This window comes from Candidatus Albibeggiatoa sp. nov. BB20 (assembly GCA_016744725.1).
GTDB lineage: Bacteria > Pseudomonadota > Gammaproteobacteria > Beggiatoales > Beggiatoaceae > Albibeggiatoa.
Map to the genome: position 1 here is coordinate 1 of JADGDW010000011.1, position 44,873 is coordinate 44,873.

Sequence of the window (44,873 nt, forward strand, 5' to 3'; positions counted from 1 at the left end):
TTAGAATCATATTGAATTTAATAATAACGGTTCGTTGTTTAACAGTAGTTTTTTAGATAAGGGAAATAGCAGTGGTATTTAATTATTTAGTGTATGTGAGTAATAAACGATCAGATACTATTTCTTTTTCTAGTGTTAATCCTTCCATTTGAAAGCGTTTAAGCATAGACCGTCCAACATTTACATAAATTTCTTCTTCAAATAAATTACTAGGTATTGGAAGCTCACAATTTATGTTTCCTGATTTTTTTGTCCCATCAATACTAAGGGCAACATATGCCCCGCGTTTTTTACACTTTTCAATTTCATTGAATAATTCTTCCAATTTAAAGTCTTGGCCTCCATACAATATAGCTTGGCTATGCTTATATGGCGGATCACAATATATGAAGTCACCAGCATTGGCTAATCTCATGGCTTTTTTGTAATCCATTAGTTCAAATTGTGTGTGCTGCACTCTTTCATGCCATATATCAGTGCGTTTGTTAAAGCTTTCAGGTCTTATCGGTTCATGTACGCCACATGGTGTAGACATATAACCATCAGCCTTTCTAAATCTCACAACTCCACCATAACATGCTCTACATAAAAATAAGAGGTCAGCTCCATTAGGGTTTGCATTATATGAAGCTTTAATTTTCTCATATCCATCTTTCTTAGTATTTCCATGAGCAATTAACCACCTTTGTTCATACCATTCCTTTAAAACATTAGGTTCATTTTTGAGTGTGGTAAAGATTTCAATTAATGGCTGAAAAGCATCAGAAGCAAGTGCATCTTTAGGTGATAACGTCGAAAGAATTGCGCCACTACCTAAGAATGGTTCATAGTATCGATTAAATTTATCAGGGAAATATCCAACAATTTCATGTGCAAATTTTTGCTTATTTCCCACCCACTTTAGAAGTTGTGTAGTAAATGGTTTTACATGTAGAGAATCATCAAATAGTAATGTCTGCATCATATTTATTTATCAAAGTAATAAGTCTTGGGTTTTATAATATTCTGATATGGGATATTCCACAATAGGATATACAATCCTTTTATGGCTGGTGGAACTTATATCGAAAGAGAAATATTACATAACCTTTTAAGGCAACAACGTGATGAAGCTGGGCTTCGCCAGGTGGATGTTGCTAAAAAATTAGGTAAGCCTCAATCATACATCAGTAAATATGAAACTGGTGAAAAAAATCTTGATATTATTGAAATCAAAGAGGTTTGTGAGGTGCTAGGAATTAAGCTCTCTGATTTTGCAAAAAAACTTGAAAATAAACTATGAAAGCAAGCTCGCAATTTTCTAATATGCCTAAGTCATTCTGGGCAACTGTAAGAAGTATAAGTCAAAAAGTTGGGTACACTGTCAGAGGTAAAGGAATTGTTAAAATACCAACTATAGATGAAGTGCATCAAGCCTTTATTGATCTTCATCTTAATCCTGAAGAAATCAAGAAAAATGATACTCCTACACAATTAGCAAAAAATTTAAAATCATATTATGAGTATAGAGCAGAAATTCTTAATAATTTTGTAGAGCCAAGGCTCATGGATGCTGATAGAGCTAAGAAAGAATTTGAAAAGCTATTTGATGCTTTAAATCCTTCATGTCCAATTCCTATGAATAAACAAAAAGGTGATAAAAAAGCTCCTGCATACTTCACATGTATCATAAATATGATTGTGGAGACAAAAGCAAAAAATATAGGCTGTGATTATGATCCACGGGAACTAACTACTGTTACAACAAATGGTGTTCCTTTAAGAACTTTAGCTAGGCGTGTTGATGGTGCTTTTCCTAGTACGGTTAATCCTACAGCTATTTGGGAAGTTAAAGAATATTATTACACTACTACTTTTGGTAGTCGTGTTGCTGATGGTGTGTACGAAACATTACTTGATGGTATGGAATTGGAAGAACTTTATGAGCATGAAAAAATAAAAGTTTATCACTGTCTCATGATTGATTCTCACTACACATGGTGGAATTGTGGAAAATCATATTTATGTAGAATTATTGATATGATCCATATGGGATATGTAGATGAGGTTTTATTTGGTTATGAAGTTATTGAAAGGTTGCCTACTTTAGTTCAAGAATGGATTTGTATTATTAATGATGAAAAGCTTTTATGATGAAATATCCTTTTTAATTTAACAATAGTGGTTCAATCTTTAATAATAATGTATTTTCTGTCAGAATGACCAGCGTTATTTTTTATAATTGCATTGGAAATTAATATGAGTTCTCGTAATAAATATTTGTTGATTTTGGCTTCTATTTTTATGTTTTTAAGTATTCTTTTAGGATTGATTAATTAACTAGAGATTGTGACTACGATTACTTATGATGTGCTTTTCTTTTTGTTATTGTTTGTTGCTGCTAACTTTATTTTTTATCAACTCTTGCATAAGATGCTTAAAACTTTAGAGCAACTTAAATTTAAGACCGATAGTTTTTTAAAACCAGTTGATTTGCAACGTATTGAAAATCTTGAAGCTGCTGTTGCTGATTTTAGACAATTGGTTTCTGTTCAGAATAAAAAGATTGCTATCTTGACTCAAAAACTAGATAAGAAGTGATTTTTAAAATAGCTTTGCCCAAAAAGTAGGGCTATTTCAATTATTAACTTTTAGTTGACTTGTAATCTTAACGTTTACTACAATACACCCCATACTATATAAATCCTTCAACTAACTTACAGTACTTGATTTAAACAAGGGCTTTATATAGTTAAAAATCTTTCTGTTTAACTAATGATTGGGGGTTTATATGACATCTGATGATGTTGTTCAATCTGATATAAAGGTTGCTGATACTAAGGATTCAAATTCTAAAGAAACTGATTCTAAAAAGGGTAAAGAATCTTTTCTTTTTGTCTTTGATTCTGTAGCTGATTTTTTAGGCTCATTTTTGGATGCTGTTCTTCATGCTTTAACTCTTGTTCTTGTTGTTCTTCTTCTCCCTCTTCTTTTTCTCATATCGCCAGTTACTTCTACTATTTCAGTATCTTCCGATTTTCATTTATTCAAACAACAATCTGTTAAAGAAATTAAATTATTACCTTCTGAACAAACCTATTTTGAGCAACAACTTTCTGGTCAAGTGCCTAAAGTTGAATCTCAGCATGTAAGTCTTATTTTGGACGTTTTACAAGGTGCTAATACACTTCTTGATTTTTCTTTAGATGATGTACTTTCTTCTGTCACAAAACATGAATTTACAGCTCTTCATTTTTTTGAACGATGGTTTCGTAAAATATCTGAGGCTCAATCTTTACCTGAAGTTTCACAATTACCCATTGATTTTCGTTTAGCTTATATTGAATATTTTTCAAGTTTAGAAAGATATTTGCAAGCATCTCAGGAAAGACTTGATTTTGTTAACTCTAATGGTTTTTTTGATATGCTTATTTTAGCTCGTTTTTACTTGTATTCTGATAAGTCTTTGATAGATCATTCTTATGTTAAACGTCGCCGACAAGCATTGAATTCAGCACTTGAAAGATTTAAACAAGCTCAATTAAAACTAAGAAGTGTAGGCATTCAATATGGAGTGGATGTAAAAACGCATTTTCCTTCCTCTTATCAACCCATTCATCAATTTGAACCTTTCAAATCTCATTTAGATTAATTTACTAACAAAAATGGCTCTATCCCAAAGATAAAGCTGTTTTTGTTATTTTTCTTCTTTTAGAGATTTTAGTAAGTTTTCTATACCTTCAAAACCTTTCTTTATTTTTTGTAGTTCACTTTCAAGACTATTAATTAATCCTTCCTTAGAATTTGGGTCTTCGCTGTTAATGTCTCTTTTTCCAAACATAATATATTTAACGTCAACTCCTGTTGTCATGATTTTTTCAAAATAGTTTGGGTTTGGTTTTCTCACATCTCGTTCGTAATTGCTTTGGGTTTCTTTTGTTACATCTCCATTTTTTCCAAATTCTGTTTGATTAAGCCCGATTCTAAGTCGTTCTTCTTTTAACCGCTCACCTAGAGTTGACATTTTGTTAATTCTCCATAAAAAGTTAATTATAAAAATAACGTAAATAACGTTTACATGTTGCCTTATTGTTTACTATGGTACTTCTCAAGACATACGGACACAGGCCTACAAAAGCCAGCATAGTTAAACAATGACCGTATATAGTAAAACATTGACGAAAAAATAACACATTACATGTGATAGGAATTTAGCCATGTTGTACCTAACCAAGACAGACACACGCCTTACCTGCGTAGCTTCACAAAGAAGTTTTATGTCTATCGTTTGGTATACAGCAAAAGCTATGAACGGAAAGCCAATAGGCTCAAAAGCTTATCTTAAACAAGCAACTGCTTTTGTTCAATCGTGGAATAAAAAAGCCTGTACAGGTGGCATATTTCATTTAGTACCTGTTAAATCACGATCTCATGTTGATTTAACGACATCACATCAACAATCCCTTGTTGATACTTTATTCGCTCAATGCTTACCCTACCCTTTTCCAAAATTGAGCGGCGTTTTCTCCCTGAAAGCACCAATCAGTTTTGGCTTTTTCTCATATCCCGTCACCCTATTCAAACAGGCAAATAAACTCCTGCTCAAAATCCAATTAACTAGAAAATCATAAGGGTAATTTGATGACTGAGGTTATTAAACAACAGGCTTTATTTGAACAACAAGCACAGCAAATGTTAACTAAATATGCTTACTGCTTTGTTCCTGTGGTCACTAAACAACGTCTTGGATTAGATGCGGGCTTAGGCATTAATCGAGTAGATACCATGCTTAGGACTGGTGTATTACCTTCTTATTCATTAGGTACAGTAAAACTGGTTAATTTGGCAGCAATGTTTGTTCAAAAAAATATGTTGCCATCAGTGTTATTGCCTAATCCAATACCAAAGGAACGTTTTGCTGACTTAGTGGGTACGTCCACATCGGCGGTGCAAGGTTGGATAAATAACGGTTATTTACCTACGGTTAAAAAAGGCAAATATCGTTTGATAGATTTATTAACACTGTTTTCTAACTGTGTATCGTTAAATAAATCCGTAACTTACGATTTAAAGAGGTTGCAGAATTGAAGAAAAGAAAAGAAAAGAAAAGAAAAGAAAAGAAAAGGGAAATACATGTGTGATGTTAGCACATTTTAACAATGACAGTTGTATGAAGGCGAACTTGTGCAACTGTGATTTTTAGAAGGATTTAGGACTATGGATGACTTAAAACAACAGGTTCTTAATTTAGAACGTGAAAATGCTTAATTGAAAGGAGAAAATCAAGCTTTAAAAGATAGAGCTGATTTTTTCTTTAAACAATAGGATGACGTTAGCCTTCGTTATAAAGTTTTTTTATATTTTGTTTTTGTTTTTATGGCATTTTCAAATATTAAATTGGTAGGGGATTGGTCGTTATGAACTTGCAGCAAGCGATGGAACTTACTGAATGTAGATGGGCTTATTTATGATTTTGAGGGAATTGAATTAACCCCAAGACCAGAAAAAGCTTTGGAAATTATCCATATTTTATCTTCCGATATTTGGGATCAAGGCACTGTTTCTATTAATGTTGATTTTATTTTTTCGGGGTTTTCAATCTCTAACCGTTTTCAGGCTATCAGTTGCTTGTCTGAATATTTAAATACTCTTAGTACAAGAATTGATAGTGACGTAATGAGTAATAAAGAGGCTTAAGAATTTAACTTTTCAATTGATGAAAAAACTAAATTTAAAAACTTATCAAGTTTATTTAAGGAAAAATAGCGAAATGAAATTAGGAACAGAAGGATTGAAGATGAAAAGACAGTAGAGAGCAAATACAAGATTAAAGAAAAACCAATTATGACAAACTGCTAGAGAAATTTAAAAAACTCTACTTACAAGAACAACACAAGGAAAAACCATCTGCAATATTAGTGGAATTTTAATTTAGCTCACTAACTATTGGTTTTTTATGGATACAACAACTCTTATATTCGGGACATACCTATTCCACCCTACATAAATATTTTATACAAACGATTGATTTATTTTGATAAAATTCATCAGGTATCAGTGGCAGTTTAAAAAATCAAATTATAACAACGCAGAGTATATTCATTAAACCGCACATACACTCTCTAATATTTTACAGTTTTTTCGGTGATTGAGAACTTTCCCTAATTTTAGACTCCAAGAAACTTAGATTATTTTGCGTAACATCAATTAAACAGCAAAATCTATCTTTTAATTTCATATTTTCACTCAGCAATGCCCCTCAAAACACGTTATACTAAATCACATCTCGTTTAGTTGAAACTAAAGGATTTTATCTTATGAGAATGTTAACATTTTGGACTATTTTACTGTGTTCTTCAGTGACAATTGCAGCAGAAATTGATCTTAGCAAAGCCTATATTATTCCTGATGGTACGCCAAATTCAAATGAATTAGTGATTGGTGGGGTTGAAACAAGCAATGGCGATACGATTTTAGTTGAAGACTTTTTGCTTAATTTTTTTGTAGATGCTGATAATGCACAACAAGTTGATTTAAGAAGTACCAGACAAGCCGTTGATGCTGACTTATTACAACAACGTTTACGTGGCACGGTATGGATAGGTGAATATGATAGTGGACAAACGGTTTATCTTACTCGTTTCACATTTCAAACCATTCAAAATGGATTTGTAGTCGGTGAGATGGAACATAAAACCGCTGAGCCAGAACCGAGTAAAAAGCTGGTTGTACAGGTATTAGGAGAAATTCGAACTCAATTTCTCGTCGATTTAGATGCAGAAGACCCTGATAATGAGCTGACTTGGGTTGATGCGAGCGAATTGAGTGATGACACTTTTTATCCTGAGTCTTACATAAGACATTTAATCCGTTTGCGTCGTGGCAATAGTATCGAAACCATTCATCCAGGACGGGGTTGGGGACGGTTTAATGTATATGATTTAGCGTTGGAAAATGCCGAGTTGCGCGGTAGTATTTATGTGCCTTCAGAAAATTATCGCAGTGCGGAAACCTTTGGAAATGGCTTCGTTAGCCTAACTGAAGAAATAGCCATCCCGATTATTAGAGATGACAATGTATTTGAATAATGCGTCGTCGTTAAAAAATCCCGTTTAAAACTAAAAACCAACCGATTTCCCTCTTTAGTTGTATTATTATCATCTTGTAATATTGATATAACTATTGAGGTATTTCTGGCTAGCTATATGCCAGTGTAGCAGCTGTAGTCTTTTTTATTAATTCAGGAGGAATGATGCGTTATTGGATTTTTGCTTTACTAGCCCTATTTTCTAGTGCCACGTTAGCTGAAGTGAGCCCTTGTTATTATAAAGTGACTCAAGTTAAGCAAGACGATATGTTATGGATTCGTTCAGGCCCTAATATCAAATATCAGCGTGTGGGTGCTATTCCTCCTTCTGCCACAGAAATTACAGCGACAGGTGTAGATATTAGTGTTGATAACACTTTTTGGTTGCCGATTCGTTATCAAGGTATTTATGGCTGGGTCAATCGTGATTTTTTAACTGAAGATTGCCGTTGTGCTTATCAAGTTGAAGGGGTTAAATCAGATGACCAATTATGGGTGCGTGCAGGCCCTAGTGTGAAACACGAAAAAGTTGGTGCAATCCCATATAATGGGACTGGCGTTCAAGTGACAGGTCTTTCTGTCCAAGTACAAAAAGATTATTGGGCAACCATTCGCTATAACAACATCGAAGGTTGGATCAATCTAGGTTATGTGACAAAACAATGTGATTTTGTGCCTTTGTCTCAATGTGATTATAAAGTGAATAATGTGAAAGCGGATGATACCTTGAGTATGCGCTTTGGCCCTAGTACCAAGTATGAAAAAGTGCTTGCAATTCCATCAGATAAAAGTACCATCAAATTGATGGGGGAGGGTATTAAAGTGGGTAAAACCACTTGGATACCGATTCAATATGCAGATAAAACAGGCTGGGTTAATCAGCATTATGTGCAGAAAAACTGTCAGACACCTAGTGTTATAAAACAGTAATTATAAAATTGGGGATATTCTTGCTTTCCTAGTTTTGGACGGCCTTAATCGCATAGGTTTAATTTATGAAATGGCAACACTTTATTTTAGTTTTAGTATTTAACTCTTTGGCCTTCTCGGCACATGCTGTAGATTTGCTTAACCAAACGGTTGACAAAGCACTACAAGCACAGTGCCTAGACCAAAGCCAAACTGCGGTTAGCATCGTATCGATTCCAAGAGGAGAGCAGGTTTATAGCTATAATCCAAGTACACCATTACTTCCTGCTTCGACCTTAAAAGTAGTAACAACAGCAGCCTCATTAAATTATTTAGGCCCTGAGTTTCGCTTTCACACCCGAATTTATCATACAGGTCAAAGATCGGGCAGCACCATTAAAGGTGATCTTGTCATCAAAGGCGGAGGAGACCCGAAACTGAGTGCTGAGAATTTATGGCGCATTGCGGAACAATTAAAAGACAGCGGTGTTGATTTAGTGACAGGTAACTTAATTTATGACATCTCATTTTTTGATGGTTTAGATAAAGCCCCAGCGTGGGAAGAAGTTCGCAGCCAACGTGCTTATGATGCAAAATTATGCGCGTTATCTTTAAACTTCAATACGATTACAGTACATGCGTTACCTACTATTCCTGGCCAGCCGCTCAAAGTATGGTTAGAGCCTGCACCACGTTATATCCAAATTATTAATGAAACTCGGACGACTTCTCGCAGTAAAAATACTATTTCAGCAAAACGGGGTATTACCGAAAATGGACAGACTTACATTAAGATAGCTGGACGTTTATCAAATAAATCGGCTGAAAAAATCATTCGTTTAAATGTGCTAAATCCATCGCGCTATGCAGTTGAAAGTTTCCGCAATATTTTAGCTGAGATAGGGATTCAAGTTGCAGGACAAACCTTGCGTACCGTAACACCAAGTAGTGCCAAATTATTATATACGCATTCATCAGAACCTTTATCTTTGATTTTGAAAGAATTAAATACATTTTCTAATAATTTCATTGCAGAACAAATTATAAAAACCATGGCAGCGAAACAATTAGGTCAACCGGGTAGTCATGCTGAAGGTTTGCAATTAGTAGCAAATTTTCTACGTGAATCAGGCGTACATACCCGTGGTTTGATTTTAGCTGATGGCTCAGGTTTGTCGCGACGCAATCGTTTCACAGCACAGGCGATGACCGATTTATTAGCTGAGATTTATCCACGCTTTGATATTGGCCCTGATTTTCTGGCCTCATTGCGGGTGATGGGTGCAAATGGCGTGCATTCTAAGCGATTGGCGAATTCTCCTGCAAAAGCTAAAATTCGAGCTAAAACAGGCACATTAAGAAAAGTCAGCACGCTAACAGGTTATGTACCGAGTCAAACAGGTGATTTATATGCGTATGCCTTCTTTTTGAATAATAATCGTTGCGGTTATCGCGGTGCGGATAAGATTGAGGATAAGATTGTCAACGCAATTTATCAACATGGTGGTCGCTCGATGTACAGTGCAAACCGTTCTTTATCTCCAAGCCGTAGTATGCAGTAATTTCAAATATTAAATGGGCAGTCTTATTGAATTATTTCAAAATAGGACTGCCACTCTCTTCAATTTAAAATTATTTTTTGGCTCTTAATCAATATCTTAGATTCTGCCGTAATTGTCATCAAAACGGACAATATCATCCTCACCAAGATAACCACCAGATTGCACTTCAATAATTTCTAGAGGGACTTTTCCTGGATTTTCCAAACGGTGTTTTGTGCCCAAAGGAATGTAAGTAGACTGATTTTCAGTCACGATAAACGTTTCTTCACCACAAGTTACTTTGGCCGTGCCTTTCACAACAATCCAATGTTCTGAGCGATGATAGTGCATTTGCAACGACATACACGCACCGGGATTTACCATAATACGCTTAACCTGAAAACGCGATTCAACATCAATATTTTCATAAGTACCCCAAGGTCGATGTACTCGGCGATGTAAATTCACTTCTTCACGGTTTTGTTGTTTCAGCTTTGTCACAATTTTCTTAATATCTTGCACTTGGTCTTTATGTGCAATCATCACCGCGTCAGCCGTTTCAACCACCACATGATCTTCTAAGCCAATCGCGGCAATTAAACGATATTCCGACCGTAAATAGCAATTTTTTACATTTTCGGTTAGTACATCACCATGATAGACATTGCCATCCATATCTTGATCCGAAATTTCCCATAAAGATGACCATGAACCCACATCATTCCAACCTGCATCCAATGGAATCACAATCGCATCTTGGGTTTTTTCCATTACTGCATAGTCAATGGAATCGCTAGGAGAAAGCTTAAATGCGGCTTTATCTAAACGTAAAAAATCAATATCTTCAATTGCATTTTCTACTGCCTGATGACATGCACCATACATATCAGGATTAAATTTTTTTAATTCTTGTAAATAGCGTTCGGCTTTAAACATGAACATACCACTATTCCAATAATAGTCACCAGATTGTACATAATATTCAGCGGTTGCTAAATCAGGTTTTTCAACAAATTGAGCCACTTTAAAAGCTTCAGTATCAGGAATCAGCACATCTTCGGTTTTAATATAGCCGTAACCTGTTTCTGGATGTGATGGTACAATCCCAAAAGTGACTAAATCACCCTCTTGTGCTAATAAATAGCCCGCACTGACTGCATCACGGAAAACATCCGCATTTTTAATTACATGATCGGCAGGCAAGACCAGCAATGTGGCCTCTTTATCATAAATAAGTGCTTGAAATGCTGCGATTGCCACCGCTGGAGCTGTGTTTCGGCCAACAGGTTCAAGAATAATTCGCTGGGCGGATTGATTGATTTCGCGTAATTGTTCTGCAACAAGAAACCGATGGACTTCATTACACACCACAATGGGTTTATCTAATTGAGGTAAACCATTGAGACGTAAACTGGTATCTTGCAATAATGTATTATCGCCAACAAGTGCAAGCAGTTGCTTTGGATAATATTCACGGGAAAGTGGCCATAAACGACTACCTATACCACCAGACAATATGACAGGAGTGAGCATAATAAGTTTTCATAATAATAAGTAATATTTGTTGCCCATTTTATCAAGAAAAAAACCTCACAATAAAGTTATTCAGTTTTGATTAGCAAATAAACTGGAATTAGGCACTTGATTTATTCAAATAATCAGCTTCTTGGACTCCAAAGTTTCCTTTATTGTCCAAACTATTGATGTAAAGAAATCATGATTTTGTCTCGTTCTTAATATATGGGAACAAAAATAAGTTAATTACCATTACTAGAAATCTGTACTAATTATTCACATCGTCATCAACTGAGCAATGAAACATTGTCTGACAAGTCTCTTATGTGCGTTTAGGTGGGCTGTAACGTGTCCACACCTAAGTCTTCAATCACAATGCGGTCAAAATGGCTAGCCAAATAATCACTTAATTCATGTAATACGGCTTGTCTTTGATTGCTAATACGAAAATGTAGTTTTGCCACTCGGAGCTTGGCTTTTGCTCGTCGTTGGCTACCTTTTTGTTTTCGTGACAAAGCACGTTGATATTTCTTGAGTTTATTAAGACTCACTTTTAATTTTTGGTTAGCGGGAAAAACGATTCCATTACTTAAAGTGGCTAAACTTTTAATCCCGAAATCCACACCAACACTGGGTTGACGGTCAACATCCTTTGGGTTGTATTCTTGGGTTTCAACTAAAATAGATGCAAAGTATTTCCCTGCTTTTTTACTTATCATGACCTGCTTAGCAATACCATCAAAACGTAGTTTTTGGCGCATTCGTATCTTGGTTTTGAGCTTTTCTATTCGCAGCAAACGTCCGTCAACATCAAATTTAGCTTTTTCTCGTAATGCAAAAGAATCATTGACACCTTTCTTTTTAAATTGCGGAAATCCTGCTTTTTGTTTGGCTTTAACTCGTCTGAAAAAGTGCTTGTAGGCATTATCTAAATCATCAATCGCATTACGAGTCACGCGGCTAGAGACTTCTGTATACCATTCGAATTGCGGGCGGATTGTTTTGATATAATACTGGTAAGCGGCAGATTTAGACCATTTGTTATCTTTGAAATAAGCGAGTAATTGGTTGTAACAATGACGACGTGAACCACACGCTTTATCTAAATAGACAGCTTGTTCCTTTGTCGGTCTGAGTTCAACTTTATGCGCTAACAACATCATTTAAAGCGTCCATTAACTTCTTATGGCTATGACTACCATGTAAGCGAGCAGAAAATACGGTATCGTCATATCTTGTCTCACCTTTCATTTTCCTCGCTGGCAATCACTATCCTGTCAATTCCCACTTCCTTAACTGGGCAGGACTTGAACCTAGTATCTTTGCAGCTTCACCTATTTTTACAAGTTTTTTTAACATTAGTACATCAATAGTGAAAATTAGTGTGGATTTAAAGTTGCAGTTATTACCCCCTCAGCCTTGCATCATGCAGGGCTTTTTTTTGCTAAAGCAACCTGAGTTCAATGTGAATTTTAGTATTTCATAATTGATAAATCAGTTGTTTAGCTTGCTCACCAATAAATTAAATTGTAACCATAAATCTTCATACTGAACTTGATAGACCACAAATAATTCATTGCTAATGGTCTGTAAATCAATCGTTGCTCGGCGTTTTTCACCTAATTTCAATCGTATAAAATCCACATTAAAATCTGCTTCTAACAAGTATTTATCTGTAGACTTTAAAGTCACGGTAAAGCTGCCATCTGCGTTGTACAATATTTTTTCTATATTATCAAATTGTTGCAATAAATCTATCAAACGATTTGGATAAATAACGGTGGGGTAAATTTTTTGTTTTGAACCATCAGCATAAGTCATTTGTGCTTCAGAACGCGCCCGAAAGTTATTAGGAAAATCTAAATCATTGGGGAATTCCATTCCAAACCCACAATCAAAGCTACAAAAATCATTGGGTGCTGGTTCAATAAATGCGTCAAACATACCAATCATCATCACATCAGTTTCAAATCGAATTTGGCGGCGGGTCGTTACTGTTTGATTAAATCCCATCATCACATCACCTTGAGAACTGAGTACAATTTGACTGTCTTGGCCTAAAGCTCGTTGTAAATCTACAGGATTATTAGGGGCAGGAATTAACACAAAGGTTTGAAAATCAGGTGTAGTCATCCGAAAATAACCATTTTCAAGCACTTCGATCCCAACTTTTACATTCAATGGTGCTTGTTCAATATTATTCGTATTGGGCATAAACGCAAATACAGTCCCTTCATATTCATCCGTACCCACGATGTTAAATATCCCAAATTGGTTTTGGGTAAAAATAAATTTACTTAAATCAAGCTGATCCAAACGTGGCACTTTTAAGCTTGCATTGAAACTATTTCGCACTGTATTGCCAGTACCTAAACCTGCAAATCCAATACGGCTATTAGTATTGATAATAAAAGGTAAATCAATGTTATTTGATATATTTTGATTAGAAAATGCGGGAAAGCTCAGCAAAGCCTTTTCTGGTGCAGTTAATGCACCCGTTTGTACATCAATCTGCCATGTGTCAGGTAATAATGTTTGAATGGTTTCTATACTGATAAATTTGGGATTTAAATTCGCGATAATTTTGCTGATAAGCGTTGTATTTTGCCATTCTTCGATATTCAAAGCATTTAAGTGATGTTCAGTCCATAATTGAATTATTTCGGGGCTAAAAGCAGCAATATTATCACGTGTCAGCCCAGAAAATGCACTGACTGGAATATGTGAAAATTGTTCTGTTGTAAGATTATTAATAATACGTGGCGACATGAACTGCATTGATTCTGCAACGATACCTGCAAAGGCTTCGGCTGGGATTAATGCCAATTCATTGCTATCTAAAATGCGCCATAGCGTTGGCTCAAACATCATTTGTGCTGCAGTAAGTAGGCTCAATTGTTGTGGTTTAAGATTGAAATCTTGCAAATCAGGTGATTCAGTATCATTTGGAAAAATAACATTGATAAGTGTCACTTTAGCTGGTAATACGGTTGTGGGACTGAGACGGACATTTTTCAGAATAGAACCTTCAGCAATTTGTGCCATCCCAATAAATGGCGGATTGTTTAAATTGCCAATAATTTCCCCATCAATCACTCCACCAAATAATGATGAACCTGCTTGCAGTGTCATAAATCCTTTAATCGTACCAAAATTACGTACCCATCCAGTTAATTCACCTGTACCAAGACTCGATTTCAATATGGCATTTTCCGCAATAGTTATATTTTGCAATAATCCATTATTATCAATCTGACCCACAATAATACCGCCTGTTAAATCAGAATATTGAGTGAGATGAATGTCTTGCACCGTGCCTTGACTTTGATTCGAGCCACTCATTTTGCCGCCAATCAGTAGTGAATTCGGCAATAACTCAATACTTGCCACAAGACCTACACTTTGACTTTCATTTTCTAAGCGACCACCTGTTACAACACCTGCTTTTAAAATGGTTAAATTTCCTGAAACCTGATTTTGATTGGTGGTTGGTACAGGTACAATTCCCAGTTTTGGGGTTCTGGGTAAACCGTTATTGCCCGCAGTCACATTAGGTTGTTCTTCAGTCTCTGGTGGTAAAGTTGGCGGTTGTTCGGGTGGAAGTGTTGGCTCAGTTGGGGGTTGTTCAGGCGTGATAGGCTCTGGTTCAACAGGTGGTAATTCAGGTTCTGGAACGATTATCGGTTGTTCAGGTATTATGGGCTCAGGCTCAATAGGTGGCTGTTCAGGTATTACGGGTTCTGGCTCAACAATATCGCAATCTAAACTTGATACATTTAAAGAGGTTTCTGCCGATTGAGTGGTATTATCAAAAGCTAAAAGGCTGTAAGTGTAACTTGTGGCACATTCAACGCTATTATCTGTGAAACTAGTAGAATTTGCAGCTAAACTGCTTATTAATGTCCCATCGCGTGATAACTCAAAACCTGTTTCGGCATTATAATCATCTGACCAAGTTAAATTAATTGAAGTTTGTTGTATCGTGTTCGCTACAAAATTGTTGGGTGCGGTGCTTAACTCTGGACAGTCGTTGCTGGTGTTTTTTTCTGTTATTGCAGTGGATTGTGTCCCATCACTGGCAACGGCGACTAGACTATAAATATAAGTTGTCGCGCAATCAAATTCCGCATCAAGGAAATCGCTGGTATTTTTACTCAAGTCAAACTCAACAAGGCTGGTTTCATCATCCTCGATTTGACGAGTTAAAAGATAACCTGTTTCTGAGTCCGTATTGTCAGCCCAAATTAAATTCACTTCCGTATCCGTATTGCTGGTTTGTAAATTCGATGGGGCACATAATGCGGTACTGATTTCTAAACTGGTATTGCTGGAATTGCTTGCACTGCCTCGGGCTGCAATGGAATAACTGTATGCGGTTTCACAATTCAATCCAGTATCTTGATAAGTTTCAATATCACGCGCCAAATCAAAAGAAATTTCAATGCTATTGGTATCACGATTAAACCGTTGCAGCACAAACCCTAACTCTTTGCTACTGGTATCAATCCAAGTGAGCAATATCATATCGCTGCTGATATTTTCGACTTGAAAGTTGTCAGGGGAATTCGGTGGCGCAGGTGGACAAATATTGGTTTGGACTGTAATTGAGCTCGGGTCAGAATCGCCATCCGCATTGGTCGCAACGATGTCAAATGTGTAGCTGGTATTACATTTAGCTGCTTGAGAATAACTGCGGGTGCTGCTACTGACAGTCTTAACAGGGCTACCCGAGCGATAAATAGTAAAAGAATCAGCTACATTATCAGGATATGTCCAGCTAAAACTGGCTTGACTTGAATTATTTGTAGTGTCCTTTAAACCCAAAACATTATAAAGGATTTGTTCATCACCAAAGGTAAACACCGCATTGTCTGGAAAAGTCACATTACTGAAAATAGCGCTGCTGCCATCATTGCTATCTGCTGTGATTACAATGTCATAAGCTGAAGGCGTATCGGAATTATTGCCCAGTCCATCACTATCAATCATCAAAACCATATCCGAGCTTAAACTAAAACTACTGACATCGACTTCCATATTGACCGCAACGCCACTGGTATTGCGCACTTTCCATTCTTGTTGGATTCGTTTGCTGACGGTGAAATTATAATAACTATTCACAATTTGCGTCGTTACATATTGCGTCACATCATTGCTTAAACCAAAATTATCATTGCCCCATAAAACCGCTTGCCCATCGGCTAAACTGGTTTGCTCCATTGTGATAATACTGCCACTATCCACGCTTTTGGATTTGGTTTGATTTAAGTCATTGGCATCATCACGAATAATCCCCGCGATGTTGTTATTATAATCCCCTGTATTTGCACCACTGTTATAAGCGAAGGTCTCGCTCATATCCCATAAAATCGTGCCATCTGCTGCAATATAATTCACACTGTCTTGAAGCGTAATTCCATATTTTAAAGCAAGATAAGCGTTTACTTTTTGTAATTCATCATCAGTTAAGGCACGGTCATAAATAATAAATTCGGCTAACATACCTGAATAGTCAGCAATAGCACCACTATTTTTGCCTAAATACGCAGTATCATCGGGTAAAGATGCACCAATTGCCGAACTGGTATCATAATCAGAATAAATTAAACCGTTATAAAAACCATCTTTTTGACTATCGCCTGCAATATCATCTCTAACCCCAACTAACATTGAAATATTTGACGGCACACTGCTACTGTTAAATGCAGCCTTTCCATTCCCATCTAATGTGCCATTTTGCATCGCGATCCAAGTCACAATATTATCAGCATCCTCAAATTGAAACAGGACTTGATTATCCGTCCGTTTATGCATGACCACAATAATGGTGAGCACTCCAGAATTATTGATATTGGGTACATTTGAGATTTTTAAAAAACGCGCGGCATTGGTAAAGTCAAGATAAGGATTAAAATTAAAGGTTTCATCGCTTGAATCTTGTACAAATAAGGGATAATTACTGGTATTGGTAAAGTTATATCCATTACCTGAACTATCATCCCATTGAGTGATTTCATCAGAGGCGTTAATCATCACTGTTGTGGCATCATCGGCTCTTAGCCATAAGTTTAAATCACTAGAAATACCTGCAGGAGCTGCAAGAACATCAAAAGTGAGCACCAATAGAAGCATAGTAATGCAAAAAAATAGTTTATTTTCCAACGGCATGTTTTTATATGACTTTGTTTTAAATGTTTATAAAGAGGATTACTAGAAATAATAGATATTTTTAGTCATAAAACAAGTTAAAAATGATAATCGTTCTTACAAAGAGGCTCACAATCAAATGAATCCTATCTAACATTAAGTATTGGTTTTATTTTTACTATAGTCAGAATGAATTTAATCCCTGATTCTGCTTGTCCTTAAAGTATCCAAACCCTTATAGTTCCTCTATAATAAACAGTTATGGTAGTTAAAACATTTAAGGAGATGCCATGAAACATCTGACTCGATGGCTGGCGATGACTTTATTATTGATGTCATCTAATTTGTATGCCACCAGTGTCTATTACATTGCCAATAATGGTAATGATGCAAATGATGGGCTAAGTCCTGAAACAGCTTGGCAAACGCCCAGTAGAGTAAAACAAGAAATTTTCCCTGATGGTGCAAAAATCTTGTTAAAGCGCGGTGAAACATTCCGTGGTGAAATGAGTTTACACAAACAACCGCAAAACATCTCATTTGATGCCTATGGTGATGGCGACGCACCTATATTAAAAGGTAGTGTGCTTATTCAAAATTGGCAAAAAACCACCCATCCTAATTTAGACAGCAGTAAAGTCTATGAGGCAGATGTCACGCCGTTTATTACACCTAATTCTGACGGCACTTATGACCCAATCCAATATCTATTTGCTAATGATAGCATGATGACGATTGCGCGTTATCCTAACGTAGATTCACCTTTAGACAAAAACTGGTTAGTGATTGATAAAGGTACGACTAAATTAGGTAAAAATGCAATTAGTGACCAAGCATTAGTGGACTATAAAAAGCCTGATAATTATTGGAAAGGTGCGATTTTACGTTTACGTAACTATAGTTGGAGCTATCGTATTATACCGATTACTGGGTTCAATTCTGCCACAGGTAAGATTGTAGCAACCACCGATAAATACAGCATTGGTACTTATCAGTTACCTGATTGGGGCTATTTCATCGATGATAAATTAGAAGAATTAGATCACCCTGGTGAATGGTATTACGACCAAGATGCACGCAAAATCTATCTTTACCCTAAAAATAATGCCAACCCTAATAATTTGCAGATCGAAGGGATGTTTTATAGTTCTGGCATCACTTTGGGTAATAAGCAAAATGGCGCGACGATTCAAAATTTGAATATTCAACACTATACAGATGTTGCCATTGCCTTAAGCCAAACTAATAATGTCACGATTCAACACAATATTTTCATTCACAACTTACGTGCTTTAAAACCATTCAGTTGTGCAGATTTATACGTTGCAAATAATTATCTGGATCATCAAATAAAATCAGGTTTTGAATTATTTAGCCCTAATTCTTTTGATTTAGGCAATACTGTAATTGAGAAAAACTATATTACTAACACCGCGATGTATCGGGTTTATGGCTGGCGTTATAAAGGTGAATTCGGTGGGATTCCAATTTCTGTATTTAGTACAGGCTATAACGTGCGTAAAAACTTCATTGATACCAGTAGTTATGTCGGTATTTCATTACACGCAGGTGGTGAACATATTATTGAAAATAACTTAGTGATGAATACGCTGGCCTTATTAAATGATGGTGGCGCGATTGTTTATAACTCTGATAATACCAAAGTAAACGGCAATTTCACTTTGAATTCAATTGGCAACGTAGATGATTCTAACGGTTGTATGAGTTTAGCCAAAGACCCTTGTAACCATCACACTACTTATGGCATGGGCATCGGTTCAAACAGTAAATGGAAAGGTAACACCATTGAAGGCAATACGGTTGCGAACAACCAAGATGTTGGGATTCGTTTAAATGCGTTTATCAACACCACTGTACGTAACAATTTGACGTTTAATAATGATGTTGAAGTGCGCTTAGAAGATGAATTAGGCCCATCTTATGGCAACGTAGTTGAAAATAATACCTTAGTGCCTTTAGACCCTGAACGCATTGCTATTTTGCTGACCAATGATACTAATCACGGTCGTTATAACACTAACTTCTATTGCAACCCATATAATGATGTGTACTTAAAACGTGATGGCAAATCTTACTCATTGCCGCATTGGAAGAAAAAATTCCCTCAATACTCGACCACTGCAACTGAATGTAGCATCAAATTAGCCAGTTATAAATCAACGCCGATTGGTGGTAATTTAATGTCTAAAGGCAGCTTTGATGTTGATGAATCTAGTTGGGCTCCTGTTGGGGATTATCTTACATTCGATACGGGTAAATTGGACGGTGGTAGCTTGAAAGTGGTTTATCCTGCTGATAACGGCACGAAAACCAGCTTTACTATTTTTCAACAAAACACGTTCTCAATGACGGAGGGTTCTTGGTATAAAGTCTCATTTAGTACATTGGGCAAAACCTATGGTGGTGTGAGTTTGGCAATTGCCAGAACTAAGCCTGAATATATTTTCGTAGAACGCGCAAATTTTGCCATGGCGAATACACGTAAAGAGCATGAATATTATTTCCAAGCAGGTGAAACCTCTGATGCGATGAAATTATTGTTCACCATCACAGAGGACGATAGCAAAACCTATTGGATTGATAATATTTCTGTAGCTGAAGTGCAATTACAAGATACGCCATTAGCGACTGATATTGCTCAACTATTCATGAATCCAACTGAACGTTCTCATGATTTCAATTTGGGTAGCGCGACTTACAAAGGTTTAAATGGTAATGCTGTAACGGGCAACTTAACCCTTGCCGCTTATTCTTCAAAAGTATTGATGTTAGATGATGGTTCAAGTGCTGCGTCTGACGTGAATGATTGGGATGAGATTCGCCGTGAGTTGGTTCAAGAATATGTAGGGCATATTGTTAATCCTGATGCTGTGTTATTAGATGGTAGTGGTGGCACATCAACAACGCCTACAATCCCAATAGTTACCACCTTGGCAGTACCGCAATTAAGTCTCAATATTGTTGATACTACAGCAAACTTTACTTGGACGGCCGTTGCTAATGCGACCAGTTATGAAATTTATTATTCAACGGCTGAACGGCCAGACTTAGTGAATTTATTAGCTGAAATCGGTGGCACATCCCATAGCATTGAAGTATTACCGGGCTCTGCTTATAACGTCACTGTGGTTGCAAAAGCAGTTGTGAATGGGCAAGAAATTCGTAGCTCAAATTCTAATGTTGAAACCTTTGACGTGCCAGCACAAAATATTGCAGCTCCTCAACTCACTTCAACCGTAAATGGTAATAATGTGACATTGGATTGGACAAGTATTCCAAACGCTGAAATATATTATGTGTACTATGCACCCTATCCAAATGCAGAATCATTGGGTAAATTCCAATTTGCAGGTAATAGTGTCTCAGGTGAGTTAGCACCGGGTTCAGAATATTATTTTGCGGTGCTTGGTTTTGCGCGAATTAACGGCAAGCTAGTTGCAAGTGAAGTGTCTAATGTTGAAGTGGTGATTATTCCTAAATAACATTGCTTAACTTATGAATTAAAAAAGCTGGGTTAGGTTTGACTAATCTGGCTTTTTTTGTGATAGTTAAAAACAGAAAATCTGTTTAAATTTACTGTATATACATTGATAATTTATTTACTGGTCACTGAGAAGGAGTAGGATAATAATGAAATGGTTTACGGTGTTATTCCTGTTATTAGCAAGTTTTTCGGTTTGGGCTGGCGATGCGGCAAAGTTAAACTTTATTGGTTTTTCCGATGCGGGTAATTATCTCGCTTATCAACAGTTTTGGATTTCTGACGGTGAAGATGCAGCCCATGCTGAAATTCACATTATTGATGTTGAGCGAAATCGTCATACGATTCCACCGATTGTACATCATCATCCAGATAGCCACCAATTATCGACGCTACGTCAAAAAAATATCAAAGCAGCTTCAGGTAAGCTCAAAAAATATAAAATCCGCACCAATAATCAAGGCGATTTACTGGTATCTAAACGTTTCAACGATATTGGAGCAAATGGTAAACAAGTGCGTTTTTCAGTCGGTACACCATTGGCTAATATGCCAAATATCAAATATAAATTAAATTTGCAGGAACAAGGCAGTAATATTAATTGTGGTGCAGGCAAAGCTAAAATGTTTCACCTAACCTTGCTTAATGAAGGCGCGAAGAAAACCAAAACCTTGCAAAAAGATAGAAATATTCCAAAAGATCGAGGGTGTCCACTGGGTTATCGAATCCAAGATGTTTATGCTTATCATGAAGAATTTGTCGTGGTATTTTTAAATGTATTTCAAGCAGGTTTTGAAGGTAACAGTATGCGCTACATGATTGTAACGGGTACATTAAACTAGTTTTTGGAGTTAGATTTTGTCTCAAATTATTATTGCAACTAGTATTGCCCCTAAAAATATTGAAAACCAAAAGCTTGCAACAGAAAGCTGGGTAAAATGTGGCTTTAAAGTCGTTTCAGTTAATATTAAGCAAGAAATCAAACAATTACGCTCACAATTTCCACATGTCACTTTTCATGAAGCCAAGCGTGATGCACGTAAACAAGCAGGCCGCCCATTGGTTTATATTAAAGATGTTCTGGCCTATTTAGAAAAGCATGGCACGCCTGTTTGTGGCATTGTAAATTCTGATATTCATTTTAAAGCAGCACCACAAATTGTTGATTTTTTAGAACAATATACAAAAGGTGCATTGTTATTTGCCTCACGAATTGATGTCGATGATTTAGAGCAGCCTGCGGGGCGTACTTGGTGGCGTGGGATGGATACGTTTTTTTTTGATAAAAAAATCATCCCCTTTATACCTGAGTCTCGATTTTGTCTTGGTACACCTTGGTGGGATTTATGGTTTATTCTAATTGCATTAACCAAAGGCGTAGATATTCGTTATTTAACCACACCTTTTGCCTATCATATCGTACACCAATGGAATTGGGATGATGCCATGGCGATTCAGTATGGTGCGCATTTTGTTGAGTTTTTCGGAGCTAAGCCGACATCCGCCCAAGAATTGTTAAATTTAGCAAAAACAGATGAGAAACAAGCATTAGGTACATTGCAGCAAATTACCACAAGTAGTTATAACACAATCTTTTTATCGAAGAAAACCCAATGGATGGCTTATGACATGTATTCGGATTTATTAGATAAAAGCGAATAGATAAACTTCAAATTTAGCCTTACTTAGTTCCTCAAGAGCGAGTAAGGCCGTGTGATAATATTTTATGTGACAACAAGCGATCAAAAGGTTTTTAAATACTTAATGATTCTTCAGCTTTATTGGCTAAAATATAATACTGAGGCTCACCTAAATAGCCATAGAGCTTTGACCAATAATGGCATAAACAAGCATCAGCAAAACCTACTTCACGTAACTGCTCTAAAAAATCCCAACCAAAATCATTGAAAACCAGTGAACCTTGTTCTGAAATAGGATTACCATGATAAGCAGGTTCTAAATAGTGTTCTAATTGCCCATTTTTGACTTCAGCACGACACACAGTTTGTTTTGATACCACATGAAATGGGATTGATAGGAATAATTCCCCTGCAGGTTTTAAAACCCGATAAATTTCTTGTAATGCTTTGTTGGGTTGATTGACATGTTCTAGTACGTCATTTGACATGATTAAATCTAAACTGCTATCAGAAAAACTTAGTTGTTCCAGATTTTCATGGCGCATATTCTTAATCAATCCATCCTGTAGCGTACCGCCTTCAATTTCTTCACCTAAGTATTCGCTACCAATACAAGTTACATCTTCAAGAGACTTAAAATAATTGACTAGCCATTGATAAACAGGGGTAATTTGTTCGGTTGCATATAGCGTTAATGGTTGGTCATTGGCTTCACGACGTTCACGAATACTGTCTTTAATAGCGTGAAGAATAGCGCGTTGTCGGTTATTCAAATGACATTGACATAAAATCCGTTCTCGCCAATTGGGTAACCAACCTTTCTCTGTTGTAACGCCACCAAATTGCTTATCAACTAAAAACATCGAATGTTTATCACAGCCTTTACAAATACCACTAAATTTAAATGAATCCTGCTTAGCATGTTGCTCAATTAGGTTTTGTTCAAATGCTCTATTTGCTGAGAATTGCCCATTTAAATAATATTGTTTGAATGAAGCATAATCATAAAACTTTTGTACTATCATTGCTGATTCATCTCTGCTAATTTTTTGGATGCTAAACGTGCAACAGATTCGTTCGGATATTTTTGTTTGACTTGAGTGAATAAAGTTTTAGCTTGTCCAAAATCTTTTAATTCATAGTAACAATACGCTATTTTCAATTCAGCTTGAGCACGCTTGGTACTATTTGCATAGCGTTCAGTTAATTGCTCATAAGTGACTAAAGCCGAAATAAAATCTTGTTTTGAATAATAAGCTTCAGCTAACCAATATTGTGCATCATCAGCATATTGACTGTTTGGATACATAATGAGAAATTCTTGAAAGTTGCTAATCGCTAATTCATCATTGCCCGCTTCCAGCGATAAGTAGGTTTTTTGATAGGCTTTTTTATCATCAGATGTTGTTGGATTGTTTGGTGCAATATTGTTGCGGCCAATAGGTGTTGTCACAGTTGGTTTTGCTATTGGTTCAAGTCGTTGTGTTTCCATGCGTTTAACTTGATGCTCAAGTAATTCGATCTCACCACGGAGCTGTTGAATTTCAATATGTTGCTGTGCGATTTGGCTATCTTGTTCCAACATCGTTTGCCGTAATTGTGAAACTTGCTGTTGTAAGTACAGCATGTCTGATTCAAGTTGAGTTTGTGCCGATGCTGAATGCATCCAAACACAAAGCCCAAACCATAGCCATTTTTGCATAAAACACCTCATAAAGTGAGACATAAGTTAATCCATATTTTGCAGAATTTATGGGAATAAAACAAGATAAACCCATTTTTATAGCAAAATGCTCAAACCTGTTTCAAATAAACGGGAAATCATCGAATCAATTGTAGAATGGAATGAACCCCGCCGAATAAAACGCATAAGCAGTGAGTTAAAAACCAGCCCTTATCCCATCCTAATAAAATTTTTTAAAATCTGTAGGTCACAGGAGTTAATTAAATTATTTTTTAGAGAGTTCCCTATCTTTAGCTGACATGGTATGTTATGCCCAACTTAAGCATAATGGTGTTGCCATGATTGAAACGGATGACATTTTAATTAAAGTACGCGGTTTAAAGTTTGCCCGTGGGGAACGTTGGATTTTTGATGATATAGATTTAGATATTCCACGCGGTAAAATTACAGCGATTATGGGGCCTAGCGGTACAGGTAAAACGACCTTATTGCGTTTGGTTGGCGGTCAGCTTAAACCAATGGCAGGAACAATTGAAATGGAAGGACAAAATATTCCTAAATTACGTTCATCTGCTTTATATAAATTGCGTAGACAAATGGGCATGTTATTCCAAACAGGTGCATTGCTGACAGATTTAAATGTATATGAAAATGTGGCATTCCCTCTGCGTGAACACACAAAATTGCCTGAATCTTTAATTTACCATTTAGTATTGATGAAATTGCAAACGGTTGGTTTACGCGGTGCACGACTCTTGATGCCCAGTGAATTATCAGGCGGAATGGCACGGCGTGTAGCCTTGGCGCGTTCATTAGTCACCGATCCAACCATGATGATGTATGACGAACCATTTACAGGTCAAGACCCGATTTCTATGGGGGTGTTGGTGCGCTTAATCCGTTCGATTAATGATGCCTTAGGTTTAACCAGTATTTTAGTGTCGCATGATGTGCATGAAACCTTGAGCATCGCTGATAAAGTTTATGTACTTTCCAATGGCAAAATCGTGGGTGTGGGTTCACCAGAAGAATTGAAAAACTCGGATTCAGCATGGGTTAAACAGTTTGTGAATGCGGAATCTGATGGGCCTGTCCCATTCCATTACCCAGCCCCCACTTATGCAGAGGAATTATTAGGAGACGCGGCATGATGAATCAGTTTCAACAATTAGGCCGTTCAACCTTAGATTCATTTTCTAAATTTGGTCGTTCGCAAATCTTCTTAGGCCAGATTTTGGCTTCATTAGGGATTTTGTTTACTCGATTTCGCTTAGTCATTGCGCAAATGTATGCTGTTGGCGTGTTATCGCTGAGTATCATTTTAGTGTCTGGTTTATTCGTGGGCATGGTGCTGGGCTTACAACTTTATAATACCTTAGTGAATTTTGGCTCAACAGAAATTCTAGGCGCAGTGGTTGCATTATCGTTGGTACGAGAATTAGGCCCTGTGATTACAGCCCTCTTATTTGCAGGTCGAGCAGGTTCGGCATTGACTGCAGAAATTGGCCTAATGAAAGCCACAGAGCAATTATCAGCCATGGAAATGATGGCCGTTAATCCTTACAAACGGGTTATTGCACCTCGATTCTTGGCAGGCCTTTTCTCTATGCCATTGTTGGCGGCTATTTTCAGTGCCGTTGGCGTATTCGGTGGCTATTTAATTGTAGTGACTGTCTTGCGGGTTGATGATGGTGCATTTTGGTCATTTATGCAGGCATCAGTAGAATGGCGCAGTGATATTTTAAACGGTGTTATAAAAAGTATTTTCTTTGGTTTTGTCGTGACTTGGATTGCGGTATTTGAAGGTTATGATTGTATTCCAACTTCTGAAGGTGTCAGTCGCGCCACAACCCGAACTGTGGTCTATTCCTCTTTGTCTATCTTGGCTTTAGACTTTGTATTAACGGCGGTGATGTTTGGGGATATTTAAAGGGAAATAAGCCTAATTTAAATTATTGGCAGCCTCATGATGTAATGGGACTGCCAATTTTTTATACTCTGTAGTTGATTTTACTGACAGGCTTTAATCTCAGAATGACCCGTTTTGAAGCTTCCTAACACATCTCTAATCCTAAGCAGCTTTACGCTGTTCCTCAACCATCGTGTGAAGAGGATAAGGCCATTTCCAAGTCACTGTGCTCTGTGGGATCGGTTCCATTGTAATGCAATCTACTGGGCATGGCGGTAAACATAATTCACAACCTGTGCATTCTTTCGCAATGACAGTGTGCATATGCTTCGCAGCACCTAAAATCGCATCAACAGGACAGGCTTGAATACATAGAGTACAACCAATACATGTATTCTCATCAATGATCGCAACTAAGCTTATATTCTCTTCTAAATCATCATCATTGCCATCAATTGGCTTGGGTTCTCTATCCAATAATTCAGCCAAAGCTAACATAGTGGTTTCACCACCGGGCGGACATTGGTTAATTTCTGCCTCCTCATTTGCCATTGCCTCTGCATAAGGGCGACAACCCGGAAAAGTACATTTACCGCACTGCTGCTGCGGCAATAATGCGTCAATTTGATCGACAATGGGGTTGCTTTCTACCTTGAACTTGATTGCTGCATAACCTAATAACAAACCAAAAAATAAAGCTAACAAACTGATGACAGCGATGGCAGTTAATATCATTATCATGAGCTTAACTCATTCCTTTTACATTGAATCTTAAAACTTAAATGTGATGTTCCCTGTTGCACTAACAATGATAACATAGCAAATCATAACATAAGTTAATATAAATCAATTTCTCCTTGTTGGCCATAGTGCCCCATTGTAAAATCTTGCATATTTAAAGCTTCATGTGCATCGGTATTATCTTTGGAAAACACAGAAAATGGCTTGTTATAGGTTTTGAGTAAGCCTTCAACGGGTTGTTGTAAATCTTCTAATGCTAAATGGACTGCTGCACGATCTTGTACTATATTTTGAGTCAATTCAATTTGGTTCACTGCGGCAATCAATATCCGGGTTAAATCATAAGCATGAATAAATCCCGTTGGTGCTTTTATGTCATAGGCTGTTTTTAGCTGTGGGAATAATGTTTTTGCTTGTTTTAATACATTTTGAGCAAACGGATCATCATCTATATCCAGAAAAGAAAAACACGTTTGAATAAAAGCTAAATCTAATTGTTCACGCATGGTGACATCAATCACTTTGGGAAAATCACCGCCTGTGATACCCCAATGGCTGGCAATCGGTAAATGCTGTGTTTCAGGTAATTTCAGCATTGCTTTAGCAAAGGTTTTACCTTCTGGTGCATTACCCACGAAAAAAATCACATCTGCATTGCTATAACTAATCGTACGCAAAATAGCGCGGGCTTTACCTTCAACAACACCCCAATTAAACCAAGTGACTCGTGGCTCAGCATAGCCAAGGGCTAAAAGTGCTGTAGTCATTACTTTATGATTCGCTTTGCCCCAACCTGTGCGTTCTAGTAGTAAATGAGGCGTTTTAAATTTACGTTGTTTTACTGCATAATCTGTAATCACATAACCCGCTTTGCTATCGTCTATAGATAGGCGAAACACCCAATTCTCACCGCCAGCATAACGAGTAATAGGCCCAGCCGCTGCCCAAGGCACAAGGGCTAAGATTTTTTGTTGATTGATAAAAGTTAAATTGGCTAATAATGGTGGGGAATGCAGGCCAGAAAAAAGAGCCAGTGCATTTTCATCTTGCAAATACTGTTCGAGATGTTGACGACTGCGGGCAGAATTACCTTGATGATCTAGTTTGACTAATTCAACTGGACGACCTGCTAATTCATTATTCACTTCATGCAGTGCTGTGAGTATGCCTTGTTCAATCGAAAGCGTAGACTCAATTGTATTCGTAGCATCAGCGTCGAGATAAAGCCGAACAGGTTCTGTTGCTGCAAGCCCATAACTTGCAAATAACATACTGAATAACAAACTAAAATTTACTGAGTTATACCAAACCCATAATAATGTTTTATTTAAATTATTTTGCCAAGGTCGTAATTTTACGGAGAACGCACGTAAAACAAAGATTTTAGTTAAGCCATTCATTGCCATACTCCTGAATTTTGAACAGACCTTGGTTAAGCTAAATAATTGTTGGGCTTGCTCTATTGTCAATTGAACTGGGAAGGATGATTGATGCTAATAGTCTCTAATTTGAGCATTCTGCTGCAAAAGTCCATTTTAAATCTAAATTTGTACTCAAAATAATTTGTAAATCAATAAAATAAAACGGCTTAGGCAAAAAACCATTGCATCCTGCAGCGATTGCTCGGTCATGGTCAGCTTTAAACGCACTGGCAGAAAGTGCAATAATCGGTAAATCAGGATATTGTTTTCTTATCAAACGGGTCAATTCTAATCCATCTAAAACAGGCATGACAATATCAGTACAGATTAAATCAGGCCGCCAAGATTGAGCCAGTTCAAGGCCTTCTTGACCATTCTCTGCAGTTTTGACAACAAAACCCAATGGTTTGAGAAAGGCTTTTAACAAAGTCCGATTAGCGGGTGTGTCATCTACCACTAAAATATGATATTTATCACGCGTGCTATTGTGACCAAGCATTTGATAACCATTAGGAATAGGCTGCGTATCAGATTGAGACAACATTGCTTCATTAATATTACTGATCGGTGGTAAATTTAAACATACCGTGAACGTACTGCCTTTGCCTAATTCACTGTGTACACTTAGCGTACCATTCATCATCGCTACAATTTTCTGACTGATTGCTAAGCCTAAGCCTGTTCCTTCAGTTTTTTTCAGATGCTCACCCACTTGTTGAAACGGGTTGAATACTTTAGCTTGATTCGCGGCATCAATACCTTGGCCTGTGTCGATAACATCGAACCGTAAATGCCCGCCGCTGTCATAACCTATTTGTAAAGTCACACTGCCATGGTCAGTAAATTTAATCGCATTACCGAGCAAATTAATCAATACTTGGCGCAAACGTTGTTCATCAACATGAATCATATTTGGTATCGATGATACAGGTTCATAGTGAAACTTAATTCCTTTTTCCCGCGCCCGCAATACAAAAATATTGACAACATTTCTAATAAAGCTATCAAAATGCACATCATCAGAAAATAATTCAATTTTGCCTGCTTCAATTTTAGATAAATCTAGCACCTCATTAATTAACATTAACAGATGTTCACCGCTACTTTGAATAATGTCCAAACCACTACGTTGTTCCTCGTTAAGATCATCATCAAAACCAAGAATTTGTGCATAACCTAAAATCCCATTGAGTGGGGTGCGTAGTTCATGACTCATACTGGCAAGAAAGGTGCTTTTGGCTTGATTCGCAATTTCAGATGCATGTTTGGCTTGATTTGCTTCATCCTGAGCCTGCTGTAATGAATAAACCGTAATGCGGATTAAACGGTGTGAAATGAATAGGGCAATACTGCTAATGGTTAACAATAGTAAAACAGTCAGCACAATTTGCAATGATGAACCCGTTGTATCTTGTGGTGTTGTTTCATGAATTTTGCCGAATAACGGGAAACTGCTGTGAATATTATTCAGCGTAATCGTAAATTTATACCAATTGAGCTGACTAGATTCTGAGTCTAATACTGATAGCTGCCATGTTGAATAAAAAAGTTGTAAATCAAAAGCATGTAACTGTGCTGCTAAAAAATGTTGTAGCCATGTTTTATCAATGATATAGCCAATAGCAACCAAACCGTCTACACCATGAATATCAGGGCGTAAATGTTCTAAAGAGACCAGTAATAGTTGTTCCTCAAGTAAGGTTAAAATTGTTATAGATTCAGTTGAATCAAGTGCGGATAAGACTTCTTTTTGTAGCGCATCTGGAAAATCATACCATGTAGGTTGATCTGCTCTGACAACGACTTTTGCCTGCTTATCATATACTGTGACCCAGTCAAATGCTAAACCTGTATAAAAAGGTTGGATTAATTCTAATAAGCCGTCTCTATTTTCAGTTAGCAACCCATCAGCCATTCGCCAATCTTCAACTAAAACATGGGCAACTTGTTGCGTATCTTTAGCCATTTGCTGTAAATCAGTTTGCACTTTTGCTTTATGAATAAACTGGCTATATTCAACTTGTCTTTCATATAGATTATACTGCAATAAGCTAATATAAATCATGCCCGCTATAAGCAATATGCTAGTGAGGAGTGTAGGAATGAGTAACTTCCAACGTAAACTCATGGTAGAAGCCTTATTTATCATAAAAGTGGTTTGTAATTGAATTTATACATACATTATGGCTTGTGCGACTATATTGATTTTATTATTTATATTCAAAATATTACTGATTTAGCAGACGTGCTTTTAAAGTGTATTATTAATTAATAATACCTCTTATTGTGATTAATAGAAATGGTTTTTTATTTATTGATTTTATTTGCGCTAATAATTTAAATTACATATTAAAGCAATTTCAGTCCGACGTATTTTTTAGAGCTTTAAAAGCAATTGTTTAGCCACTTAAAACAAAACCAAATTCATTTAGCAATTTAAGTTATTATTATAAATATTGTTGTTATTTTATGTTTGAATCTTTATATATATTTTAAGTTCCGATTATATTGCTAAATGATTCCCAATTGAGCTACAATCTGCGGGCTGAAATAACAACTTATCGCCACTCTTAACTAAAGACAACCAATAGCTAAAGCCCTGAATGGAAAAGCTTAAATATTACATATTTCTTATTCTTCTTACTGCCTGTTTAACCCTGCCTGTCTCTCAAGCCCAAGATAACAACTGTATGACGGTTGCAATCGCTAATAGCGTGCCTTGGAGCCAGTATGATAAGGAACAAGAAGCTGATAAACGCCAACCATCTGGATTTAATATAGATTTATGGCATCAAATAAAAAAAGATTTACATTTATGTTCTCAATGGTATTACAGCGAGGATATGAAAGATGCAATTTTGGCGGTGAATACAAACAAAGCTGATATTGGCTTAGTCAATTTTCCTGCTTCAAATGTGTTACAACTGGGTCTACAAACTGCAACAGTTAAAGAATATACCACGACACATATTGTTAAACAGGTGCTTTCTGATTTAGCCTCAAATTTATCATGGAAAATTTTATGGATTGCCCTGAGTGTTTTAGCCATTACTGCATTTATTCGTTGGGCTGTAGATCGTTTGCAACCTAAAGAATATCGCCGATTTCATCGAAATTTTATAAAAGAATTTTTAGGCGTGATATGGTGGAATATCAATTTAATTATTGGTTGGGAAGGTTTTGATACAAGCCGAGGAATCGCTCTATTTTTTGATTTTACTTGGCATATTTTAGGAATGGTAATGTTTGGCGCATTACTCAGTATTTTGACAGTTTCATTTAGCTTAGCGGCCAGTGGTAATCAAATTCATAAACAAGATGATGTCGATGGTAAAACTGTTGCAATACTCAAAGATTCAAGCTATATCAAACACTATCTAAAACAGCGTGATCCACATACTGAATTTATCGAAGTGGATAACTTAAAACAAGGTTTTCAACTGCTTGAAACCTTTAAAATTGATGCACTAGTACACAATAGCGTAGAGTTACGAAACTTTTTTAAAGGCCGTTATGATAGCGCGGTAAATATTCGCTTATTGCCCAGTGTGATCAACTATCAACAATACGGCATTATTATAGATCCAAACAATGCTTATCAAAGCGCAATAGTTGATAGCTTAGCCCGTTATAATAAAGCTCAGGGTTTAGAATCGAGCTTAATTGAGCGTTTATCCAATAAATGGGGCATTACATTGGAAACTAAAAACTTTTGAGCTATGCGAAACAATGCTTAATTAGGCTCGCACTTTTATGATTTCGTCATATTTTTAGTTTAATGTATCGCAGGGATAGCCTGTTATACAATAATGCTCGTAGCTTAAATCCAAAAGGTTAGCCTAATGTATTGGATAGGAAAACGCCAACAATTCCAGCATAAAATAATCCCCAGCTTTTGGTTTTTAATCTCACTCAGTTTTGTCTTTTTGAGTGTTATTTATGTTATTTATGACGCACATCACTATTCTCAACATATCCCTTACTTAGGTGAGATTTTATTTAAATTACTGCCACTGCTTTGGTTTTTGGTATTTATTGAGCGTTGGCTTAGCTATATTTTTCTATCAGACCTTGTTTCCCGTCAGCAGCAAACCTATCAATATTTACTCGCAAGTCTGTTTCCTGCTTTACGTTTAAGCCATCTCTCAGAGAACAAGGTGTGGCTTGGGAATTGGAAATCTGTTGATACCGATAATGTAGCTAAAATAGAACAACTCTTTACTTATCCTATCTTATTAATTGCGCTCATAGTGCTTGCACCCCTGTCGGTTTTATCCCTTTGGATTCCAACTGAATTTTTAATCCAACAGCCATGGTTCATGCACGCAAAATTGTTAGGCATGAGTTTGATTGTGACATTGTGGATTATTGAATTAGCGATTATGTTGGGCATTTCATCAAAACCGCTGCAATATTTAACAAATCATTGGTTAGATTTATTGATATTCATTTTCCCATTAGCAGCCCTCAACCGCCTGATTCAAGTATTTGGTTTCCAAGCTTATTACAATTTAATTGATAATTACATTGTCAGATTCATGTTTTTGCTGAAAATTGTTTTTTTAGGATTATCAGCTATTTTAATTCAGTATTATCAAACAGATCATGGAATGCAGAGCTTACATTATTTAGATGAGATGCAATGGATTTTGTTTGGATTATGGTTTGTTTTTGCAATAGAACGTGGCTTGTATTTAAGTCTATGTCCAAATAAAACATGGCGTAGTTTCGTCGCCGCATTTTTTATCGTGTTATTTCCCCCGTTACACTTGGCAGCACGCCGCTGTCATACTGAGGAATATATCTGGTATTTTAGCCACTGGGAATTAGTGAGAGAAGAGCTATTTGACAAGATAGAACGGCAATTTTTATTTTGGATTATATTAATATTAGTGATAATGACTCCATTTTGGTTAATTGAGCTTATTTTTTCGAAAAAGTTACACGACCACATCTTATTACAACATATCATGAATACAGGTAATGCTATTGTTTGGGCTGTATTTGTCGCGGAGTTTGTGATTGAGATTTCAATTACTAAAAAATGGCAACAATATCTGCTTAAACATTGGGTTGAATTATTAATTATCCTATTACCAATGCTAGCATTTGCCCGATTCTTGCGTTTTGCTCAATTTGGGTTTTTAGCAAAATTTGGCTTTATTCAGAAGATGGTCGTCACTTACAGCGCAAAATGGCAAAAATTGTTGAATATCTATCGCGCACGTTCAACCATGAATCGTTTAGTGAGACTTTTTATTTTGGTAGATGTGATTCGACGTTGGCAACAAAACCGCAACCCACAGAAATATTTGAAAAAATTGCATGAGCAGTTAGAAGAAAAGCAGCAGGAATTAGATATTATTAAACACAAAATTTCAGAAACTGAGAAATTGATAGATACTTAATATTTTTATTTCAGACTCCAAATTCAACGAACCACAATTTATTGAAGATAAAACCGAATCAGTATCACTGTTGCCCATTGTTGTTGTTTTTCAGGAGGATTATATCGCCAGTGTTTTTTCACATATTGCATGGCATGATTATCTAAGCGAGTCGAGCCACTGCTACTGACTATTGAAACCTGTTTAACTTGTCCCTGTTTAGCAAAAATAATCCTTAATTTTACTGTGCCTTGCGCATTCAAGCGGCGCAAAATTCGCGTATAAGGAGGTTTAGGCTGGTGTAAATAAGCTTGATTAAAACGTGGCCTTATTTTTTTAGGTACTGTCACGACAAGTGGCTTTGATACGCTTTTCCCTGCTTTATTATCTTGATTGGCATTGCTTGCCGTTTTATGTTCGGTCTTTTTAACTGTTTTGGATGGATTGGTGTTATGCGTCGATTTTACGGTGATTTGTTTGGTTGTATTAGATTTTCTAAGTGCTTTTTTTGATTGACGGGTTTTGGTTTTAGGTTGTTTTTTTTTCGATTGGGATTTTCTCGGTTTTTTATTAATTTTTTTGACCGATTTGGGTTTGTTAACAGCCACAGGACGACTCGCTGCTTTAACCATTTTGACAGGGGTTGGAGTGGGCTTTTGTAATTGGATGAAACTCACTTGAACAGGGCGTTGCAGCGTTTTTACGGGTATTGGCTTGGGTTGTAATAGAAACATCCAAACCAAAACCGCATGAAAGCTAATAACAAAACTTAAAAGTGCAGCAGCTTTGAGTAAGGCAGAAAAAAACATGGCAGCCCGCTACTTTTTCAAAATATCTAATTGCGTGGTTACTTTACCAGAAAATAAAAACGCTAAATCAACCACAGGAATCACGTTTTCTTCATATTTAAAACAGGAAATAGCAAACGGTTTCCATAACTCTTGATAATCAGGCAATGGGCACGCGCTATCGTCAGTAACGTATACACTTTGCGGTAAGTCAACCAAGTGCATGGCAACATAAGTAATGTGAATATCGGTTAATTGGTAAACAGCAACACCTAATAAATCATTTTCACGCTCAATTGTACGCCCTGTCAATAACGCACCCACATCAAGTATAGGCAAAATCTCATTTTCCCATACAATCACTTCATTACAATAAGTAGGACAACGGGGAATATTGAAAATATCTGCTTCCATTAAAACGTGAGACATTTCATGTGCACCCACTGCAGCCCGTAAACCTTGACCAAAATCCAGTAACCACGCACGTGTTGTTTCTTGTTCTTCTGCCATTTTTACACCATCTCTGCTGCATCTAATGCCGCCATTTTATCCATATATTGCTCTGATAAGTCAATTAAATATTTAGACATATCGGGGCCTGATGAAATACAAGCAACATCGCCTTCATAAATGAGTAATTCACTGATGGGGGAGTGTGGTGTACGCATGATTGAGGGTACAGGCTGAATGTATAAATGTTCTTTTTGAACGTTCATATCTTCTAATTCGTCACAGGTTAAACCCAGCGGTAAGGTATCGTCATCCAGTGATTTGAGCAATACAAAATATTCACGAGACTTTGGTAATTCAGTCAGTTCAAGCAAGTCAAAGCTGCCTGTAATACAGAATACGGGGGCATCATCACCATGGCCATGTTGTCCAAACCAACCAATTGATCCAATTTCAGTTTGCTCTACTTCCAAATCGGCAATAATTTCAACTGATAAAACATCATCTTGCGGAATAAATAAATCTAATCCATCTAAAACCATGTGCACATAAAGCTCGGGATGGTGAACTTTAGCAACCATCATACACCTCACTATTTTAAATCATGCTGCTAATAATAGAGGTATTATGATAAGACAACAAGTGATGGTTCTATAATTACACCGATTCAATTTATTGCTGAGAGAACGCTGTCATTTCTGCGATATATTAAACAGAATGCCTTTTTTGCTGATTGGCAAAGCTCAGGTTTTTAAATATAGCGTTTTATTTTAAAGTGATACAGGATTCGCCGTCCTAAATTTCAAAAGTGATTGATATTTAAACTATAAAAGAATTGCCAGTCCTAACATATAAACTGAAATTGACTATGATTTCTATTATGTGGTGCGGCGGAATTAGGAAGGATTTAAAATGTGAGCTTGAATAATAAATGTGGAATTTCTTGATATAGCCCATTTTTTCAACTTTAAATGGCTGTGACGAGAGGATTTATTTGTGTGGCAGACTATTGATTGTTTTTTATGATTTGCCGTACTAAATAACAGTAACGCGCTCAAAAACACTATTTATTATAAAATTGGCGGTGCTATGTTGCATTAAATATATTCTACGCTGTTATAATAATTTGAACTTTTAAACTGCTACTCATGCTGGTTAATTTTTATCAATATAAATCCATCGTTTGTATAAAGTATTCATTTAGGGTGGAATAGATGTGCCCCAAATATTAATCAGATATGGACTTATTATCACGCACCGTATTCCACCTTTTCAATGCCCAACATCTTTAGTGGAAAACACTGCGCTATTCCACCCTACTAAAGTTCATTTTTAGACGGAGTTCAGTATAGATTCCTCACAAGAAGTTCTACCAATTTAGCCACCAGATTAAAAAAGTTCATCTTTAGGTGTTAAAGCCGCTTTTTTATTGATTTTTTCGCTTGATGTCACATAAGCACGCTTGGGTGCAGCCGTTTGGACAGGCTTTTTAGGCGCAATTTCCCGCCATGATTCTAATTTTTTTCTGGCTTTAGGCTTGGTTGCGCTGGCGATAATCGTTGACTCTTGCGCTTCAGCAATATCTTTTGCTGTTTCAGCTTGATGTTGTTCAGATTTTTTAATTAATGGATTCATGACAGATTCTTCAGTTTCAAGCCAATTTCGTTCTCGAGATGCAACCGCAAAACCTTGAGGTTCTTCAAGTGGCGGTAAATAAGCCTGTGTGACACGGGACATATCAATAAGTTGTATTTTTACAACAGTCCACAACACAATGCTTGCTGTCAATAATAATAATAATATATCTAACTGCCACCGCCATTGTGTTGGGTTTACTGTTTTTTTCTTGTTAGATTTCTTGGACATAAGCTTTGGCTCTAAGGAATAAGCGATTTTGAAATTAAGTGTTATATAATAAGCTAAAAGCAAAATATATGCACTGATTTTTTTACCACACAATTATTTTTATATAGGTTTAAGTTTAATGCACAATAACCATTTTGAACCAGAGCCAGATGATAGTTTATTGTCAGAAATCAACATTATACCGCTGGTTGATGTCATGTTAGTATTGTTGATTGTGTTTATGATTACAGCGCCTTTGCTGACACCACATAGTGTTGTCGTAAATTTACCACAAACCAGTGATGCGCAAAATCCTATCAATAATCCGACTCATATAAAACTTACTATAAATCAACAAGGCCAAATTTTTTGGCAACAAGAATTAATCGATCATACAATTTTAAACCAACGTTTACAGATGATTGCACAACAAATACCACAACCTGAATTATACTTATATGCTGATAAAATGTTACGTTATCAACGATTGCAAGAAATCATGGTTGCAGCCCAAAAAGCAGGTGTAGAAAAAATGGGGTTTGTGCACGAGTCTGAGTAGTGGTATTTTCAATTAATTAAGGACTATGCGTCCTAAAAAATCTAAGAAATAACAACAATCGAGGTCTTATATGTTAAATCCGGTCAAGATCGGCGTATTAGGTTTGGGAACTGTAGGCAGCGGAACAGCCAATGTATTACAACGCAATGCTGAGGAAATTACCCGTCGTGCAGGACGTGGTATTGTTGTGACCCATGGTAGCGCACGTGATTTAAGCAAACTCCGAGCTTGTCAAACCGACAACATGACATTGACCCAAGACCCTTTTGATGTGGTAAATGATCCTGAAGTGGAAATTGTTGCAGAACTAATTGGCGGTACTGAACTAGCAAGGGAATTGGTGTTAAAAGCCATTGAACAAGGCAAACACATCGTAACAGCGAATAAAGCCTTAATTGCGATTCATGGTAATGAAATTTTTAAAGCGGCTCAAGACAAGGGTGTGATGGTGGCTTTTGAAGCGGCGGTTGCAGGCGGCATTCCAATTATTAAAGCGATTCGTGAAGGCTTAAGCGGCAATAATATTGACTGGTTAGCGGGCATTATTAACGGTACAGGCAATTTTATTTTGACTGAAATGCGTGACAAAGGTCGTGAATTTTCTGATGTATTGGCTGAAGCACAAGAGCTTGGATATGCGGAAGCAGACCCTACATTTGACGTGGAAGGTATTGATGCAGCACATAAATTAACGATTTTAGCGTCTATCGCTTATGGTGTGCCATTACAGTTTGAAAAAGTCTATACCGAAGGCATTACAAAAATCACCCGTGAAGATGTACAATATGCCAATGAATTAGGTTATATAATCAAGCATTTAGGGATTGCAAAACGCCATAAACAAGGGATTGAATTGCGGGTACACCCGACGTTGATTCCATACAAACGCCTGATTGCTAATGTTGATGGTGTTATGAATGCAGTGCTTGTCAAAGGTGATGCAGTTGGCTCTACCCTCTATTATGGTGCGGGTGCAGGTGCTGAACCAACGGCTTCTGCTGTGGTTGCGGATTTAGTCGATGTGGTTCGTGCCTTAACTTCTGACCCTGAAAACCGTGTACCTCATTTAGCGTTCCAACCTAATGCCCTTTCAGATATGGCCGTGATGCCAATGGAAGACATTGAAACATCATATTATTTGCGTATGACCGCATTGGATAGAAAAGGGGTGTTGGCTCAAGTCACCAGTTTACTCAGTGAGAATGATATTAGTATCGAAGCAATTATTCAAAAACAAGTGGGCAATGCAGATTCAGTTACAATTGTGATTTTAACTCATGATGTACAAGAAGCTTGGGTTAATCAAGCGATTCAAAATATTGAAGCATTGGAAGGTATTGAAGGGCAGGTAATGCGGATGCGGTTGGAAAATTTGAACGGTTAATATAAAAAGTTGCACGTCTGCCGCTCAGTACGTGCAACACCCTAAGGAAAAGGAGACTTATTAATTCAGTAAATATGAAAAAGGACTGTCAGATTGATTTGGCTTATTCGACCATGCTGCTAAACCAGTGGGCTTAATAATGCTTCGAAAAATTTTTTCTAACTCCATTTCAGTAATAAACCCTCTTTTTAATTCAAAAAACTGGCTATCTAAAGTGTCTGTAACAAATTTATAGAATTCAATATCACATTGATGTGCTTTGCCATCTGTTGTAAATAAAACATGGATTTTGACTCGACGTTTAAGCGCCATTTCAATGATACGTTGACATTCATTTTTAGCAGGCGAACCCGTAATCATAATAATAGATTTGCCTTTTTTGATATTTGTCACCGCATATTCAATCCCTGTGCAAAATACATCATGATAGAGAGAGGTATTTAACTTATCTGGTTTAAACTCAAAACTTCTACTCAAACAGTCTGCAATTTCATTAAAATTTTGTGTCACATGGCTAGAGACTGTGTTACGAATGCTGATAAATTCTAATAATTTAGTGGTATGTTGTTTGGGCGTAGTTTGTTTTAAACGTGTGCAAAAGTTGCGTATATCATAATCTGTTAATTGATATATTCCACTGAAACTATTTACAAATTCATCAACTTGTCTTTGGATTGTTTGTTCTGAACTGAATTCTGTTAACACAGATTCTAAGGCATGACTGATCAAATATTTTTCTGATGCAATTAACCAAGATGGGTCTACAAAAATTGTCAAATCAGAACTTGGATTTTTATGTACAGGAATAGCCATTTTTTTTTATCCTTCTTTGATAGCCATTTTGAAGAAACAAGCAAATGCATGGTCTTGTTTAATTAAACGGACAAAACGAAGGAATTATTTCAGGCTTTTTACGAAAAAAATTAAAAAATATTAAGCACTCTTTAATTTCAATCTATTAGCGATTTTTTGTAATAGGCTGGATTTGACAGTGGTCTTGGATTTTGTATTGATAGCAGATTGTTGATTAGGATTAATTATGACTAAATCCATCACCCATATTGCATTGAAAAAACCAATCACAAAAGATTCGGGGAATCGGGTTTGTTGCGCAGCTTGCTTTAAGCTCAAGGCTTTACTTGTCATTAAAGTAGTGAGTTGCATGTGTTCAGGTTCAAAATCTAAACGAGAAAAATTTGGCCACATTTTTAATTGTATCGGTGTATCTATCGTCACATCAGGAGCCGCAATTTGACTTTGTGAGAGGTATAACGCCGTTGTCCATAAAATATTTTTAAGTGGGATGATTCGTTGGCCTTTAGCTAGAACGCTAAAATCAGCCTGAGATAATTGTAAATTATTAATGCCTGTATTTAATAAATGGGTAATTTTCCACAAGGTTTCTTTTGTTGCTGAGGTGGCTATGACATTATCTAAGCCATTCACAAATAAGGCTGAATGTGGTGGGCAGTAAATTTGCACTACTTTTTGTTTTTTTTGAGTTTTTAATAAAGTAAAAAATAAATTTTTATCTGGATTGAATTCACCCTTTGGCTGTACTTGGTTTGCATCCAGCAAGCTGCTGCTAGGGGCTTTAAAATTACGAGGGGTATCAAGTCCTTCTTTTATATCAATCAACATATCTTTTATAGTTTGGACACGGATCGGTTTATGTAAAAAATGTTGGTGATGAAGTTCTTCCGTCATTTCACTTGAAATTAATAATAATTCAGCTTGCTTTGATGGTTTAAACTCTGCAAAAAACTGCTTTCCTTCAGGTTTATCTATATCAACAATGAATACGTTGCCACTATGGTCATGAGCAGGTAATAATTTAGCTTCTACATTTGCTTTTGCGACCAAACTTAAAGCCACCTTCAATACGGAATGGTCAGTATTTGTCAATTCAACTGGCGAAACTTTAAGTGTAGTAGACATGGTGTTATTCGGAACCTATCGAGTGTTATTGTTATATATCTTGGGCACTTTTGTGAATATCTATTGTAAAGCAACCCTTATGCCTAAGATTAAGTTTGCCATAAGCTTAGTCACTGTATTTATTTGACATATATTTAACAGGGCATTAGAAAAAATGACAGTTTAAATTGTTGTATAAATGCCAACGCTGCGTAGTTTAACCTACATGTAACATGGTTTCATAGCTGTTTGGTAATAAACATGAAATTATTATAAATTGGGGAGGATCGCAAGCAATATGCTATAAATAGTGTCTTTTTAATGTTAAAAGCAAAAAAACTATCTTAAAACAGAGTATTCTATAAAAAATGTATTTACAATAAATTTTCTCGTTCTGAAAATTGTATAGAACGAGAAAAAACTAAAATTTTACTCAACTTTCATCATCACAGTTTGACGATTTGGGTCTTTTGTCCATTCGTGCATTGAACCATCATATAAGCGAGCATTTTTATTATTTAATAACTCACTTAAAATAAACCACGCCCCTGTTGCTAAATGACCACTATTACAATAGGCAATACTTGGTTTTTGTGCATCCACTCCTAAGGCATCCAATGACGTTTGTATTTCCTGTATGTCCATCATAACGGCGGGTGCTTTCCAATAAGTAATCATCTCATGAGGAAAATTTTTCGCGGTTGGAATATGGCCTTTTTTATATACATAAGGCTTAATCGTTAAGCCAAGGTAGAAATTAAGTGAACGGGTATCAATAATTTGCATTTCTTGGTTAGAAATAGCTTGCTCTATATCCGCAGTAGTCGCCAGTAATTCCGTACGTTCATATTCTATTTTGAATGAGCCTTTTTGAGGAGGTATAGTCAGCTCTTTTGTAATCGAGTGTCCATCTGCTATCCATTTATCGGTGCCCCCATTCAGAATAGCCATATTATCAAACCCAAAATACTTCATTGTCCAGTACAGGCGGGTTGCCATTGTCATATCACTGGAATTTTTGCCTTGACTGGTAATAACTACAGTACTGTCATTACTCACACCTTTGGATTCCATGAATGCTGCAAAATCATCTTTATTCGGCACTAATTTTTCTAGCAAAACATTTCCAACTTGTTTATTAGCCCGAATTTTTTTCCATTCGATTAATACGGCATTAGGGATATGGCCTATTTCGGTGTAATTCTTTACTTTAGCGCGAATATCTAGGATGATAATTTCATCTTGATGTTGTTCTAGCCAATCAGTATCAACTAGAGGTTGGGAAATCTGCAAAGCATGGCTGCTAAATGGAAAACACAGTAAAAATACATAGATGTAAAATCGATTAAACATAAAATGCTCCTTTGATGTAAGTCATGTTTAAAAGCCTCATAAATCAAGCTGTTATTATTAATATTGGTACAGCCTTTTTCAGGCTGACACTAAACTAAAAGCGTGTAAACAAGGCTTAAATAAAAGGGTAGGAAGTCGGATTAAAAAAAATGTAAGCACATCACATCAATGGCTAAATGGCAATAAATCAACTATAGTCAATTCCGTCTTGAGTGTGAGGACGGGCAATCCTGAAATACTTTAAATATCAGATAGTTTTAAAACATAGGGCTGCTAATCTTGTATCATCTTAAAATAACTACATATTCATCCAAAATTGAGTTCTTGGACTCAAGATAAAATATCTAACACTTTTTGATGCAATGCCTTATCCCCAGCAGCAACAACTCGACCATCAGACTCTAAGCCCAAGGCCTTTCCTTGCCAATCGGTAATAATGCCACCAGCTTGTTCAATAATTGGGATATGTGAACAATAGTCATACGGTGATAAATCAGCCTCCACCACCAAATCAACCAAACCCATTGCCAATAGAGCATAAGCGTAACAATCTGCGCCATACAAAGGTAATTTAATCTGCTGACATAAGCGTTCAAAGGCAATTTTATCCTGTCCTTCAAACATCAATGGTGTTGTTGCATATAGAATGGCTTGGTTTAATTCAGGACAATTTCTGACTTTAACGGTTTGACCATTCAATGTTGTCGGCAAATTCAAACCACCCACCCAACGCTCACGGGTAATTGGCTGGTCTATCATGCCTAAAATGGGTTGCCCATAATGTAACAACGCAATCAAAGTGCCAAATAAAGGTTTACCTGTGATAAAAGATTTTGTGCCATCAATCGGGTCTAATACCCAAACAAATTCTGCATCCTTATTTTTTACTCCCATTTCTTCGCCATAAATACCATGTTGAGGGTACACTTGCTGAATCAACTCACGCATAATCCGCTCAGCTTCACGGTCAGCAATGGTCACAGGGCTGGCATCCGCTTTGTCATCTACGAAAATTGGGGTACGAAAATATTGGCGAATAACTGTACCACTGGCATCCGCTAAGCGATGGGCTAAACCAATAAATTCCAAAGGTAATGTATCTAACATGGGATTGCTTTACTTTAGATAAGAGGACTGACATCCCTGTAATTGATACAGAAGCCGTCAGCCCTAAACGTGATTAACTTTCTTTATCGTCTTCTGAGGAAGGTATTTTTTCTTGCTGAATACGTTGATAAATCTCTTCTCGGTGAACCGCTATGTCTTTCGGCGCATTCACACCAATTCTCACTTGATTCCCTTTGACTCCTAACACCGTCACTGTGACTTCATCACCAATCATCAGTGATTCTCCAACACGCCTTGTCAATATTAACATAACAGTTCCTCCGTTAATTTTATGGTGCTCATTCCATCTTAAACACCTGTTATGCTGTGGCCTCCTCCAAACCAAAAGCCGAATGTAAAACACGCACACCTAACTCTAAATACTTCTCATCGACTACAATTGAAATCTTAATTTCAGAAGTCGAAATCATTTGGATATTAATGCCTTCATCAGCCAATGTCCCAAACATTTTACTGGCAATGCCTGCATGAGAACGCATTCCCACACCCACCAAAGAAATTTTCACAATACAATCATCGCCTTTAACTTCACGCGCACCCAATGCTTGAGCTGTTGCACGCAAGATGTCTTGTGCTTGCTTAAAGTCATTGCGGTGGACGGTGAAGGTGAAATCTGTCGTACCATCGGCTGCCACGTTTTGGATAATCATATCCACTTCAATATTAGCATCAGAAATCGACCCTAAAATTTTATATGCAATACCGGGTTTGTCTGGCACACCTAATATGGTTAATTTTGCTTCGTCGCGGTTAAAAGCTATGCCTGAAATTAATGCTTGTTCCATAATTTGTTCCTCTGGCACGATGAGCGTCCCTGAGCCTTCCTGAAATGATGAGAGTACACGCAATGGTACATTATATTTACTGGCGAATTCTACTGAACGAATTTGTAAGACTTTCGCACCCAAGCTGGCTAATTCCAGCATTTCCTCAAAGCAAATCTTGTCTAAACGACGTGCATGAGGTTCAATTCTGGGATCAGTTGTGTAAACACCATCAACATCAGTATAGATTTGACATTCATCTGCTTTCAAGGCAGCAGCAATCGCAACGGCGGTCGTATCTGAACCACCACGGCCTAATGTTGTAATATTGTTCTTATCATCAATGCCTTGGAATCCTGCCACCACAACAACGCGACCTTGATTCAAGTCTTCACGAATATTGTGCTCATCGATTTCTTTAATACGGGCTTTATTATGAATTGCATCGGTTTTAATACCGACTTGCCAGCCAGTATAAGAGCGTGCAGGATAGCCTTCTGAATCAAGCACCATGCTCAATAGGCTAATCGTGACTTGTTCACCAGTAGAAACCAATACATCGTATTCACGTGGATTAGGCGGGTCAGAGATAGATTTGGCCATTTCAACAAGACGGTTGGTTTCACCACTCATTGCTGATACGACAACAACAACATCATGTCCTTGATCGCGGTTTGCCATGACTTTGTGTGCGACATTACGAATTTTTTCAATCGAGCCAACCGAAGTACCACCATATTTTTGTACAATCAGTGCCATTGTTAGTCCTTTAATATTGGCTAAGCTTAAGCGTATTAAACACTATTTTACTAAAGAGATAAAGTCAGATATAGGTTTAAAGTGAGCCAGTTCTGTAAATAAAAGTATTCACTAAACTAAGACGAGTAGTTCTTTGGTTATTTTATTGCACTGCTGAAGATGTTTGAGTCACTGCTATTATGCACATACTTAGCATTTATTGCATAATCTGATTTGAGTATAGGGATTTTATAAGATACTGAATTATTTTAGATTTAAAAGTACAGCTTGGGGATATGGCAACAAAAATAGAGTAATATTGTGTTGTGGAATACGATCAAAATTTGATGCTATTAGAGCAATTAAGGTGTGATTTGAGCCATTTTATTTTATTTCCATGTATAAGGTTAAAACCTTCGCCTTTCAGGCGAACAGATTTATCTCCCTAAACTCAAGAATGGCTTATAATATGAGAGATGGAATAC

38 protein-coding genes are annotated in these 44,873 nt (G+C 36.7%); 18 read left to right on the top strand and 20 right to left on the bottom strand.

The window, feature by feature from the left end:
* Positions 1–82: 82 nt before the first annotated feature.
* Positions 83–964: a Dam family site-specific DNA-(adenine-N6)-methyltransferase gene (locus tag ABXH34_RS02295; RefSeq protein WP_353570239.1), complete on the bottom strand. Its 882-nt coding sequence runs from the start codon at positions 962–964 to the stop codon at positions 83–85.
* Positions 965–1,045: 81 nt separating this feature from the next.
* Between ABXH34_RS02295 and ABXH34_RS02300 the strand changes: the two genes are divergently transcribed.
* From ABXH34_RS02300 to ABXH34_RS02315, 4 genes are all read left to right on the top strand, one after another.
* Positions 1,046–1,282 (top strand): helix-turn-helix domain-containing protein, encoded by a 237-nt coding sequence (locus ABXH34_RS02300; protein ID WP_353570240.1) that lies wholly within the window; start codon positions 1,046–1,048, stop codon positions 1,280–1,282.
* A complete protein-coding gene (locus tag ABXH34_RS02305; protein WP_353570241.1) occupies positions 1,279–2,133 on the top strand; it encodes a DUF7687 domain-containing protein in 855 nt (284 codons plus the stop codon). Before ABXH34_RS02300 ends, ABXH34_RS02305 begins: the two co-directional genes overlap by 4 nt.
* Positions 2,134–2,328: 195 nt before the next feature.
* The gene (locus ABXH34_RS02310) at positions 2,329–2,580 is read left to right on the top strand and encodes a hypothetical protein (RefSeq protein ID WP_353570242.1); all 252 of its coding nucleotides are present in this window, start codon (positions 2,329–2,331) and stop codon (positions 2,578–2,580) included.
* Positions 2,581–2,770: 190 nt separating this feature from the next.
* Positions 2,771–3,631, top strand: coding sequence for a hypothetical protein (locus tag ABXH34_RS02315; protein ID WP_353570243.1), 861 nt, complete (start codon positions 2,771–2,773; stop codon positions 3,629–3,631).
* Between the two features lie 45 nt (positions 3,632–3,676).
* Here the strand turns inward: ABXH34_RS02315 and ABXH34_RS02320 are convergent, their stop codons facing one another.
* Complete coding sequence (locus ABXH34_RS02320; RefSeq protein ID WP_353570244.1) at positions 3,677–4,003, bottom strand: helix-turn-helix domain-containing protein; 327 nt, start codon at positions 4,001–4,003, stop codon at positions 3,677–3,679.
* Between the two features lie 193 nt (positions 4,004–4,196).
* Between ABXH34_RS02320 and ABXH34_RS02325 the strand changes: the two genes are divergently transcribed.
* The 5 genes from ABXH34_RS02325 (at position 4,197) to dacB (ending at position 9,537) form a co-directional block, all read left to right on the top strand.
* Positions 4,197–4,610: a hypothetical protein gene (locus ABXH34_RS02325; protein WP_353570245.1), complete on the top strand. Its 414-nt coding sequence runs from the start codon at positions 4,197–4,199 to the stop codon at positions 4,608–4,610.
* Positions 4,611–4,620: 10 nt separating this feature from the next.
* Positions 4,621–5,067, top strand: a complete 447-nt coding sequence (locus ABXH34_RS02330; protein WP_353570246.1) for a hypothetical protein — start codon at positions 4,621–4,623, stop codon at positions 5,065–5,067.
* A gap of 1,229 nt (positions 5,068–6,296) precedes the next feature.
* Positions 6,297–7,067 carry a hypothetical protein gene (locus tag ABXH34_RS02335; RefSeq protein WP_353570247.1) on the top strand — a complete coding sequence of 257 codons (771 nt, stop codon included), beginning with the start codon at positions 6,297–6,299 and terminating at the stop codon, positions 7,065–7,067.
* A gap of 161 nt (positions 7,068–7,228) precedes the next feature.
* Positions 7,229–7,996 (top strand): SH3 domain-containing protein, encoded by a 768-nt coding sequence (locus tag ABXH34_RS02340; RefSeq protein ID WP_353570248.1) that lies wholly within the window; start codon positions 7,229–7,231, stop codon positions 7,994–7,996.
* 65 nt (positions 7,997–8,061) lie between these two features.
* A complete protein-coding gene (dacB, locus tag ABXH34_RS02345; protein WP_353570249.1) occupies positions 8,062–9,537 on the top strand; it encodes a D-alanyl-D-alanine carboxypeptidase/D-alanyl-D-alanine endopeptidase in 1,476 nt (491 codons plus the stop codon).
* A 96-nt stretch (positions 9,538–9,633) separates the two neighbouring features.
* Here the strand turns inward: dacB and ABXH34_RS02350 are convergent, their stop codons facing one another.
* The 3 genes from ABXH34_RS02350 to ABXH34_RS02360 all read right to left on the bottom strand — a co-directional run bounded on the left by ABXH34_RS02350 (position 9,634) and on the right by ABXH34_RS02360 (position 17,163).
* Positions 9,634–11,049 (bottom strand): mannose-1-phosphate guanylyltransferase/mannose-6-phosphate isomerase, encoded by a 1,416-nt coding sequence (locus ABXH34_RS02350; RefSeq protein WP_353570250.1) that lies wholly within the window; start codon positions 11,047–11,049, stop codon positions 9,634–9,636.
* 314 nt (positions 11,050–11,363) lie between these two features.
* The gene (locus tag ABXH34_RS02355; RefSeq protein WP_353570251.1) at positions 11,364–12,194 is read right to left on the bottom strand and encodes an RNA-guided endonuclease InsQ/TnpB family protein; all 831 of its coding nucleotides are present in this window, start codon (positions 12,192–12,194) and stop codon (positions 11,364–11,366) included.
* Between the two features lie 331 nt (positions 12,195–12,525).
* Positions 12,526–17,163 carry a DUF8202 domain-containing protein gene (locus ABXH34_RS02360; RefSeq protein ID WP_353570252.1) on the bottom strand — a complete coding sequence of 1,546 codons (4,638 nt, stop codon included), beginning with the start codon at positions 17,161–17,163 and terminating at the stop codon, positions 12,526–12,528.
* Positions 17,164–17,468: 305 nt separating this feature from the next.
* Here ABXH34_RS02360 and ABXH34_RS02365 point away from each other — a divergent pair, with 305 nt between their 5' ends.
* From ABXH34_RS02365 to ABXH34_RS02375, 3 genes are all read left to right on the top strand, one after another.
* Positions 17,469–20,681, top strand: a complete 3,213-nt coding sequence (locus ABXH34_RS02365; RefSeq protein WP_353570253.1) for a right-handed parallel beta-helix repeat-containing protein — start codon at positions 17,469–17,471, stop codon at positions 20,679–20,681.
* A gap of 148 nt (positions 20,682–20,829) precedes the next feature.
* Entirely contained in the window at positions 20,830–21,522 is a 693-nt protein-coding gene (locus ABXH34_RS02370) for a DUF2259 domain-containing protein (RefSeq protein WP_353570254.1), read from the top strand.
* A 16-nt stretch (positions 21,523–21,538) separates the two neighbouring features.
* Positions 21,539–22,342: a hypothetical protein gene (locus tag ABXH34_RS02375; RefSeq protein WP_353570255.1), complete on the top strand. Its 804-nt coding sequence runs from the start codon at positions 21,539–21,541 to the stop codon at positions 22,340–22,342.
* Between the two features lie 91 nt (positions 22,343–22,433).
* On the opposite strand, the gene ABXH34_RS02380 is transcribed toward ABXH34_RS02375, so the two are convergent.
* Together ABXH34_RS02380 and ybgF are read right to left on the bottom strand one after the other, a co-directional pair.
* Positions 22,434–23,345 carry a class I SAM-dependent methyltransferase gene (locus ABXH34_RS02380; protein ID WP_353570256.1) on the bottom strand — a complete coding sequence of 304 codons (912 nt, stop codon included), beginning with the start codon at positions 23,343–23,345 and terminating at the stop codon, positions 22,434–22,436.
* Entirely contained in the window at positions 23,342–24,022 is a 681-nt protein-coding gene (gene ybgF, locus ABXH34_RS02385; protein WP_353570257.1) for a tol-pal system protein YbgF, read from the bottom strand. The genes ABXH34_RS02380 and ybgF overlap by 4 nt, the downstream gene beginning before the upstream one ends.
* Before the next feature lie 320 nt (positions 24,023–24,342).
* On the opposite strand from ybgF, the gene ABXH34_RS02390 reads away from it, so the two are divergent.
* Positions 24,343–25,155 carry an ABC transporter ATP-binding protein gene (locus ABXH34_RS02390; protein ID WP_353570258.1) on the top strand — a complete coding sequence of 271 codons (813 nt, stop codon included), beginning with the start codon at positions 24,343–24,345 and terminating at the stop codon, positions 25,153–25,155.
* Positions 25,152–25,934, top strand: a complete 783-nt coding sequence (mlaE, locus tag ABXH34_RS02395) for a lipid asymmetry maintenance ABC transporter permease subunit MlaE (protein ID WP_353570259.1) — start codon at positions 25,152–25,154, stop codon at positions 25,932–25,934. Before ABXH34_RS02390 ends, mlaE begins: the two co-directional genes overlap by 4 nt.
* Positions 25,935–26,075: 141 nt before the next feature.
* Here mlaE and rsxB read toward each other — a convergent pair whose 3' ends face one another.
* The 3 genes from rsxB to ABXH34_RS02410 form a co-directional block, all read right to left on the bottom strand.
* Entirely contained in the window at positions 26,076–26,645 is a 570-nt protein-coding gene (rsxB, locus tag ABXH34_RS02400; RefSeq protein WP_353570276.1) for an electron transport complex subunit RsxB, read from the bottom strand.
* A 104-nt stretch (positions 26,646–26,749) separates the two neighbouring features.
* A complete protein-coding gene (locus ABXH34_RS02405) occupies positions 26,750–28,054 on the bottom strand; it encodes an ABC transporter substrate-binding protein (protein WP_353570260.1) in 1,305 nt (434 codons plus the stop codon).
* A gap of 103 nt (positions 28,055–28,157) precedes the next feature.
* Entirely contained in the window at positions 28,158–30,203 is a 2,046-nt protein-coding gene (locus tag ABXH34_RS02410) for an ATP-binding protein (RefSeq protein ID WP_353570261.1), read from the bottom strand.
* 475 nt (positions 30,204–30,678) lie between these two features.
* Between ABXH34_RS02410 and ABXH34_RS02415 the strand changes: the two genes are divergently transcribed.
* Entirely contained in the window at positions 30,679–31,791 is a 1,113-nt protein-coding gene (locus ABXH34_RS02415; protein WP_353570262.1) for a type 2 periplasmic-binding domain-containing protein, read from the top strand.
* A gap of 126 nt (positions 31,792–31,917) precedes the next feature.
* Entirely contained in the window at positions 31,918–33,483 is a 1,566-nt protein-coding gene (locus ABXH34_RS02420; RefSeq protein WP_353570263.1) for a hypothetical protein, read from the top strand.
* A gap of 38 nt (positions 33,484–33,521) precedes the next feature.
* Here ABXH34_RS02420 and ABXH34_RS02425 read toward each other — a convergent pair whose 3' ends face one another.
* From ABXH34_RS02425 to ABXH34_RS02440, 4 genes are all read right to left on the bottom strand, one after another.
* Positions 33,522–34,271, bottom strand: a complete 750-nt coding sequence (locus ABXH34_RS02425) for an energy transducer TonB (RefSeq protein ID WP_353570264.1) — start codon at positions 34,269–34,271, stop codon at positions 33,522–33,524.
* Between the two features lie 9 nt (positions 34,272–34,280).
* A complete protein-coding gene (locus tag ABXH34_RS02430; protein WP_353570265.1) occupies positions 34,281–34,760 on the bottom strand; it encodes a chemotaxis protein CheW in 480 nt (159 codons plus the stop codon).
* Positions 34,761–34,762: 2 nt separating this feature from the next.
* A complete protein-coding gene (locus ABXH34_RS02435; RefSeq protein WP_353570266.1) occupies positions 34,763–35,284 on the bottom strand; it encodes a hypothetical protein in 522 nt (173 codons plus the stop codon).
* An 805-nt stretch (positions 35,285–36,089) separates the two neighbouring features.
* On the bottom strand, positions 36,090–36,566 hold the full coding sequence (locus ABXH34_RS02440) for a hypothetical protein (RefSeq protein WP_353570267.1): 477 nt from the start codon (positions 36,564–36,566) through the stop codon (positions 36,090–36,092).
* 118 nt (positions 36,567–36,684) lie between these two features.
* Between ABXH34_RS02440 and ABXH34_RS02445 the strand changes: the two genes are divergently transcribed.
* Both ABXH34_RS02445 and ABXH34_RS02450 read left to right on the top strand, forming a co-directional pair.
* Positions 36,685–37,104, top strand: coding sequence for an ExbD/TolR family protein (locus ABXH34_RS02445; RefSeq protein WP_353570268.1), 420 nt, complete (start codon positions 36,685–36,687; stop codon positions 37,102–37,104).
* 70 nt (positions 37,105–37,174) lie between these two features.
* The gene (locus tag ABXH34_RS02450) at positions 37,175–38,488 is read left to right on the top strand and encodes a homoserine dehydrogenase (protein ID WP_353570269.1); all 1,314 of its coding nucleotides are present in this window, start codon (positions 37,175–37,177) and stop codon (positions 38,486–38,488) included.
* A 60-nt stretch (positions 38,489–38,548) separates the two neighbouring features.
* Here ABXH34_RS02450 and ABXH34_RS02455 read toward each other — a convergent pair whose 3' ends face one another.
* The 6 genes from ABXH34_RS02455 to ABXH34_RS02480 form a co-directional block, all read right to left on the bottom strand.
* A complete protein-coding gene (locus ABXH34_RS02455) occupies positions 38,549–39,301 on the bottom strand; it encodes a hypothetical protein (RefSeq protein ID WP_353570270.1) in 753 nt (250 codons plus the stop codon).
* Positions 39,302–39,421: 120 nt separating this feature from the next.
* On the bottom strand, positions 39,422–40,426 hold the full coding sequence (locus ABXH34_RS02460; protein ID WP_353570271.1) for a hypothetical protein: 1,005 nt from the start codon (positions 40,424–40,426) through the stop codon (positions 39,422–39,424).
* Positions 40,427–40,834: 408 nt separating this feature from the next.
* On the bottom strand, positions 40,835–41,758 hold the full coding sequence (locus ABXH34_RS02465) for a sulfurtransferase (RefSeq protein WP_353570272.1): 924 nt from the start codon (positions 41,756–41,758) through the stop codon (positions 40,835–40,837).
* A gap of 330 nt (positions 41,759–42,088) precedes the next feature.
* Positions 42,089–42,865 (bottom strand): histidinol-phosphatase, encoded by a 777-nt coding sequence (gene hisN, locus ABXH34_RS02470; RefSeq protein WP_353570273.1) that lies wholly within the window; start codon positions 42,863–42,865, stop codon positions 42,089–42,091.
* A 73-nt stretch (positions 42,866–42,938) separates the two neighbouring features.
* Positions 42,939–43,136: a carbon storage regulator CsrA gene (gene csrA, locus ABXH34_RS02475; protein ID WP_353570274.1), complete on the bottom strand. Its 198-nt coding sequence runs from the start codon at positions 43,134–43,136 to the stop codon at positions 42,939–42,941.
* 49 nt (positions 43,137–43,185) lie between these two features.
* Positions 43,186–44,409: an aspartate kinase gene (locus ABXH34_RS02480; RefSeq protein ID WP_353570275.1), complete on the bottom strand. Its 1,224-nt coding sequence runs from the start codon at positions 44,407–44,409 to the stop codon at positions 43,186–43,188.
* Positions 44,410–44,873 lie beyond the last annotated feature (464 nt).

Excerpts from the sequence above, each read along its gene's own strand:
- ABXH34_RS02355 (WP_353570251.1), bottom strand. The coding sequence starts at position 12,194 with ATGATGTTGTTAGCGCATAAAGTTGAACTCAGACCGACAAAGGAACAA.
- ybgF (WP_353570257.1), bottom strand. The coding sequence starts at position 24,022 with ATGCAAAAATGGCTATGGTTTGGGCTTTGTGTTTGGATGCATTCAGCA.
- ABXH34_RS02330 (WP_353570246.1), top strand. The coding sequence starts at position 4,621 with ATGACTGAGGTTATTAAACAACAGGCTTTATTTGAACAACAAGCACAG.
- ABXH34_RS02465 (WP_353570272.1), bottom strand. The coding sequence starts at position 41,758 with ATGTTTAATCGATTTTACATCTATGTATTTTTACTGTGTTTTCCATTT.
- ABXH34_RS02455 (WP_353570270.1), bottom strand. The coding sequence starts at position 39,301 with ATGGCTATTCCTGTACATAAAAATCCAAGTTCTGATTTGACAATTTTT.
- ABXH34_RS02390 (WP_353570258.1), top strand. The coding sequence starts at position 24,343 with ATGATTGAAACGGATGACATTTTAATTAAAGTACGCGGTTTAAAGTTT.
- ABXH34_RS02295 (WP_353570239.1), bottom strand. The coding sequence starts at position 964 with ATGATGCAGACATTACTATTTGATGATTCTCTACATGTAAAACCATTT.
- ABXH34_RS02450 (WP_353570269.1), top strand. The coding sequence starts at position 37,175 with ATGTTAAATCCGGTCAAGATCGGCGTATTAGGTTTGGGAACTGTAGGC.
- ABXH34_RS02420 (WP_353570263.1), top strand. The coding sequence starts at position 31,918 with ATGTATTGGATAGGAAAACGCCAACAATTCCAGCATAAAATAATCCCC.
- ABXH34_RS02415 (WP_353570262.1), top strand. The coding sequence starts at position 30,679 with ATGGAAAAGCTTAAATATTACATATTTCTTATTCTTCTTACTGCCTGT.
- dacB (WP_353570249.1), top strand. The coding sequence starts at position 8,062 with ATGAAATGGCAACACTTTATTTTAGTTTTAGTATTTAACTCTTTGGCC.
- ABXH34_RS02340 (WP_353570248.1), top strand. The coding sequence starts at position 7,229 with ATGATGCGTTATTGGATTTTTGCTTTACTAGCCCTATTTTCTAGTGCC.
- csrA (WP_353570274.1), bottom strand. The coding sequence starts at position 43,136 with ATGTTAATATTGACAAGGCGTGTTGGAGAATCACTGATGATTGGTGAT.
- ABXH34_RS02365 (WP_353570253.1), top strand. The coding sequence starts at position 17,469 with ATGAAACATCTGACTCGATGGCTGGCGATGACTTTATTATTGATGTCA.
- ABXH34_RS02425 (WP_353570264.1), bottom strand. The coding sequence starts at position 34,271 with ATGTTTTTTTCTGCCTTACTCAAAGCTGCTGCACTTTTAAGTTTTGTT.
- ABXH34_RS02430 (WP_353570265.1), bottom strand. The coding sequence starts at position 34,760 with ATGGCAGAAGAACAAGAAACAACACGTGCGTGGTTACTGGATTTTGGT.
- ABXH34_RS02440 (WP_353570267.1), bottom strand. The coding sequence starts at position 36,566 with ATGTCCAAGAAATCTAACAAGAAAAAAACAGTAAACCCAACACAATGG.
- ABXH34_RS02320 (WP_353570244.1), bottom strand. The coding sequence starts at position 4,003 with ATGTCAACTCTAGGTGAGCGGTTAAAAGAAGAACGACTTAGAATCGGG.
- ABXH34_RS02360 (WP_353570252.1), bottom strand. The coding sequence starts at position 17,163 with ATGCTTCTATTGGTGCTCACTTTTGATGTTCTTGCAGCTCCTGCAGGT.
- ABXH34_RS02410 (WP_353570261.1), bottom strand. The coding sequence starts at position 30,203 with ATGAGTTTACGTTGGAAGTTACTCATTCCTACACTCCTCACTAGCATA.
- ABXH34_RS02405 (WP_353570260.1), bottom strand. The coding sequence starts at position 28,054 with ATGAATGGCTTAACTAAAATCTTTGTTTTACGTGCGTTCTCCGTAAAA.
- ABXH34_RS02315 (WP_353570243.1), top strand. The coding sequence starts at position 2,771 with ATGACATCTGATGATGTTGTTCAATCTGATATAAAGGTTGCTGATACT.
- ABXH34_RS02445 (WP_353570268.1), top strand. The coding sequence starts at position 36,685 with ATGCACAATAACCATTTTGAACCAGAGCCAGATGATAGTTTATTGTCA.
- ABXH34_RS02370 (WP_353570254.1), top strand. The coding sequence starts at position 20,830 with ATGAAATGGTTTACGGTGTTATTCCTGTTATTAGCAAGTTTTTCGGTT.
- ABXH34_RS02335 (WP_353570247.1), top strand. The coding sequence starts at position 6,297 with ATGAGAATGTTAACATTTTGGACTATTTTACTGTGTTCTTCAGTGACA.
- ABXH34_RS02435 (WP_353570266.1), bottom strand. The coding sequence starts at position 35,284 with ATGATGGTTGCTAAAGTTCACCATCCCGAGCTTTATGTGCACATGGTT.
- ABXH34_RS02325 (WP_353570245.1), top strand. The coding sequence starts at position 4,197 with ATGTTGTACCTAACCAAGACAGACACACGCCTTACCTGCGTAGCTTCA.
- ABXH34_RS02380 (WP_353570256.1), bottom strand. The coding sequence starts at position 23,345 with ATGATAGTACAAAAGTTTTATGATTATGCTTCATTCAAACAATATTAT.
- ABXH34_RS02460 (WP_353570271.1), bottom strand. The coding sequence starts at position 40,426 with ATGTCTACTACACTTAAAGTTTCGCCAGTTGAATTGACAAATACTGAC.
- hisN (WP_353570273.1), bottom strand. The coding sequence starts at position 42,865 with ATGTTAGATACATTACCTTTGGAATTTATTGGTTTAGCCCATCGCTTA.
- ABXH34_RS02305 (WP_353570241.1), top strand. The coding sequence starts at position 1,279 with ATGAAAGCAAGCTCGCAATTTTCTAATATGCCTAAGTCATTCTGGGCA.
- ABXH34_RS02480 (WP_353570275.1), bottom strand. The coding sequence starts at position 44,409 with ATGGCACTGATTGTACAAAAATATGGTGGTACTTCGGTTGGCTCGATT.
- ABXH34_RS02350 (WP_353570250.1), bottom strand. The coding sequence starts at position 11,049 with ATGCTCACTCCTGTCATATTGTCTGGTGGTATAGGTAGTCGTTTATGG.
- mlaE (WP_353570259.1), top strand. The coding sequence starts at position 25,152 with ATGATGAATCAGTTTCAACAATTAGGCCGTTCAACCTTAGATTCATTT.
- ABXH34_RS02300 (WP_353570240.1), top strand. The coding sequence starts at position 1,046 with ATGGCTGGTGGAACTTATATCGAAAGAGAAATATTACATAACCTTTTA.